Annotated in this window: 47 protein-coding genes and 1 pseudogene (1 of these 48 running past the window's edge); 25 read left to right on the top strand and 23 right to left on the bottom strand. The window is 55.2% G+C overall.

Going from position 1 to position 57,671, the window contains the following annotated elements; genetic code table 11:
• Positions 1 to 589: the 5' portion of a TIGR04168 family protein gene (locus KR51_RS05500; RefSeq protein WP_022605706.1), read on the bottom strand. The gene continues 344 nt to the left of window position 1, outside the view; the window shows 589 of its 933 coding nt (coding positions 1–589); the start codon lies at positions 587 to 589; its stop codon lies off the left edge, out of view.
• A gap of 124 nt (positions 590 to 713) precedes the next feature.
• Here KR51_RS05500 and hflX point away from each other — a divergent pair, with 124 nt between their 5' ends.
• The 5 genes from hflX (at position 714) to KR51_RS20105 (ending at position 6,074) form a co-directional block, all read left to right on the top strand.
• Positions 714 to 2,459 carry a GTPase HflX gene (gene hflX / locus KR51_RS05495; protein WP_040655262.1) on the top strand — a complete coding sequence of 582 codons (1,746 nt, stop codon included), beginning with the start codon at positions 714 to 716 and terminating at the stop codon, positions 2,457 to 2,459.
• A 186-nt stretch (positions 2,460 to 2,645) separates the two neighbouring features.
• The gene (locus KR51_RS05490; RefSeq protein ID WP_022605702.1) at positions 2,646 to 3,233 is read left to right on the top strand and encodes a ParA family protein; all 588 of its coding nucleotides are present in this window, start codon (positions 2,646 to 2,648) and stop codon (positions 3,231 to 3,233) included.
• 418 nt (positions 3,234 to 3,651) lie between these two features.
• Positions 3,652 to 5,019: a cytochrome P450 gene (locus KR51_RS05485; RefSeq protein WP_022605700.1), complete on the top strand. Its 1,368-nt coding sequence runs from the start codon at positions 3,652 to 3,654 to the stop codon at positions 5,017 to 5,019.
• A 416-nt stretch (positions 5,020 to 5,435) separates the two neighbouring features.
• Positions 5,436 to 5,636: a type 1 glutamine amidotransferase family protein gene (locus KR51_RS20110; protein ID WP_198016701.1), complete on the top strand. Its 201-nt coding sequence runs from the start codon at positions 5,436 to 5,438 to the stop codon at positions 5,634 to 5,636.
• Between the two features lie 27 nt (positions 5,637 to 5,663).
• Positions 5,664 to 6,074 carry a DJ-1/PfpI family protein gene (locus KR51_RS20105; protein ID WP_198016703.1) on the top strand — a complete coding sequence of 137 codons (411 nt, stop codon included), beginning with the start codon at positions 5,664 to 5,666 and terminating at the stop codon, positions 6,072 to 6,074.
• Between the two features lie 347 nt (positions 6,075 to 6,421).
• On the opposite strand, the gene KR51_RS05475 is transcribed toward KR51_RS20105, so the two are convergent.
• Positions 6,422 to 6,604: a 50S ribosomal protein L32 gene (locus KR51_RS05475; protein ID WP_022605698.1), complete on the bottom strand. Its 183-nt coding sequence runs from the start codon at positions 6,602 to 6,604 to the stop codon at positions 6,422 to 6,424.
• 275 nt (positions 6,605 to 6,879) lie between these two features.
• Positions 6,880 to 7,344 carry an NADAR family protein gene (locus KR51_RS05470; protein WP_022605696.1) on the bottom strand — a complete coding sequence of 155 codons (465 nt, stop codon included), beginning with the start codon at positions 7,342 to 7,344 and terminating at the stop codon, positions 6,880 to 6,882.
• Between the two features lie 1,672 nt (positions 7,345 to 9,016).
• On the opposite strand from KR51_RS05470, the gene KR51_RS05465 reads away from it, so the two are divergent.
• The 6 genes from KR51_RS05465 to KR51_RS05440 all read left to right on the top strand — a co-directional run bounded on the left by KR51_RS05465 (position 9,017) and on the right by KR51_RS05440 (position 20,612).
• Entirely contained in the window at positions 9,017 to 11,917 is a 2,901-nt protein-coding gene (locus KR51_RS05465) for a M48 family metalloprotease (RefSeq protein WP_022605692.1), read from the top strand.
• A 129-nt stretch (positions 11,918 to 12,046) separates the two neighbouring features.
• On the top strand, positions 12,047 to 13,870 hold the full coding sequence (locus KR51_RS05460; protein WP_022605690.1) for an aspartate kinase: 1,824 nt from the start codon (positions 12,047 to 12,049) through the stop codon (positions 13,868 to 13,870).
• Between the two features lie 160 nt (positions 13,871 to 14,030).
• Positions 14,031 to 16,361: a GumC family protein gene (locus tag KR51_RS05455; protein ID WP_022605688.1), complete on the top strand. Its 2,331-nt coding sequence runs from the start codon at positions 14,031 to 14,033 to the stop codon at positions 16,359 to 16,361.
• Positions 16,362 to 16,369: 8 nt separating this feature from the next.
• On the top strand, positions 16,370 to 17,731 hold the full coding sequence (locus KR51_RS05450; protein WP_022605686.1) for an oligosaccharide flippase family protein: 1,362 nt from the start codon (positions 16,370 to 16,372) through the stop codon (positions 17,729 to 17,731).
• A gap of 72 nt (positions 17,732 to 17,803) precedes the next feature.
• Complete coding sequence (locus KR51_RS05445; RefSeq protein WP_022605685.1) at positions 17,804 to 19,219, top strand: hypothetical protein; 1,416 nt, start codon at positions 17,804 to 17,806, stop codon at positions 19,217 to 19,219.
• A 406-nt stretch (positions 19,220 to 19,625) separates the two neighbouring features.
• The gene (locus KR51_RS05440) at positions 19,626 to 20,612 is read left to right on the top strand and encodes an RNA polymerase sigma factor, RpoD/SigA family (RefSeq protein ID WP_022605683.1); all 987 of its coding nucleotides are present in this window, start codon (positions 19,626 to 19,628) and stop codon (positions 20,610 to 20,612) included.
• Between the two features lie 459 nt (positions 20,613 to 21,071).
• On the opposite strand, the gene KR51_RS05435 is transcribed toward KR51_RS05440, so the two are convergent.
• Together KR51_RS05435 and rpaB are read right to left on the bottom strand one after the other, a co-directional pair.
• Positions 21,072 to 21,755 (bottom strand): cofactor assembly of complex C subunit B, encoded by a 684-nt coding sequence (locus tag KR51_RS05435; RefSeq protein WP_022605682.1) that lies wholly within the window; start codon positions 21,753 to 21,755, stop codon positions 21,072 to 21,074.
• A 121-nt stretch (positions 21,756 to 21,876) separates the two neighbouring features.
• Positions 21,877 to 22,611 (bottom strand): response regulator transcription factor RpaB, encoded by a 735-nt coding sequence (gene rpaB / locus KR51_RS05430; protein WP_040655280.1) that lies wholly within the window; start codon positions 22,609 to 22,611, stop codon positions 21,877 to 21,879.
• Positions 22,612 to 22,886: 275 nt separating this feature from the next.
• On the opposite strand from rpaB, the gene radA reads away from it, so the two are divergent.
• A complete protein-coding gene (radA, locus tag KR51_RS05425; protein WP_022605678.1) occupies positions 22,887 to 24,389 on the top strand; it encodes a DNA repair protein RadA in 1,503 nt (500 codons plus the stop codon).
• Positions 24,390 to 25,281: 892 nt separating this feature from the next.
• Here radA and rsmI read toward each other — a convergent pair.
• Complete coding sequence (gene rsmI, locus KR51_RS05420) at positions 25,282 to 26,184, bottom strand: 16S rRNA (cytidine(1402)-2'-O)-methyltransferase (protein ID WP_040655278.1); 903 nt, start codon at positions 26,182 to 26,184, stop codon at positions 25,282 to 25,284.
• Positions 26,185 to 26,365: 181 nt separating this feature from the next.
• Here rsmI and KR51_RS05415 point away from each other — a divergent pair, with 181 nt between their 5' ends.
• Complete coding sequence (locus KR51_RS05415; RefSeq protein WP_022605672.1) at positions 26,366 to 27,229, top strand: PfkB family carbohydrate kinase; 864 nt, start codon at positions 26,366 to 26,368, stop codon at positions 27,227 to 27,229.
• Between the two features lie 67 nt (positions 27,230 to 27,296).
• On the opposite strand, the gene KR51_RS05410 is transcribed toward KR51_RS05415, so the two are convergent.
• The 5 genes from KR51_RS05410 to argC all read right to left on the bottom strand — a co-directional run bounded on the left by KR51_RS05410 (position 27,297) and on the right by argC (position 33,682).
• Positions 27,297 to 28,265 carry a pyridoxal-phosphate dependent enzyme gene (locus KR51_RS05410; RefSeq protein WP_022605670.1) on the bottom strand — a complete coding sequence of 323 codons (969 nt, stop codon included), beginning with the start codon at positions 28,263 to 28,265 and terminating at the stop codon, positions 27,297 to 27,299.
• A gap of 258 nt (positions 28,266 to 28,523) precedes the next feature.
• The gene (locus KR51_RS19275) at positions 28,524 to 30,032 is read right to left on the bottom strand and encodes a hypothetical protein (RefSeq protein WP_022605668.1); all 1,509 of its coding nucleotides are present in this window, start codon (positions 30,030 to 30,032) and stop codon (positions 28,524 to 28,526) included.
• Between the two features lie 1,253 nt (positions 30,033 to 31,285).
• Positions 31,286 to 31,771 (bottom strand): signal peptidase II, encoded by a 486-nt coding sequence (gene lspA / locus KR51_RS05405; RefSeq protein ID WP_022605666.1) that lies wholly within the window; start codon positions 31,769 to 31,771, stop codon positions 31,286 to 31,288.
• 120 nt (positions 31,772 to 31,891) lie between these two features.
• Positions 31,892 to 32,479 (bottom strand): biotin transporter BioY, encoded by a 588-nt coding sequence (locus tag KR51_RS05400; protein ID WP_022605664.1) that lies wholly within the window; start codon positions 32,477 to 32,479, stop codon positions 31,892 to 31,894.
• Between the two features lie 144 nt (positions 32,480 to 32,623).
• Positions 32,624 to 33,682: an N-acetyl-gamma-glutamyl-phosphate reductase gene (gene argC / locus KR51_RS05395; protein ID WP_022605662.1), complete on the bottom strand. Its 1,059-nt coding sequence runs from the start codon at positions 33,680 to 33,682 to the stop codon at positions 32,624 to 32,626.
• Positions 33,683 to 34,025: 343 nt separating this feature from the next.
• On the opposite strand from argC, the gene ribBA reads away from it, so the two are divergent.
• Positions 34,026 to 35,708 carry a bifunctional 3,4-dihydroxy-2-butanone-4-phosphate synthase/GTP cyclohydrolase II gene (gene ribBA / locus KR51_RS05390; protein ID WP_022605660.1) on the top strand — a complete coding sequence of 561 codons (1,683 nt, stop codon included), beginning with the start codon at positions 34,026 to 34,028 and terminating at the stop codon, positions 35,706 to 35,708.
• A 214-nt stretch (positions 35,709 to 35,922) separates the two neighbouring features.
• Here the strand turns inward: ribBA and KR51_RS05385 are convergent, their stop codons facing one another.
• Together KR51_RS05385 and fabG are read right to left on the bottom strand one after the other, a co-directional pair.
• On the bottom strand, positions 35,923 to 37,722 hold the full coding sequence (locus tag KR51_RS05385; RefSeq protein ID WP_084202401.1) for a ShlB/FhaC/HecB family hemolysin secretion/activation protein: 1,800 nt from the start codon (positions 37,720 to 37,722) through the stop codon (positions 35,923 to 35,925).
• A 242-nt stretch (positions 37,723 to 37,964) separates the two neighbouring features.
• Positions 37,965 to 38,708 (bottom strand): 3-oxoacyl-[acyl-carrier-protein] reductase, encoded by a 744-nt coding sequence (gene fabG, locus KR51_RS05380; RefSeq protein ID WP_022605655.1) that lies wholly within the window; start codon positions 38,706 to 38,708, stop codon positions 37,965 to 37,967.
• A 100-nt stretch (positions 38,709 to 38,808) separates the two neighbouring features.
• On the opposite strand from fabG, the gene trxA reads away from it, so the two are divergent.
• Complete coding sequence (gene trxA, locus KR51_RS05375; protein WP_022605653.1) at positions 38,809 to 39,129, top strand: thioredoxin; 321 nt, start codon at positions 38,809 to 38,811, stop codon at positions 39,127 to 39,129.
• A gap of 379 nt (positions 39,130 to 39,508) precedes the next feature.
• On the opposite strand, the gene psb29 is transcribed toward trxA, so the two are convergent.
• The 3 genes from psb29 to KR51_RS05360 form a co-directional block, all read right to left on the bottom strand.
• Entirely contained in the window at positions 39,509 to 40,264 is a 756-nt protein-coding gene (psb29, locus tag KR51_RS05370; RefSeq protein ID WP_040655274.1) for a photosystem II biogenesis protein Psp29, read from the bottom strand.
• Between the two features lie 459 nt (positions 40,265 to 40,723).
• Positions 40,724 to 40,924, bottom strand: a complete 201-nt coding sequence (locus tag KR51_RS05365) for a hypothetical protein (protein WP_022605649.1) — start codon at positions 40,922 to 40,924, stop codon at positions 40,724 to 40,726.
• Positions 40,925 to 40,991: 67 nt separating this feature from the next.
• Positions 40,992 to 41,537 carry a response regulator gene (locus KR51_RS05360; RefSeq protein ID WP_022605647.1) on the bottom strand — a complete coding sequence of 182 codons (546 nt, stop codon included), beginning with the start codon at positions 41,535 to 41,537 and terminating at the stop codon, positions 40,992 to 40,994.
• Between the two features lie 426 nt (positions 41,538 to 41,963).
• Between KR51_RS05360 and lipA the strand changes: the two genes are divergently transcribed.
• The gene (gene lipA, locus KR51_RS05355; protein WP_022605645.1) at positions 41,964 to 42,872 is read left to right on the top strand and encodes a lipoyl synthase; all 909 of its coding nucleotides are present in this window, start codon (positions 41,964 to 41,966) and stop codon (positions 42,870 to 42,872) included.
• A gap of 651 nt (positions 42,873 to 43,523) precedes the next feature.
• Here lipA and KR51_RS05350 read toward each other — a convergent pair.
• The 3 genes and pseudogenes from KR51_RS05350 to gltX all read right to left on the bottom strand — a co-directional run bounded on the left by KR51_RS05350 (position 43,524) and on the right by gltX (position 46,741).
• Positions 43,524 to 44,222, bottom strand: a pseudogene (locus KR51_RS05350) (transposase).
• Positions 44,158 to 44,559 carry a transposase gene (locus KR51_RS20895; RefSeq protein ID WP_332254503.1) on the bottom strand — a complete coding sequence of 134 codons (402 nt, stop codon included), beginning with the start codon at positions 44,557 to 44,559 and terminating at the stop codon, positions 44,158 to 44,160. Before KR51_RS20895 ends, KR51_RS05350 begins: the two are co-directional and overlap by 65 nt.
• A 730-nt stretch (positions 44,560 to 45,289) precedes the next feature.
• Positions 45,290 to 46,741 (bottom strand): glutamate--tRNA ligase, encoded by a 1,452-nt coding sequence (gene gltX, locus KR51_RS05345; protein WP_022605642.1) that lies wholly within the window; start codon positions 46,739 to 46,741, stop codon positions 45,290 to 45,292.
• Between the two features lie 199 nt (positions 46,742 to 46,940).
• On the opposite strand from gltX, the gene KR51_RS05340 reads away from it, so the two are divergent.
• Positions 46,941 to 47,408 carry a DM13 domain-containing protein gene (locus tag KR51_RS05340; RefSeq protein ID WP_022605640.1) on the top strand — a complete coding sequence of 156 codons (468 nt, stop codon included), beginning with the start codon at positions 46,941 to 46,943 and terminating at the stop codon, positions 47,406 to 47,408.
• A 556-nt stretch (positions 47,409 to 47,964) separates the two neighbouring features.
• Here KR51_RS05340 and KR51_RS20095 read toward each other — a convergent pair.
• A complete protein-coding gene (locus KR51_RS20095; RefSeq protein ID WP_022605638.1) occupies positions 47,965 to 48,123 on the bottom strand; it encodes a hypothetical protein in 159 nt (52 codons plus the stop codon).
• Positions 48,124 to 48,389: 266 nt separating this feature from the next.
• Positions 48,390 to 48,515, bottom strand: coding sequence for a hypothetical protein (locus KR51_RS20890; protein WP_269634880.1), 126 nt, complete (start codon positions 48,513 to 48,515; stop codon positions 48,390 to 48,392).
• 110 nt (positions 48,516 to 48,625) lie between these two features.
• Here KR51_RS20890 and KR51_RS05335 point away from each other — a divergent pair, with 110 nt between their 5' ends.
• A complete protein-coding gene (locus KR51_RS05335; RefSeq protein ID WP_022605636.1) occupies positions 48,626 to 49,177 on the top strand; it encodes a domain found in dishevelled, Egl-10, and Pleckstrin (DEP) in 552 nt (183 codons plus the stop codon).
• A gap of 218 nt (positions 49,178 to 49,395) precedes the next feature.
• Positions 49,396 to 49,590, top strand: coding sequence for a hypothetical protein (locus KR51_RS05330; protein ID WP_022605634.1), 195 nt, complete (start codon positions 49,396 to 49,398; stop codon positions 49,588 to 49,590).
• 242 nt (positions 49,591 to 49,832) lie between these two features.
• Here KR51_RS05330 and KR51_RS05325 read toward each other — a convergent pair whose 3' ends face one another.
• On the bottom strand, positions 49,833 to 52,139 hold the full coding sequence (locus KR51_RS05325; RefSeq protein ID WP_022605632.1) for a ComEC/Rec2 family competence protein: 2,307 nt from the start codon (positions 52,137 to 52,139) through the stop codon (positions 49,833 to 49,835).
• A 90-nt stretch (positions 52,140 to 52,229) separates the two neighbouring features.
• On the bottom strand, positions 52,230 to 52,706 hold the full coding sequence (locus KR51_RS05320; protein ID WP_022605630.1) for a DUF4079 domain-containing protein: 477 nt from the start codon (positions 52,704 to 52,706) through the stop codon (positions 52,230 to 52,232).
• Between the two features lie 352 nt (positions 52,707 to 53,058).
• Here KR51_RS05320 and KR51_RS05315 point away from each other — a divergent pair, with 352 nt between their 5' ends.
• From KR51_RS05315 to KR51_RS21190, 6 genes are all read left to right on the top strand, one after another.
• Positions 53,059 to 53,685 carry a tetratricopeptide repeat protein gene (locus KR51_RS05315; RefSeq protein WP_022605628.1) on the top strand — a complete coding sequence of 209 codons (627 nt, stop codon included), beginning with the start codon at positions 53,059 to 53,061 and terminating at the stop codon, positions 53,683 to 53,685.
• Positions 53,686 to 53,930: 245 nt separating this feature from the next.
• Positions 53,931 to 54,191, top strand: coding sequence for a BolA family protein (locus tag KR51_RS05310; RefSeq protein WP_022605626.1), 261 nt, complete (start codon positions 53,931 to 53,933; stop codon positions 54,189 to 54,191).
• 157 nt (positions 54,192 to 54,348) lie between these two features.
• The gene (gene grxD / locus KR51_RS05305; RefSeq protein ID WP_022605624.1) at positions 54,349 to 54,672 is read left to right on the top strand and encodes a Grx4 family monothiol glutaredoxin; all 324 of its coding nucleotides are present in this window, start codon (positions 54,349 to 54,351) and stop codon (positions 54,670 to 54,672) included.
• Positions 54,673 to 55,142: 470 nt separating this feature from the next.
• Complete coding sequence (gene zds / locus KR51_RS05300) at positions 55,143 to 56,615, top strand: 9,9'-di-cis-zeta-carotene desaturase (RefSeq protein WP_040655267.1); 1,473 nt, start codon at positions 55,143 to 55,145, stop codon at positions 56,613 to 56,615.
• Between the two features lie 12 nt (positions 56,616 to 56,627).
• On the top strand, positions 56,628 to 57,092 hold the full coding sequence (locus tag KR51_RS05295) for an SRPBCC family protein (protein ID WP_022605620.1): 465 nt from the start codon (positions 56,628 to 56,630) through the stop codon (positions 57,090 to 57,092).
• Between the two features lie 227 nt (positions 57,093 to 57,319).
• Positions 57,320 to 57,671: endonuclease V (locus tag KR51_RS21190; RefSeq protein WP_198016697.1), on the top strand; the 352-nt coding region annotated here is incomplete at its 3' end.

The following is a 57,671-nucleotide window of genomic DNA, read 5'->3' as shown; positions in this document are numbered from 1 at the left end:
CGGCATCGCCATAATCCCCGCCACCGGGTTTCCAGTCGCGGCCGCAAATCGAGTGCGGGGAGGTACCGAGGCCGGTCGGGCCGTTATGGGCGAGGAAGATCGCGGTGTCGTAGGGAGAAGCTGCAGCAGACCCTACGATGCGGGCGCAGGAACTCGCAAAACCCGAAATACCGTAGCGATCGCGGTAGAATCTGGCATTCTTCCAATCGGGACCGCCCCAGCTAAACGGGCGGCTGCCGACCACGCTGATGTTATGGTCGGGCAAGTCGATGCGGCCGTACCCGACGTGAGCATCGCCGAGGAGGTCGAGCTGCTGGTCGACGCGGTCTTCGCGCGCGCGATCGTAAGGGCAACGCTGGCGTCCCCACACCGAGGCACTATACCAAGCATCGTGATTGCCGAGGACAACCGCTTTCGGCAGCGCGATCGTGGAGATTTCCCGCACGACCTCAACCGATTCGTTCCCAAAATCTCCGACGAAGAGCGCGAAATCGACACCAAGACCCAACAAAAGCTTCGAGTCTGTGGCATCCCACTGGTCGTGGATATCGCCAATGATGGCAAGGACGAGCGGGTAGCGCACGGTCATGGGCAGTCCTCGGCAATTCTGATCCCAGCATAGGCAACTCGGGTAACGCCAGCGGCCGGCGAACGACCGGGTCAGGTGACTAAAATAAATCAATTCACATCCACGTTCGGCGCGAAAGCTGGAGATACCTATCGAAACGCTGCACGGCAATCTCAAAGGTTTGAAGCCGAGCCAACTGCGGCAGTTGCGGCGACTGTACCACCAACGCCTGCCGCGAGATCGCGTGGTGACGGTAGAGTTCGCCCAGCGGCTGGGCGCGATCGCGACGGAAGTCGGTCAGGCAGTATGCGCGTACATCAATCGTCGGGGGCATCCGATTCGCATCGGGGTCGGAACGCCGCGCCAGACTCAAATCCCACTGCTTGAACTGCCGCGCTACGGGGCAGAGCGCCTATCTGGGATCCGGTGCATTACTGCAACACCCCACGCGCGACCGCCACAAGAAGCCAGTTTGACCGCATTGATCGTGCAACGCCTCGACGCGCTAGCAATACTGACCTTATCGGGGAAAGGATTTCAACGACGCGGCGGCGGTGCGACAGGCTACGTGGCTGGGGCGTATCTAGCGCACTTGCTGCCGGATTCGGCAATACTCGCGAGTGACGCCGAGGATGCAGAAAACGGACACACGCCTGCTAGCAGTCATTGGTCGGTATCGCCGCTGCAGAGCCTGGATGCGCTGACGAAACAAGATTTTCTGGCGTTGGTTGAAGGGCTTGAAGCGGAGTTCCGACGAGAATTCGTGGCGCGGCAGGTCGATGCCACACGCGATCGGGTGCTGGTGGTAGGACTACAAACCGATAATGTGGACCGTCAAACCTTTGAGGATGGGCTGACGGAAGTGACGCGCTTGGTCGATACGGCCGGTGGGGAGGTGTTGGCTACGCTCGAGCAGAAGCGCCCGCGCGCGCACCCACAAACCGCGATTGGGGCGGGCAAGGTGCAGGAATTAGCGGTGGCTGTACAAACGCTAGGTGCGAATCTGGTGGTTTGCGATCGCGACCTAACGCCAGCACAGGCAAGGAACCTGGAGACGCGTGTGGGCGTGCGGGCGATCGACCGTACGGAGTTGATTTTAGACATCTTCGCGCAGCGGGCGCAGTCGCGGGCGGGCAAGCTACAGGTTGAGCTAGCACAGTTGGAATACTTACTACCGCGCTTGACCGGGCGCGGACGGGCGATGTCGCGATTGGGCGGCGGCATCGGTACTCGGGGTCCGGGTGAAACAAAACTGGAAACCGAGCGCCGGGCGATTCAACGCCGGATGTCGCGGCTGCAAAACGAAGTCGATAAACTGCAAGCACACCGATCGCGGATGCGGCAACAGCGCCAGCGTCAGGACGTACCTGCAGTGGCCATTGTCGGCTACACGAATGCAGGAAAATCAACGCTGCTAAATACCCTAACCAATGCCAATATTTATGCGGCCGATCGATTATTTGCCACGCTAGATCCGACAACGCGCCGCTTAAGCGTTCCTGCACCGGAGACTGAGGACCCGGATGCGCTCTTGTTAACAGATACGGTGGGATTTATTCGCCAGTTACCGCCGGCGTTAATGGATGCATTTCGCGCCACGCTAGAGGAAGTAACCGAATCCGACGCAATACTACACCTGGTCGATTTATCTCATCCGGCGTGGGAGAGTCAGATTGCATCGGTTACCTCATTGCTAGCAGAGATGCCGATCTCACCGGGCCCGATGTTGGTCGCGTTTAATAAAATCGATCGCGCCGACAGCGCGGCACTTGCCCGCGCGCGGGAGCAGTTTCCCGAGGCGGCGTTTCTATCAGCACAAGAACGGCTGGGGCTGGAGTCCCTGCGCGTGAAATTAGGACAGCTGGTGCGGTACGCAGTCGCGGTTGCATAGAGCAAATCCCAACAAAATTTTCGAGGATTTACGCGACAATACGAGCAATGGAGTGAGGCGATCGCGGCCGAAGCTTGGGAACTTCAATAGGTACAAATAGTCTACTTTTTCGAGAAAGCGATCGCATTTTTCGATTCGATAAGTTTTCAAGCAAGAACGATCGGCGATGGCACGAGAGGAGGAAACATGATCGTCACGATTACGGCCTTAAAAGGCGGTGTTGGCAAGACTACCACCGCGATTCATTTAGCAGCTTTTTTTGAGGAAAAGGCACGCACGCTATTGATCGATGCAGATAAGAATCGGTCGGCACTCGTGTGGTCGCGGGAGGAGAAGTTACCGTTTCGCGTTGCATCAGAGGCTGGGTCGCACGCGCTGATTTCAAAGTTCAATCACATTGTGGTTGACACTAAGGCGCGTCCAGAGCCTGAGGACCTTCGCGATTTAGCTGAGGGCAGCGATGTGGTGATTTTGCCAACAACTCCAAACGCATTGGATATTGATTCAACCTTGAAGGCAGTAGAAATCCTTGCACCATTGCAGGTCAACATGAAAATTTTGTTGACAAAGGTAGATGCGCGAACAAAGAACGGGCGCGAAGCACGAGCGATGTTAGAGGGTTTAAACCTACCCCTCTTTGGGGAAGACATTCCACTACTAGTTGCGTTCGAACGCGCACCAAGTTTGGGCGTAACGGTCAAGGAATATCCGGGTCCGCGCGCGCGCTGGGGATGGAAGAAGTACGAGGCTGTTGCTCGTGAGATCGCGCCCTAGTCCTTTGAGAACTTGCTTGGGCTAATTGCTCCAACGGTAGTGTTATCGAAAAACACGTAATTCCCCTGGAGAGTATGCTAGTAAACTACTAATGCAACCTCAGATATCTGCAGAGGGGATAATCTGTCATTGCGGCTATAGGTCAAAGCAGTCTATGTGCATGGGATCGGCAAGAGTAAACTATTTTCTTTAGAAAAAGATTTCGTTCCCAGTGTAAGTTTATGGCAACGTATTTTCCCCTCTCGTTGTAACTGTCCAATATCTATAGTAAATACGGACGTCTATTGGATTATGCTTGTATTGCGATAGCCTTGTAGCAATTGTAGGAACCTAAGATATACGCTGCTGTGTCATGCAAGCTGTCCGGCAGTCGAAAAAAACTCAGCATCTCGAAATGATTTGGAGGGAAGTTTGTTTCATGGCAGAAGAGACTCGGTCGTTAAAGCAACTTCCAGCTCCTAAGGCTGGTTTTCTATTAGGTCATTCTACTCACTTTTCTAAAGATCCCTTAAAATTTCTGTGCGATTGCGAGCGAAGTTACAGCAGTATAGTTCCGTTGCGGCTAGGACTCTCCCAGACGTGTTTCCTTACCGACCCCAGCTTCATTGCCGAAGTACTCCGAGAACGCACCGTTTTTGTTAAGAACACCCCGGGTTGGCAGGCGATTCGAACGCTGGTCGGTGTTGGTTTGCTCGGTAGCGACGGTGACTTCTGGACTCGGCAGCGGAAGTTAACTCAACCGACTTTCCATCAACGACGGATTGTAGCCTTTGGCGAGCTCATGGTGAAGGCGACCGAAAAGATGCTGGTTGACTGGAAAGAAAATGCCGTCCGTGACATCCATCGAGACATGATGGATTTGACACTCGATATAGTGATGCAAGCGCTTTTAAATGTAAACATAGAAGGCAAAGAAGCCAAAGCTATTGCCCGTGCTCTTGACTTAAGCATGAAATGGTTCTCTCAACAGCAGAAACGCGGTTTCTTACTTCCAATCAACATTCCTTTACCGCTCACTCGACGTTACTTTGCATCAGTCCGAGAAATGGATGGGTTTATCTTTAAACTCATTCAACAGCGGCGTGTCAGCAGTGAAGACACTGGAGATTTGCTATCGATGCTCTTGCACGTTAAGGATGAAACTGATGGTAGCCAGATGAGCGATCGCCAGCTTCGAGATGAATTGGCAACATTGATGCTTGCAGGCCACGAAACTACTGCTAATGCTCTCACTTGGACTTGGATGCTGCTCGCACAGAACCCCCAAGTTGAAGCAAAGCTCCATCAAGAGTTGGATGTAGTCTTGCAGGGACGACTACCAAGCGCGGCAGACTTGCCTCACTTAACTTTCGCACAAAATATCTTGAAAGAGTCTATGCGTTTGTATCCTCCCATTGTTTTAATGGCTCGTTCTGCAATTCAAGACTACGTATTGATGGGGTGCCGCATTCCCAAAAAATGCATCGTTCTCATGAGCCCTTGGGTCATGCATCGCAGCGATCGATATTTCGAAGATCCCTTATCTTTCCAACCAGAACGTTGGGAAAATGACATGGAGAAACGCCTTCCCAAGTGCACTTATTTCCCTTTTGGTGAAGGACCTAGAATCTGCATTGGCAAGAGCTTTGCTCAAATGGAATCAATATTGATATTGGCAACTATTGCCCAACGTTACCGACTTCGCCTTGAAACGGAGCATGAAATCGTGCCTTTCCCGTCCATTACATTGCGACCTAGAGATGGTCTTCAAATGCATTTGCTGCGACGACAGACAGCATTTGCTTGAATATATGCAGATGTTCCCTGCAGTGCTCAAAATACTAGTCCTCAATATAATTATTTTTGAGGTTGTCTTCGCAGTTTGAGTGGGCTTTTCTTCTTATGTAAATGAGCCAAATAACTGCCCATAGCAATCCACAATATATACCAAGCGACTTAAGTCAGACCGCCAGCTTGCTCCAAGCTCAAGCTCAATATTCTCTTAAAATGGCTGGAGATCGGTGTAAAAAAATCACTTGTACCAACTTACTCATTAATTCTCTCAAAGATTTAGAAATAGCCCAAAGCAATTCATGCCCTAGAGAGATTTAGGCAAATTGGCGGTAAAAGCTCTGGGCTTTACACAGTCCGCACCACCGATACTATCGATAGTTCTACAACATCAGACCTGCTTAAACGCTAGTAGGTCTTGGAGTTTTCATTATGAGTCAATCCCCAACTCACGCGCGCAACGTTGCTATCCTAATATTCGACGATGTCGAGGTTCTTGACTTTTGCGGTCCCTATGAAGTCTTTGGCGTCACCGGCCGCGACGACAATCCCAAGCCTTTCCAACCTTTCACCGTTGCAGAACGCGCGGGCCCGATCGCGGCCCGCAACTGCCTTAGCGTCAACCCCACCTAAAACTTCAGCAATTGTCCACCTGCCGACATAGTTCTAATTCCCGGCGGCTATGGCACGCGACGTGCAATCCAAGATCTGGAGACCGTCGCATGGGTTGCCCAACAAGCAGGAACTTGCGAGCTGTTGCTCTCTGTTTGCACTGGCGCGCTGCTGCTGGCTAAAGCCGGACTACTCGACGGCAAACCTGCCACTACCCACCATGGCGCGCTCGACATGCTCGGTCGGCTTGACCCTACCGCTAACCTCCGCGATCGCCGCGTCATCGATAACGGCGATATCGTGCTCACTGCCAGTATCTCCGCTGGCATCGATATGTCATTACATGTCGTTGCCCGCCTGCTCGGCGAGGCTGCCGCCCGCGATACTGCCACATACATGGAATACGATTGGTACGGCAGTGATGTTGCCCTGGCTCGCTCAGCTCTTCAAGCAACTTAACCCGCAGCAGTCGCTCGAGCAATCGGAGCATAGGTTGGGAACTATTTATGTTATATCAAAATCCATAATTCCTAACCGTCCGGAATCTCTAGGTAAGGATACTGCAGGTATTGCTGCAATCCGCAGCGGATAGTGTTCGGGCGGATTTGGTATCATGCATGCGCCGAACCTAGACAGCCCGCCGACACGCTCCACCGATGCAATCGGAAACATTTCAAGCAAGCCAGTTCCAATTAGCCTCCCGGAAAACGCAAGCACCTTAAAAAAGGGAGATAGCCAGTGAAGCTATCTCCCTTTTATTCTTAGAGGCGATCTGCAAGCGAGGTCGTGCTGGTAAGGCAAACGCCCTACTCATCGTCGTCCTCATCGTCCTCGTCATCCGTAACGTACACAAAGCTGTTCGAGCGTCCCGTCAAAACGGATTTGCCTAGTGACAAAGCCTTCTGGGCTTCCAGAGCTGCCTTACGCTTCCAAAGAGCCTTGTGCGTGCGCGTACGCGCCTTTGATGTTTTCTTTTTGGGAACTGCCATTGCCTCTAAGGTGGTAATTTCAGATAGCCTTCTAATAATAACGCTTGCGCTGAAAGCAGATCGAGTTTTTTATCCCTACGTGCCCGCACCTCCCAGCCGAGGAACCAGCTCGGACCCAGCTAGTGCTCCTAGCTTCTAGAACCCCAGAATTACTGTCATAGCTTACATCCGGCATCAAGTTGCGCCAAGTTATAGTGACGTTCGGGGATAAAAAGCAAACAACAGGGATCGGCTGCCGAACCCAGGCGCTGCATGGGGCAGAGACCTGGCAAATGCTAAGACAGCATGGCTTCTGGATGATGGCGGATGTGTTGGCGCACTCGCATCAGCAACTCTCCGAGGGCGTTGTGTCCGGTCCCATCGCGCCCGCAGCCCCAATAGGAATCGCGAGGTGAATTCTCTACTAGCACGTCATCACCAGTTGCAAGAAGCATCGCCTGAATATTTGAGTGGGTAAGGAATTTAGTCAATACACCATCCCACATGACCTGCCGCTTAGCTATAGACCAATCAGCTCGGATCGTCCGCGCCCGATTGCGCCCAATTGCGGCAGCTTCTTCAGGTGTGACCGCTTTGCGAATAATAGACATCAGAGGCTCGTCTGGCGTACCGAGGAGCTTGTGCGCTTGATAGTAATGCTCGACTGTCGGCCACTCGCAGCCCTCTAAACAGATCGGGTGAGGAGAGAAATTTGAGAAGCAACCGTAGGGCGCGTCAGCTTTATAAAAGTAAATAACCATTGTTTGCGCGCGTTCGCAACTCTGCGACCGACCTCCGCATTCAAATTGTACTGGCTAAAGCCGAACGCTACGTTGAGACACGCTGGGTTGCCTGTCTCGCCCGTCGGTCTTGGCAGGAAAATTACGCAGGCAGCTAGATGGCTAATGCATACGGATTTCTTTGCCACGACTGAGTTCGGGCTGTAGCGATCTAGCGCGCCTAAAATCAGCTCTCTGTTCTCAAAAATCTCCGCTAAGCCTCGCTTACTGCGAAACTCGAGCGGAGATTCCGATTATGCGCCAGCAAAAAAATACAAAAATCCAGCAATACAACCTTACATTTCCAGGCATACAAATCGCATTTTGCCTCTTCGAGATCCTAATCTCGGGGATCTAAAGGGTTATACTGAAGCTACTGCAAAATCCCTCCTTCTCGTAAAGTTCTGCTTGGATTTAACGAGACTTCTCCAATGGATTTCTCAAAATCTTCTCGATATCTCCACTAGCTTAAATTAAAGATTAAATCAGATTGGAACTTTTTTGCTTCTCGTTCCAATCGCAATATTTATATTTAATTTGTCCAGCCAAAATGAAATTTTAGGGATTGCCTAAAAAACTCAATTTGCAAGCACTTTCGAGAAATCTCTCCGGCCTATTTGTTGCTATACTCTTCACTGAAACTATTGCTAAACGGCGATCTTGTCGCTTCTCTAAATAGCAAAATACAACAACTTAGCATTTCTCTTTCGTTTTGCCCATAGCGACTTTCAACTTCCCGTTCTCTCTTTTCTCAAGTGACCAGCTAATCTTCACTCTCAACAGAGAATCCTTGCCGAGCAGCTAGATATTTTGCAAACATTACAGTCCTGCATTTTCTCGTTTAATGACCCCCACAGCCTCCTCTGGAATTTAGACACCAGTGCCTCCATCTGTCGGCGATCGCGATCGTGCTAGACAACACTACACAATCTTTCGACAGCGCCTGCTTCAGGACAAACCCCAGCAAAATCTTCAAAATTTTTCAACCTTTTTCGTGGAAAAATTTGCTCTTTAGCATGATGCTTGTCGACCCAATTGGGAACAGCCATGTCTGATGCTTGCGAACTTGTGTGGTTCCAGCGGGAGTATCCTTTTAAACATACTTAACCGGTTCGGTACTGCGAAGGGTATTTGCTTTTGAGGATCCGGAGATGTGTCCGGGTGGCCGCGAACATTCCAGTCACCTGAAGAGGGTTTGCATACTCCGCAAGGCAGGGTCGAGTCTGAAGAACAGGGAAGTCGTGCCGAGGCAGCTCAGCGAGCAAGTACTTGACAAAGGCAGAGAACAAGCGTAATATCAAAAACAATAAATACTTGCTTTAAGTTCTAAACATATAGCAGACTCCAAGCCTCCCTTCTGTAAATATTTCTATCTTCAATGCTTGTGGCGTTTGAACTATGGGCAGCTGTTCAATACTTTGGCGACTTTGGCGGTTTTAGAAGGGGTTGTGTGACGATTAGAGCCACTGAGCCGGGTTGCAACAGCACTCAAGTAATGCTACTGCCAAGGTTGTGGTAAGGAGAGTTGGGCGGGTGGCGACAACAGAAGGCGATAAGTTGATGCTGCTTGTTGGGTAGTAATAATTGGGAGTGGGATTGCGGGTCGACGCATCGGCAATCCAGTAAACGGTAGGTTCTTAATCGGTAAGGGTCAATGTCATTCCAGGCTGGTTTGCAAGCACTCCAGGAGGGGCGATTTCAGGACGCCGTGCGAGCATTAGAGGCGGTTGGCACAAACGTGTCGGACCCCGATTTCCTGCAGGCACGGATGGAACTCGTTCGCGCTTATCACGGGAATGGTCAGCTCCAGAAGGCTGTCGTCCTCGGACGTGAGTTAGCTAACTATCCACACCCCAATGTCAGTAACTGGGCGAGGGCGGCGCTAGCTACCCTGGAAGCCGAGGCGCGTTACGCTGAGTCAGCTCAGCAACTGACCGAGGGGCAAGCCGCACTACAGCAAGGGCGTTTCGCCGATGCAATCAAAGCCCTGGAAGACTTCTATCGCTCGCCCGGTATCAATCTGCAATCCGACGATGCCGTACACGCCCGCATGGAGCTCGTTCGCGCTTACGACGGAGCAGGCGATCGCAAGAAGGCTCGTTCTATTGCCGAGCGCTTGGTCGAGAACCGCCGACCAGAAGTCCGTAATTGGGCGCGCGAAGTCCTCGACTGCTTCACTGCTGAGGAGCATAAACGCGAGCTAGAGCAATTGCTCAAGCGAGGATTGCAAGCATTCAAGCACAAAAACTTTAGCGAGGCGGTCTCGGCGCTCGAAGAATACTGCCAGCAAGGTAGCAGCAAGGACTACCAGTCAGAGACGTTTCAGAAAGCTCGCATGCAACTCGTGCAAGCCTACCGTGGCGAGCGCGAACACGAGAAAGCCCTGCATCTGTGCCAAAAACTCACCGAGCACCCTCGGCGCGAAGTACGCGACTGGGGAGAAACCATGCTGGCGAAGATCGAAGAAGATATACAAACCGAGCTTAAGAAGTATTTTCAAGTCGGGCTGCAAGCACTTCAGGAAAAACGTTACCACGATGCGATCGCGGCGCTAGAAGAATATTGCAGGCGTTGTGGCGATGACAACGGCTCTGAAACCTATCGCGAAGCGCGCATGGGTCTGATAAAGACCTATCGAAATACGCGCCAGTACGATCGGGCGATCGCTATTTGCGAAGACATCGCCAGAAGCGGCGACGAGATGAGAGCAACCTGGGCCAAACAGCAACTCGCTGCTCTCCACATTGCCAAAGCCCGACCCATTGTTGATGGCGAAGGCTCCTCGCCGAACCGCCGCCGCCCCAGCAAGCTACCCAGTCGCTTCCCGAAAGCCAACCGCGCCGCACAGCTAGGCGTCAAGTTGGCAATGCAAGGCGTTGCCAGCAGCCTCACCCTAGCCTCAACGGTAACGGTCGGTTTGGTGTTCGGTATGCTGTTGGTACTCGTGTTGGCAGCCGTGGGCGTGCAAGGCGAGAACCGCCTATTGGGATTGACTGTGGCGGCATCGATCGCAGTTGTTTTACAGCTGGTCATCTTTTTTATTTCGCCCACGCTCATGGACATCATCCAGAGCCTGTTATACGGCACAAAATGGGTGGGTCTGGGACACATCAGACGCAGCAGCCCCGAGGCAGCTGAAACGATCGAGCGCATCTGCCGCGACCGCAAACTACCGGTGCCGCGCATAGGTCTGATTGACGACCAGAACCCAACTGCATTCACCTATGGTTCGCTACCGAGCACCGCACGCGTAGTCGTTAGTCAGGGGTTGTTTACCTACCTCGACGACGATGAAACCGCTGCGGTTTATGCCCACGAGCTGGGGCACGTGGTGCACTGGGACTTTGCAGTCATGACGTTAGCATCTACGCTCGTTCAGCTCACGTATTTGATTTACACCTTCACGAGAGATATCAAGTTCGGCGGCAATCGCGGACGCGAACTCACGCACAATGTGGCATTGGCGGCTTACGTGTTTTACGTTATTGGCACGTACTTGCTGCTTTATCTGTCGCGCACCCGAGAGTACTACGCCGACCACTTTGCTGCTGAAGTGACTGGCAATCCCAATGCTTTGTCGCGCGCATTAGTAAAGATTGCCTACGGTTTAGTTGAAGAAGAGAAAGAACAGGTACGCCAGGGCGAAAAACGTAGCAAACTCGTTGAGGGAACGCGCGCCTTGGGAATTTATGACGCGCAGGCCGCATCGTCGTCTGGAACAGCGTATAGCATCACCAGCGAGCCTGAAAAAGTCGGGCGCGTTTTCCTCTGGGATCTCTTCAACCCCTGGGGCTGGTGGATGGAACTGCAATCCACGCACCCCCTTACGGGCAAACGCATCCGCGCGCTTAGCACCTATGCCGAGCAGCTGGGGCTAGACGTGGAGTTCAACTTCGCTGCAGTCGTTAAAGAAGGTCGGCAGCTTAGCAAGCGCAAGCTCTATAGCAACTTCCTGACAGACTTGATTCTCTTCCGCTTAGATGCGCTGATGTTTTTCCTCGGGCTCGTCGCTGGAACCAGCGCTCTATGGGTAGGAGCATCGCCCATTGTTTTCCCATCGCTGATCTTGGTTTTCTTCGGAAGTGGCGTACTGGTCAAAACCTTGTTTATGTACCCGGACTTTAAGCGCGCGCCGGCAACCGATATCATGACACTGATGTCAGACCCCTATGCTAGTCCGCTGCGCGGGAAACCCGTCAAGCTCGATGCCGAGTTGATCGGTCGCGGCGATGCGGGAAATCGCTTTGGATCGGATTTGAAGATGCAGGATAAGACGGGCACGATCCTCGCGCGGTACTCTTCGCGATTCGGACCGATCGGGAACTTCCTCTTCGGTCTTTCACAAGTTGAATTTCTCATCGGTCGGGATGTCCGCACGACCGGGTGGTTCCGACGCGGGATTATTCCCCAGATCGACTTGTTATTGCTGGAAGGCGAAGATGAGCCGGTGACGATGGTCCGCAGCTATCACCGCTTCTGGTCTCTCGTCGTCGGTGGGGTCTGTTTGATATTGGGCTTCATTTTGCCTCAGCTACTCCCCGTGCTGTTTGTCTAGGGATCGCCTGTTCCGTGAAGGACCGAATTCAAACCGTCATTGGTCGATTGCAGCAGTTCTCGCGAGGGGCAGCCGATCTGTTACCTTGGAGGGCGAACTCAAGCGAGGCAGGCAGGGGGAGCGACGGGTGTGGCGCTGATCGTCCAAAAATACGGGGGAACATCTGTCGGAACGGTCGAGCGAATTCGAGCGGTTGCCAAGCGCGTCGATCGAACGGTCAGCAACGGCAATGCGGTTGCGGTCGTAGTTTCGGCTATGGGCAAGACGACCGACGAGTTGAATGGTTTGGCGCGGCAAATCACCTCCGAGCCCAGTCGTCGCGAGTTAGACATGCTGTTAGCGACGGGCGAACAAGTTTCGATCGCGCTGCTGAGTATGGCACTGCACGAGCTGGGGCAGCCGGCAATCTCGCTGACAGGCGCGCAGGTTGGCATTGTCACCGAGGCCGAGTACGGCCGCGCGCGCATTCAGGAAATCCGGACTCAACGGTTGCAGCGCCATTTACGTGAGGGCAAAGTCGTCGTTATCGCAGGTTTTCAGGGCATTAGTCCGGGCGATGAGTTGGAAATTACGACCCTCGGTCGCGGCGGGTCTGACACATCAGCCGTAGCGCTGGCCGCTGCGCTGGGTGCCGATCGCTGCGAAATTTTTACCGACGTCCCGGGGATTCTCACCGCCGACCCGCGCTTGGTCCCAGGCGCACGTTTGTTGACCACTGTGGACTGCGACGAGATCTTGGAATTGGCGAGTGTGGGGGCTAAGGTTCTGCATCCACGCGCGGTGGAGATTGCCCGTAACTTCGGCGTCGAGCTTGCCGTCCGCTCGAGTTGGAGCGAGGAACCCGGCACGGTGGTGTTGGCACCGCCCGCGCGAGTGCGCTCGCTGACCGGTCTTGAACTGGGTAAGGTCGTGGATGCGATCGAGTACGATGTCTCGCAAGCCAAAGTCGCCATGCTGCAGGTGCCCGATTCACCGGGCATTGCTGCACGCCTGTTCGGCGAGATCGCCAGACAGGGCGTGGATGTAGATTTGATCGTCCAGTCGATCCACGAAGGTAACAGCAACGACTTGGCATTCACCGTTCGGAAAGATACTTGCCAGTCGGCAGCAGCGATTGCCGAAGCGATCGCGCCCGTCCTGCGCTCGCACCCAACAGCCGCAGAAGAGGCACGCGTGGTGGTCGAACCTGCGATCGCGATCGTATCCATTGTTGGGACCGGCACGGTGGGGCGGCCGGAAATCGCCGCTCGTATGTTTGCGGCGCTAGCCGCTGTAGGAATCAACCTACAAATCATTTCCACCTCAGAAATCAAAATTAGCTGCGTACTGGACGTGCCGGCAGTTGGCGACGAAACCCCAGCGCAGCGTGCCCGGCGTGCCTGCGACGCTCTCCAAGCAGAGTTCGGTATTGAGGCTCCGCCTACTGTGCCGAGTGCAGTCGCGGCAAGAAACCCTTCTGTCTGCGGTGTTGCCCTCGACCGAGACCGAGCCTGGCTAGCAGTGCGTCACGTTCCCGACCGTCCAGGTGCCGCCGCACGAATTTTCGAGCAGCTTGCCAGCGCGGGAATCGGAGTCGACACGATCATTCAGTCTCAGCGCTGTCGCATCATCAATGGTAGTCCCGCACGCGATATTGCGTTTACCGCAGCACGCGGCAATGCTACAAAGGCTACTAAAATCTTGCAATCTGTGAGCGCTGCTTGGCCGGGAAGTGAGGTGCTCCCGGCAACTGAGGTTGCCAAAGTCAGTATTGTGGGTGCGGGGATGCTCGGACAGCCGGGTGTTGCCGCACGTATGTTTAAAGCCCTTGCCACTCGCCAAATTAATATCCAGGCGATCGCCACCTCTGAAATCAAGCTTAGTTGTATTATTGGTGAAGCCGAAGCTTTAGAAGCTGTACGGGCAGTTCATGCCACGTTCGATCTGGTTGGCGATCGCAGAAACGCGGTATAAATTCTCACTCGCGATTCGCAATCCAAGCTAGACTGACCTCATTAAATATAAAATCGGATCTACGTGAATACCGTGCCCTCGAAAAACGGTATAAATTCTCACTCGCGTTTCGCGATCTAAGCTAGACTGGTTTCATCAAATCGGGTTTCTGTGTAATACCGTGTCCAGCGCGCCCATCTTTGAAGAGCAGGCTTTCGCAGAAGAGCAAGACATTTCCCCGCGACGCGGCCTGAGCCTGCGCTCCCTGCTTGCTACGGTCAAACGCCAGTGGATTGCTGTCGCTGGCGTAACTGGTGTTTTTGGGAGTATGGCTTATCTTTTGGCGGCTATGTTGCCGCCACTCTACAGGGGCAGTTTCCAGGTACTTGTCGAGCCTGTCACGAACGAGGCTCGCCTATCCGAACCAACTGCGCTTACGCGTAATGGCGGCCGCGTCCCAGGTCAAGAAGCCTTCCGCCTCGATTACCCGACACAAATAGTCTTGCTGCAAAGCCCGCGTATCCTGTCGAGTGTTGTAGATCGCGTACGCCAAGACAAGCCCGACTTTACTGGACGAGACCTGCAACTCGGTTTGACCGTCGACCGCCTGGGACGGGAGTTTCGCATCCTTGAAGTCGTTTTCGAAGGTCGGGATCCTATTGTTGTTAGCACGGTTCTGGACGTACTTGCCGATGAATATTTGCGCTATAGCCTTGAGGAGCGTAAGAGTCGTATTGGCGAGGGTGTAGGTTTTATTGAGGAGCAGTTACCCGAACTGCGCGAGCGTTCCAACATGCTTCAGAACGACCTGCAGCAATTACAGCAGAAGCACGCTTTCTTCGATCCGCTACAAGAAGGTCAAGCGCTGTCATTGCAATTGCGGGCCACATCCGAGCTGCGTTTGGAAGCCAGTCGCCAGCTATCCGAGCAACAGGAGCTGTACGTTCAGTTGCAAGAACAGCTCGGCTTTGGTCCCGATGTTGCCCTCGCCGCTTCAGCACTCAGTGGCGATCCCGTCTATCAAAAGCTCGTACTCGATTTACAGTCCGTTGAAGAACGAATTGCTGCCGAAACTGCCCGCTTTCGGGCCGGCTCCCCGATCGTTAACGAGCTAGTCGCTCAACGCGCCAACCTGCGTCCTCTACTCGAGCAGCGCGCCCGAGAGTCTCTGGGAGACGAGTTTGCAAGCGATCCCCGGGTCCGCATCTATCTGGATGCGGCACGGCGAGGATTAGTCAGCCAGTTAATGGATGTTTCTGGCGCGATTGTCCAGCTCGAATTGCGAGAACGCGGACTGAGCGAGCAAGAAGCTGCTCTCAAAGCTGAAATTCAAGCCTTCCCTGCAATCGTAAGGCGCTATACCGATATGCAGCGAGAGCTCGAGGTCGTCAACCGAACCCTCGATCAATTGCTGAGCGAGCGCGAGCGACTGAAGGTGGAAGCCGCTCAAACGCAAGTGCCCTGGGAACTCGTGACCGAGCCGCAATTGCCGCGCGATCGCGATGGCAAGCCAATTCCTCTTGCCGTCAGTAGCAAGAAGATGCTCGTATTGGGAGCCTTCTTCGGGTTGATCGCCGGTACCGGACTAGCCGTCCTCATCGACAAACGCGAAGACATCTTTTTCTCCAGCGATGACCTTAGTGACGCATCGCCCGTTCCCCTGCTAGAGATCGTGCCGTGCAGTCCCGTAGCGCCTGCTATTCGCGATCTCAAGCCGCTGTTTGGCGAAGCGCCGGACTCCCCCGCTGCAATTTTCCGCGAAGCGTTTAACTCCATTTATGCGAAGCTTCTGTTTTTCTACTCGGATGCACCGCTGCGGTCCATCGTAATTTCTTCCCCTCAACAGGGAGATGGCAAAACGACCGTTGCCTTGCACCTTGCTTACACGGCAGCAGCAGCTGGTCGACGCGTACTGCTCGTAGATGCCAATCTTCGCAACCCGCAGCTGCATACCTTGCTGAACTTAAACAATCTACAAGGGCTCAAGCAGTTGTTGTTGCAGTCGCGCGAACCTCAACGCCAGACTTTATTACAGCGCCTTTCGAGTTCAGACACCTTATTCGTTATGACCTCGGGCGGCGTGTTATCCGAGGCTGGGCAGCTACTCGCGTCGGGTGCAATGGAAAAAATCAGCAGCCGCCTAGCGAGTGCCTTCGATCTCGTGATATACGATACGCCACCACTCGATCGCTATGCGGATGCGAAGTTCTTAGCGGCTAATGCTGGCGGGCTGGTATCCGTCATCGGGATTGGCAAGACACAGCGCTCGGTGACATTGGATGTTCTCGATGAAATTTCTGCCTTTAATCTCCCCATCATCGGCGCAATCGCCAATGACGGTTCGCCCCGCAAGCGTCCCAAACCAGTCCCGCGCGCGGCGGCACGGGACCGCCGCAAGGTCGAGGAGTTGCCCTCCACCGATCGCCACTTAAACGAGGCTTCCAAGGTCTTGCCAGTGCCTGCACCACTGCATTCTGGTCAGCATCGGCACCGCGTCGCTGCTGAAGAGTAGAAAGGCCAATGCCATCCCTCAGGCAACTCGCGCTGCGTGGAAGCATCTGGACTTTATTAGGATTCAGTACAAATCAGTTCCTTCGCCTGTGCAGCAACCTCTTGCTGACACGATGGCTGCCGCGAGAGTTCTTCGGCTTGATGGGTCTGGCGAATACCCTCGTCACGGGTCTTGACCTATTTTCCGACATCGGCATTGCTCCAAGTATCGTGCGCAGCCCGCGCGGCGACGAGCCTGAATTCTACAATACTGCCTGGACAATTCAGATCCTGCGAGGAGTTGGAATATGGGTAGCCTGCTGCTTACTAGCGTGGCCGGCGGCGCAATATTTCACAACGGCACCGGAGTTAGTGTGGTTGTTACCCACCCTAGGCTTGTCGGGAGTGCTACTGAGCTTTAGTTCTACAGCATTACATACGCTCGCGCGGCGCATGGTAGTCGGCCGTATCGTACTGCTTAAGCTATGCGCTCAGATCGCGTCGCTCGCAATTATGCTTGTCTGGGCACGCTTCAATGGCACGATTTTGGCACTCGTGTTGGGTAGCTACGTACAGGCTCTCACGCTCGCTTTCTGGAGCCACCGCCTGCTACCGCATGCCGTCTACGAAAACCACCTTGCATGGGAGCCAGAGGCACTTAAAGAACTGCGCTCGTTCGGCCGGTGGATTTTTTTATCGACGGCGCTGACCTTCTTGGCATCGCAATCCGATCGGCTGATCCTGGGTAAGCTAATCCCGATCGGGCTGCTCGGGGTCTACAGTATTGCTTTTACCTTTGCCGATTTACCGCGTCAGGTTCTCCAGCGATTGAGTAGTGCTGTCATTTTCCCCTTGGTTTCGAAACGCGCAGCTGAACCGCGAGCACTTCTGCGCTTTGAGCTCCTTGCAAAACGCCGCTGGGTTGTACTCGGACTTGCAGGACTAATTGCTATCTTGAGCAGCAGCGGCGACTTCTTAATCCAATTGCTCTACGACGAGCGTTATGCGGATGGAGCATGGATGCTGCCAGTACTGGCCCTCGGACTTTGGCCGCACGTGTTGTCACTGACAATGAGCCCTGCCCTACTCGCAATCGGGGAACCGCGCTACATGGCTTTCGGCAACGCACTTAAATTCGCATATATGCTAGCTGCCTTGCCCCTTTGCTTCCGATGGTTTGGTATTACGGGTGCCATCGTTGCTGTCGCATTCAATGACTTACCGTATTACGGCACGGTCGGCTGGGGACTCGCACGCGAAGGTTTATCGAGTTGGTGGCAGGACGCATGGATCAGTTGCGTCTTAATCGGAACCATCGGCTTATTGTTCTACATCCGCGCGATCGCGGGCTGGGGATTGCCCCTCGACCGCCTAGTATCGAACAGCATCTGATACTCCACTATTAAGCTGCTTCCATCAAGACTTAGGTATGTAGTTCACATCATCAACCATCTTTTGCCACTTATGGGGTTCCTCGTTCCACTCGCCCTCTTCTGCTGGATACCAGTTGTTTTATATCTGTTCACCCGCCTGCCTCTTCAACGTGCTGTCGTTTTCAGCTTTGTTGCCGCATGGCTGTTCTTGCCCGTAGCAGGCTATCGTATCGCTGGACTGCCCGACCTCACCAAAACTGGTGTAACCGTTTGCGGTGTTTTTCTGGCAATGTTGCTGTTCGACACCCAGCGCCTCAGCAGGTTTAGCCCGAGCTGGCTAGACGCACCGATGTTGCTTTGGTGTATCTGCCCATTGCTTTCTTCGGTAAATAACGGACTGGGGTTGTATGACGGTATGACTTCAAGCCTGACACAAACAGTAACTTGGGGATTGCCTTATTTTCTCGGACGTCTCTACTTAGGCAACCTTTATGGGCTTTATCAACTAGCCTTAGGAATTTGCGTTGGCGGAATACTTTACGTCCCGCTCTGTTTGTATGAAGCACGAATGAGTCCGCAGCTCCACGGTATGCTCTACGGCTTCCACCAACACAGTTTTGCGCATACCATGCGTTATGGTGGCTGGCGTCCGGTTGTTTTTATGCAACACGGCTTGGAAGTCGGATTGTGGATGATGGCTGCAACATTTATCGGCTTCTGGCTGTGGCGCTCGGGTGTCCTGACAAAAATTTATAATATCGATATGAGCTGGTTGGTTGCCAGCCTCGTACTAACAACAATCTTGGTTAAGTCTACTGGTGCTTATGCACTGCTGGCACTCGGATTACTACTGATGTGGAGCGGCAAGCGCATGCAGACTTCTTTGCCGATTCTGTTGGTTAGTACTGGTATTTGCTTTTACCTAGTAACCAATACGGTCGTCGATGCCCCTGGATATCAAAACCAAATCGTAACCTCCCTCAACAGCATTGGCGTCAGCGAAGCACGCGTCGGCTCGATAGAATTTCGGTTCGACAACGAAAAACTTTTAGCTGACAAGGCACGCCAGCGCCTGCTCTTCGGGTGGGGAGGCTGGGGGCGATCGCGCGTCTACGACAAGTTCGGTCGCAATGTTTCAACTACCGACAGTTTGTGGATCATTGCTTTCGGCGAGAGCGGGCTCGTTGGGCTAGCGAGTTTGACCGCTACGATGCTTCTGCCTCCACTACTCTACTTCAGCTTGCGCTACCGCAAAAAGGCATGGGAACGGCCCGAATTTGCTCCGGCATCAGCAGTCGCGCTCATCTTGGTGTTATACACGATCGACTGCTTGCTTAATGCAATGGTGAATCCGATATTCATTCTTGCCAACGGCGCTCTGGCTGGCCTCGTCCTCCAAGGACCCCAGCTGCCGATCGCTCCCAGGTCACCAAAGGGTCAGCGCCAACTGCCTGCCACGAGTCGCATGACTCGAACGCCCGCTCGAGGTTCAGCATGCCATCGATAGTGTCACAAAAACTTATCGTCACGTTCGCTGGCACATCGACCTCGAAATCTCGCATCATAGTATTATAGCGATCTCTGCGCGCACAGCTGCGGCACTCGCCATTACCCCTAGCTATATGGGTCCGAGTACGGGAACCCGCCTGCTGGCGGCCCGGTCTAAGCGTACGGTTCGCTATAATTTAGATCGAACTCATAACGACTTCGGATTGTGAGGATGATTCACGGCAACCCGTAGCGTTTGTTTGCTTTTTTGCAAGGATCCAACGCGTTGCCAGTTCTCACTGCAGCTGTCCCCCTCCCGGTAAGAGTTCTCGTGCCGGGCAGCTGTGCTCTCGAGCTATTTCGAGGGCGTGGGGCAGGCAGTTAACGGACTAACGTCTATCCACCGAGTTACGGCGAGACCAGAGATGCCCACTGCCAACATCAAAACCACGAAAGAGCAACCGATGTTTTCTGCGGATATGGTGCGAACCTATCTGCACGAAATCGGTCGCGTCCCTCTGCTAACTCACGAACAAGAGATCGTGTACGGTAAGCAGGTTCAGAAAATGATGGCACTGCTTGAGCAGAAAGAGGGGCTAGCCCAGGAACTAGAGCGCGAGCCGACTGACCGAGAGTGGGCCGAACGGGCTGAAATCGAAGCGAACGAGCTGAAGTGCTTGCTGGAGCGCGGCGCGCGCGCGAAGCGCAAGATGATCGAGGCCAATCTTCGTTTAGTCGTTGCGATCGCTAAAAAGTATCAAAAGCGTAACATGGAGTTCCTTGACCTTATCCAGGAAGGAACTCTGGGTCTGGAGCGCGGGGTTGAGAAGTTCGACCCCACGCGTGGATACAAGTTTTCTACCTACGCGTATTGGTGGATCCGACAAGCAATTACCCGTGCGATCGCGCAACAGGCACGGGCAATTCGCCTGCCAATCCACATTACCGAAAAGCTCAACAAAATCAAAAAAGTACAGCGCGAGTTAGCCCAAAAGCTAGGTCGCAATGCATCACCGGCCGAGATCGGGGCTGAACTCGGACTGGAGACGGCACAGATTCGCGAATACTTGAGCATTGCGCGCCAGCCAATTTCTCTTGACGTGCGTGTAGGTGACAACCAGGACACGGAGTTGTCTGAACTGCTTGAAGACAACGACAACTCGCCTGAGACCTACATCACCCAGGAGTTGATGCGCCAAGACCTCGATTCGCTGCTGGCAGAATTAACGCCACAGCAGCGAGCAGTATTATCCTTGCGCTTTGGTCTCGAAGATGGCAAAGAGTTATCCTTAGCCAAGGTTGGCAAGCGTCTGAACCTTAGCCGAGAGCGCGTGAGACAGCTGGAACATCAGGCTCTCGCACAGTTACGCCGCCGCCGCGCTAGCGTTCAGGAGTACATCGCAGCTAGCTAGGGTTTGCTGAAAAATTCCACAAAACGAATTTAGGAGGCAGAGAGCTTATGGAATCTGGCTTTTACCATATAGCCCCAGCTTTTTGCCTCGGATTCTCGGCACAAGTGCAAGGGTTTTGAGGCTCTGGTGCCTATAAACTTGCACTTTTCTGGCATAGAAAACGCTGAGATCGTTTCATTGCAGAGATTCCAGCCTTTTTCAGCAAGCCCTAGCTAGGGCTGTGTCGGTACATTTACTCAAGTCCCTCTGATAACTCCAGTAAAGACGGTAGCAGCCGAACCGCTGCCGTCTTTGACTTTCATCAGAGTTTTGAAACCAACACAATGCCTTTTAATTGCGCTAGAAATCAAATCCACCAGAACACTTTCCGCGTCGGATTGCAGCAGTTCTGGCACTATCCTCATCTGAAGATTCAGGAACGGCAAGTAATTACGCGATTCTGATATAGCTGGTGAGCTCTTAGTCTGGCTTACCAGATGCGGCTATCGCAACATCAAGAATTGATGCCAGCTTGTCGGCAATTCCTGCAATCCAGGCTTCATCCTGACGCGTGTAACTACGAGGGGCATTCGCTGCCAGAACCATTACACCTTGGGAACCCAGCGGCTGACAGATAATACCTTGGGTATTGGGCGGTAGGTAGTCAAACTCAACACGACCCGGATACAGCTTCAAGTCAACCAGATATACTGCCTTACTTGTTGCCAGGACGCGCTGCACGATCGGACCGGGATTTACCTTTGCCTGCGGACCCAGCACTCCACGCCTCAGTATGACCTGGGCATCGTAAGTCACCACTAGCGATCGAGTTGCCGTATTGGTCAGGAGCAAATGCGATGCCCAGGCCAGCTCTGCTCGCGCGCTTTCTGGCAACCCGCCTTCGAGCTCGAAACCAGTCTCACCCTGTAACTGTACCGACTCCGGCGACCGTGCCTGCACCTGCTGCCACAATAGGCCTGCCAAAATCAGCAGCGCGCTCAACAACACTCCCACCGCATCCGATCGCGACTGGGATACGGTCAGCTCTAGCGTGCTGAGACGATTGATCATCAATAAGATCCCACCGAGCGTGCCAGCAATTAAAGGTAGCTGGCGCACCCAGCGGTTTGGATCGCGGAAGACACTTGACTTGTCATTAGTCATGTTCGGGCAAGTCTGGGGATTCCCTGCCAGCCGAGCGCCACACTAGCAATGCGACCGAAGGCAACAACGTCAAGACAATTGTGTGGAGGGTCGATCTCAGATCGCGTCCGCATCCAACTCATCAACCGTCAGTACCCGGTACGTCCAAAATGCGCTGAAACATATAGCCCGTACCGCGTGCGGTCAAAATCAGCTCCGGATTGCTCGGGTCATCCTCTAGCTTCGCGCGCAAGCGCGAGATGTGAACGTCGACCACTCGCGTATCCACATGACGCTCGGGGGTGTAACCCCAAACTTCTTGGAGAATTTCCGAGCGTGAAAACGGCTCCCCCGAGCGGCTGACTAGCAACTCTAACAAGCTAAATTCCATTCCCGTCAGGCGGATGCGCTCGTCACCTTTGTATACTTGGCGGCGGTTGGTATCGATTTTCAGCGAACTGACGTGAATGACACCAGAGCTGGGTATGCCCGGCGAACTGTCTTTCTCGACTCGGCGCAATACCGAGCGAATGCGCGCTTCCAATTCCTTGGGCGAAAACGGTTTGACGACGTAGTCGTCTGCGCCCAACTCTAGACCTGTTATGCGATCTGCGACATCACCGAGGGCCGTAAGCATGATGATGGGGATATCGGAGTCCTTCCGCAGTTCTTGGCATACGCCGTAGCCATCTAGCTTCGGCATCATCACGTCCAATACCACTAAATCGGGGTCGGTTTTGCCGAACGTTACCAGTGCCTCTTCCCCATCTGCTGCCGTCACCACGTCGTATCCGATCATTGAGAGACGCGTTTCAAGGATGCGGCGAATACTTGCTTCGTCGTCCACAACCAGAATTCGCTCTTTATGCGTTTCCAACTTCCCCAACGCTCCCTTGTACTTTCAACCCTTACACACACCGCCGCGATCGCGCTACATTTTGTTCCAAGTCGGTCCCCGCTTGCACGATCCCGCCATACGGGCATACCGTAGAGCATCGCTCTGACGGGCACAATTCGCAAGATTTCTAAGCTTTATTTTATGTTTGGCGGGCCAAAGCTTCTTTTAGCTTCACATCCGTTTATTGACTTTAGTTGACCGATGTGAACTTGCTGCCTTTCCAACGGCCCGCTCGTTTTTTTCCTCCATTTATCATGGCGAAACCCCGCACTGTCTTTGTCTGCAATGCCTGCGGAGCCGAACACCGGCAGTGGTTCGGGAAATGTCCGACGTGCAATACTTTCGGTACGCTGCAGGAAGAGGTGCAGGTTTCCACAACTAGCACTACCTCCCGACCCGGTCGGGAGCCAATTTCCGCGCGCGCTCCCGTTTCGAGCGGCGAACGCGAGCCATACTTACTAGCCGCTATTCAGCTTGCCGACGTCCGCAACTGCGCGCTGTCTCGGTTTCCGTCCGGATTCGGAGAATTCGACCGCGTCTTGGGTGGTGGCATCGTACCGGGCTCGCTAGTGTTGCTCGGCGGCGATCCGGGAATCGGCAAGTCAACGCTGCTATTGCAAGTTGCCGATCGCGTGGCGCGCGAGCACCGCACCCTTTACGTAGCTGCGGAGGAGTCTGCCCATCAGATCAAACTAAGAGCGACGCGCCTGGGCGTAACAACTACGCAACCGACTGCATCAACAGCAGTCACTGCGCGAACACCCGTCTCGGAGAACCTGTATATCTTGGCGGAAACGGACCTCGAGGCCATTCTCCGCGAGCTCGAAGCTCTGCGACCACGGGTTGCCGTCATCGATAGCATCCAAACACTTTATTACGCAGCGCTATCCTCTGCTCCAGGATCGGTATCGCAGGTGCGCGAATGTACCTCAGCGTTAATGCAAGTTGCCAAACGCGCGAACATAACCTTGATGATCGTCGGGCACGTCACCAAGGAAGGCTCGCTGGCCGGACCGCGCGTTCTGGAGCACTTGGTCGATACAGTGCTGTATTGTGAAGGCGATCGCTTTGCCTCTCATCGACTGCTGCGAGCAGTCAAAAACCGCTTTGGTGCTACCCATGAGGTCGGCGTCTTCGAGATGGTAGATAGCGGTTTGCGGGAGGTGGAAAACCCGTCGGCGTTGTTCCTGGGCAGCCGCGACGAAGCCGCACCCGGCACGGCAACGGTGGTGGCTTGCGAGGGGACGCGTCCGCTGGTCGTGGAGTTGCAAGCGTTGGTCAGTCCGACGAGCTATTCGTCGCCGCGCCGCGCGACGACTGGCGTCAGCTTCAATCGCTTGCAGCAGATCCTTGCCGTTCTCGAAAAGCGCGTCGGTATTCCGCTTTCCAAGCTCGATGCCTACGTGGCGACGGCTGGCGGACTGGGCGTCGAAGAACCGGCTGCAGATTTGGGCATTGCCGTTGCAGTGGTGGCGAGCTTTCGCGATCGCTTGGTCGATCCGCGCTCGGTCCTGATCGGCGAAGTAGGCTTGGGCGGCCAGGTACGCCGAGTACCGCAACTCGAATTGCGCCTGCGCGAGGCCGCCAAATTGGGCTTCGATCGCGCGATCGTCCCAATCGGTAACGAGTTGCCTGCCGACATTGGGATCGAAGTCGTTCCTGTGGGGCGAGCGATCGACGCGATCGTCGCGGCAATTCCAACCCATACCCACGCAAATCCATCAACCGAGGACGAAGTCCCCGATAAATCGCATTAGCATCACCAACATCTCAGCGTTTGCAGCTAAGCAACGGCGAGTGTGGTCGACCTATATTTGTGGGGATCGGGCAAGACTGATAATCTCTCAGTGTTGGAGTTTGCGGAGCAGTCATTCAGCACGGAAAATCGTTGCGCAATGACGCGTGTGGTTAGGCAGCTCTAGTTAAAGGCGTAGGAATAGTGCACGCGCGAGATCGATGATTTCTGGTCGTTTCTTGCCTTCTGGTTTTTACCCTGGAGTACGTTCAGATCTTCTTACAGCAGAGAAGACGTAGGATGAACGGTACTGACTTAAAGGCGGAGATAAAGGCTCACAGACCTGATGTGAGAGAATCTCAGCCTGAAGAGTCTTAAGTGCATCACCCTAAGGATGCCAAATCGAGTTGAGATTCTTAAGCGAAGGTGATGAAAACGAAGGGGTCTTACCCATCAGAGGAGGCAGTAACGAAACCGGTGTACGTAGCGCTAGCCTGGATTATTCAAGAACTCTTATGCGGAGACCCTAAACCTTTTGCCTTGCAAGGCTTGCAGACTTTTTCGCTCAATGACAGTACGTTTCTATACACGTAGATTAGAGCCTAGTCAGAGCAAGGGTTTGAGGCTTCGCAAATTTTCGTGAATATTCCTGGCTAGAAGGCTGCGCTGGCGCGCTTATCCATTGAGTAGCCCGACTGTTTCACAGACTGAAAGCGAAGCTTATACCAATTTTCACAATGCCTACGACAGATGAGGCAAACAATTCCTGGGAGTAAAGGATCCCAATCTGCCATCTGTCGCGGAACTTCCTAAAGTTGGTATTACATAAAATACTTGACACTCTCCCCGATGGGGAGCGATCGCCGGCAATGTCTGGTTTCCACTGTCCACACCGATTTAGGTGACGGTTCGCTTCAGCGGCTGGACCGATCGCCGTCCGCTTTTCCGGCGTCGGGTACGCTCCCGTCGAGGTCGAGGGCAAGTTGGTAGAGGTCGCGGCGCGGCAGTCCGGTTAGGTTTGCAAGCTCCCGGCAGGCTTGCGATCGCGTCAATCCCCGCTCGAGCGCATCTTGGAGTTCGGCACGCAGCGCGTCGGGCGTGAGGTCGATTTGGCGATCGCACGTCGCACCGGCTAACACCAACACGAATTCGCCTTTGGGCTGGCGCGTTTGGTAGCAGGCGATCGCCTCACCGAGCGTAAGGTGGGCGAACTCCTCGTGCAGTTTGGTCAGTTCGCGGGCGAGGACGACCGCGCGATCGCCGCCTAGGGCAGCCGCCAGATCCTGAAGTGTCGTTAGCAAGCGATGCGGTGCTTCGTAAAGGGCGATCGTGCGGGGTTCGGTTGCGAGTGATTGCAGACGCGCCTGACGGTCCTTGTGCTTGGTTGGCAGAAAGCCCTCAAACGCGAAGCGACCCGCCGGTAATCCCGAGGCGGCGATCGCGGCGATCGCGGCAGTGGCTCCGGGAACGGGTACGACGGGAATCCCGGCAGCGGCGCAAGCCGCAGCCAGCTCGCTTCCCGGATCGGAAATTCCCGGCATCCCGGCATCGGTGACGAGTGCGATGTTGGCACCTGCTAGCAGGCGATCTACCAACTCGGCAGCGCGTTGGCGGCGGTTGTGCTCGTGGTAGCTCGTTTGCGGCGTAGCGATCGCGAAGTGCTGCAGGAGCTTGCCGGTTCGGCGCGTATCCTCGGCTGCAATCAGATCTGCGGTTTGCAACACGCGTACTGCACGAAAGGTCATGTCATCCAAGTTCCCGATCGGCGTCGCGACCAGATACAACGTTCCCGGCAAGTGGGTCTCGGGCTCATTCATGTCGGGCAAGTTCATATCAACCCGCGCCGCGCGCGCTGTTTGGGGACGATCCCCTAAAGCTAAGCGGCGATCGAGGCTGGAACGTCGATAGCACTAATAAGACTTGTAACAAGGGCAATTGTCACTGGCAGAATAGGGAGTTGGCAACCAGTCGACCGACGAGCAGCAAGGCAAGCGCGCAATGGCAACCGGAATATTTGTCGGCTTGACGACCCTCGATCTAATCTACCTTTCCCAGCAGCTTCCGGCGCCCGACCAAAAACTTGTCGCGAGCGACTACACCATCGCGGCCGGCGGTCCCGCCACCAATGCGGCGGTAACTTTTGCGTATCTGGGCAATCGCGCCAAGCTCTTCAGCGCGATCGGCTGCCATCCTCTCGCACGCACGATCCGCACCGACCTCGATCGCCCAACCCTGCAGGTGTTCGACCTCGCACCCGATCGCGTCGCCCCCCCGCCGGTTTCTTCAATTGTCGTCACAGCTGGGACGGGCGAGCGGGCGGTTATCTCCATCAACGCGACGCGATCGCAACTCGACCCGGTTGCGTTGCCGGCCGACGCCCTCAATAGCGCAGACATTTTCGCGATCGACGGACACCAAATGTCCATAAGTCGCGAACTGGCGCGCCAAGCTCGCGATCGCGGGATTCCCGTGGCGATCGACGGCGGCAGTTGGAAACCAGGCTTCGAGACCGTGCTGCCCTTCGTAGATTACGCAGTCTGTTCGGCAAACTTCTTCCCGCCCGGCTGTTGCACTCATGCGGATGTTTTTGCATGTCTTGCCTACTACCAGATTCCCCACATTGCGATCACGCACGGCTCGCAGGCGATCGCCTACCGTAGCAATGGCAATACGGGTGAACGTTCCGTGCCCGCGATCGAGCCGGTCGATACGCTCGGTGCGGGCGATATTTTCCATGGTGCTTTCTATCACTACATCCTGCGCGAGCCGTTCCCAACTGCGTTGACCTCAGCCGCTCGCATCGCAGCGCGTGCGTGTCAGTCTTTTGGTCCCCGCCAGTGGATGTTGTCGAATTCGCCCTAATTGAATTCGCTCAAAAAATAATAACCTCACCAATTCTGCCTACCAGAGCATCGGACGAGCGTATCGGTTAATGCTGGTGGACGAAGTCACGTTTGGCAGAACTCAAGATGTGATTCAAGGTGTGCTCGTCAACGTTCCCGCCACTGACGATTACGCCCACCATGCCGTTTGCTTCGATCGCACCGTCGAGCAGTGCTGCCAATCCCAGCGCACCGGAAGGCTCGACCACTAGCTTCATTTCATGGAAAAAAAAGCTCACGGCTTCAACAATTGCCTGCTCCGATACCGTTCGCATGTCGTCGACGTAGTCCAGAATCAGAGGAAACGTTAGCGAACCTAAGGACTCGGCACGGGTACCGTCTGCGATGGTGGCAGGGCTCTTGACACGCTGAAGCGTACGGCTATGAAAAGAGCGCGTTGCGTCATCGGCAAGTACGGGTTCAATGCCAATGACCCGGCACTTTGGATTGAGGTGCTTGGCCGCGATCGCCGAGCCGCTAAGTAACCCACCGCCACCACACGGCACCAACAGGCTATCTAGTGGGGTCTGGCTGAGGAATTCTAGTGCTGCAGTTCCCTGTCCTGCAATAACTTGGGGATGATCGTACGGCGGAATCATAACGTAGCCAAATTGTTTTTGTAGATCGTTTGCAACTTGCTTGCAAGTGACTTGCTTGGGGTCGTGAAGAATCACCTCAGCTCCATATTTCTCGGTTGCTCGACGTTTTTTACTCGAGGCGTAAATTGGCATGACAATAACGGTTTGAGTGCCAAGCTCTTTCCCGACCCGTGCAACCGCTTGCGCGTGGTTGCCGGAGGAGTAAGTAACCATCCCCCTACTGAGTTTTTCACGTGAGAGTTGTGAGATGGCGTTGTACGCTCCTCTGTACTTAAATGCGCCAATTTTTTGATAGTTCTCGCACTTAAAGACTACGTCCGCGCCTAGTGCTTCATTCAACGCGATCGATCTTACTGTTGGCGTGATACGAGCTTTCTCTGATAAGCGTCTTGCTGCTGTGAGGATTTGGTCTATCATCAAACTGATTTCAACTCTTTAATATAGGCATGGGTTTGCCCAAGCAGTTTCAGTTTAACCCTTGGGCATCAGCCCTGCGACGGTATCAACCAAAATGAGAGCGACTCAAAAAAAGAGGGCAAGACTAGCGCTAACCCCCATGCACCGGTTGCATGCGCGAATTTGAATCCTAAGGTACTCAGAAACCGAACGCCCCGAGCCGATCGCTTTCTCAACCCGCAAAAAAATCAACCCTCATCTCATTGAATGAGAATAAATCTATTGATCTATGGGGTCCAAGATGGCCTGCCAACGAGGATGTAGGTCTTTGAAACTAACATTTGTCTGCATTTTTAGGGGCGTGTTTCGGACTTGATATTGTGCCTCAAAGGATTGAGATCGTAGTAGCTTCTCGAGTGATTTTGACTCCAAGCTCGGCTCGCAGTAAAGTACTGTTCCTACTCGATCTTGCTCTAGAACGTAAGACTCTAAACGTTCCCTTGGTTGAAAGTTTTTCGGGAAAAGAGTTGCCACACTTTCATCCACGTAGAGTGGTTTTAGATCAGATGAGGTATTGATTGCTCTCTCTAAGGCATTAAAAGCTCGTACATCTGCTTTATAGCTAATCGCACTAAGGTCAACTGTTCCTGCTGTGGGCGATATCCAACCTCCAAAAACTGAGAGAACTAGTCCAACTATAAAAACTCGAACGGCTAAATGTTTAGATTTAAGAGATGGCGGCTGGTGTTGTATCCACGGCCAGATAAGGGGCCAAGCCAAGCTTACTACGTAGGGAAATGCATAATATCCTTTTAATAGTCCCGGTTGCTCCGAGACAGCCAAGAGATGTAGGAGGAACCAGGGAACATATGCGATAAAGCCAATTGTTAATCCCATACGTGGCAAGGGATATAATGCCATGAAAAAGGTTGAGAGCGCTGGCAAATAAAGATATTGTTTTGTACTCAAGTAGAAGCTTAGGCGTTCCTTAAGGAGTGTTGCTGAAATGTGTGCAAATGGAGGATATCCTAAGTATTGTCTGCTGAGGGCATCGTCTCCATTTTGAAACAACAAATCTTGCAAAATCAATGCCCCGCAACTATACAGAAAGGCTATTATCGCAAATCTGCAAGTCCAACGCCCGAGAGCATCTTGCCAAAACTGGCGATTCAATAATTGAGAAAATAACACTAAGCCTAGAATTCCGAAAATATGAAAGCCCAAGTCTTCTCGTACCATCAGACACAACACAAAAGGGGCGATCGCCCAATAATAGCGTCGACTAGCCCAACAACATAAAAAAGCAATCAGGAGGACTGAACCTGCAATTTCAGTATGTGGGTATCCCATCATCGCTTGAGTGATACCGTTAAATGCGAATAAGACCCCAATCCCACTTGCACCAACGTATCCCCAATGCGTACGCCAAGTTGGTTGTTGCCAAAGTAGGAAATAGTAAATAACAATCGCTTGGATCGCATACGCAAGACCTAGAAACAATCCAAAATTCTGTACGGAATTAAGAGGTAAAACAGAGCTAATTGCTGAGGAAATCCAATAGATAAATGTGGTGTGGGTTTGAATAAAAGAGCTCGATCCGGAGACTTCTGGTGTGTAGAGTGCCCAAGTATTACGCCACATAATTCCTGAAATAAGCCCTGTGTCCAGAAAAGGGGCTTGGCATCGGTAAAAGTAATCTAAAATTAAGTCATAATTAACTAAAAAAGGGATGGCAAACGTCAAAATAGACGCGAACCTCTTGACAATAGAAAGTGAGATTTTAGTCACGATAATTATTTATAGTTCCTTGTCTGGTAAAGAATAGACTCTAGCTATGTTTAGGTTGCCACAGTATCTCAAGTCGAGATCGCCAAACGATACTTTGCCGCCGAAAAGCCATGCAGGATTGGACTGCCTCGAAGAATAGTATGGCGATACCGATACGTCAATGATTGCAAAATGCGGATATGGGCATTACATAAGCAAGGGATGGTTACCTCAAATCGGAATCTGGCGATGGCGCATATTGTGAACCAGAAGTCTCACCGATAGCCTCAGTTTCCCTCCGATTTTGAGTGGCACTGGCTCTTGCGTCTGAGCTTTACCGGGTAGTGCTTCAGCCTCGTGTTCTCTCCTTCCATTAGCTTCTCGTATATCGTGTTCACTATGTGGGTAGCTGCGTCGATGAAATTTTTGTTTGCTCCTTAGCCGTTAGTCACCCACCAGAAGCAATTTCCTCCTTTCACTCGCTCCCCTAGCGATTTAAAAAATCCTTTTGTTGAGGCCGCCAAGGGTCAACGCCACAATCCTCGTTGATTGGGGTTGACGACTGTTCGGTGCAAGCTTTTTTCTTGGAGATATAGACGTCTGTAGTTTATCGAGTTCTCCAATCTCGGGTTCAGGGGTATTGTTGGTTGGCAGCTTCGGCCCGTATTTTGCTCTTTGGCGAACCCAGCTTATGTCCGTGTTATGTCAGACCCCGCTACAGCGCTCGAGACAGCGGAAGCCACGGACTTCGAGTGAGCCTGAAGGCAGTCCTTAGTCCTTTCGGACCTAGGGAGGGTGGCACCGTGGGAAGAAGAACTCCACGAATTGGCGTTTGCAGTCTTTGCATTAGTTATTTTGCGTGCGGTGGCGGTGTCTGTACTAAAGCAAGCTATTCACGAAGATTTTGACGAAACCTCAAAACCTTGCTCTGACTAGGCTCCATTTACGTGTATGGAAACGCACTTTCATTGAGCGAAAAAGTCTGCAAGCCTTTTACGGCAAAAGGTTTAGGGTCTCCGCAGAAGAGTTCATGAATAATCCAGGCTAGGGAATATCTTCGGAATGGCAGTCTGGGCACTTCATATCTGGTGGGTTCAGCATGGTGGTTCGAGCGCTTAAACCCCTATTTTGCGACGCCCACTTTTTTTGACTTTGTATCATATAGGTACCATTTGGCATTTCATGAATGGTTAAAAAGTAGAGACAGCAAAGATTTGAGCCTCCATAACAACTTATAAACCACTTCTTCTAAACTCTATGCGATGCCAGGCCAGTTACTGGCGCGTCTGCTTTCGATTGTTCGTGCGCTCGGGTCTTGAGCGCTGAAAAGTATCCAGTAGAATCAACACAATGCCGATGTTGATTGCTACGTCGGCAATATTGAAAACAGGAAAGTCGATCAGCCGGAAGTCGAGGAAATCGACGACGTAACCGAATAAAAAGCGATCGACGCCATTGCCGGCAGCACCGGCAAGAATGCAGCCAAATCCCACCTGCTCCAGGGGGTGCAGACGCACTACGAGAGCGTAAATACCCAAGCCCACACTCACCGTTAGCGACAGCCAGCGTAGCCAGCCTCCTGACTCACTGAAAAAGCTGAACGCCGCGCCCGGATTCTGAACGTAAGTTAAATGAAACACCCCGGACCACAGGGGGAGCGTATCGCCAATCTGGTCAAAGCTCTGCACGGTCCAGAATTTTGTCAGCTGATCGAGAGCAAAGCCGACGATCGCAACAATCCAAAATCGAGCGTTTTTCACGGGCGCGATCGCACCTCACAATGAGCTGAAACCAAACGTCCGTAAGCAGAAAGCTTGAGACAGGACTAGGAACAGGGAACGGCAAGCGACAATCACCCCTGATAGAAATGCCTCTTGCTCTTAATTAAACTGCACCTGACGCAATCCAAAGGCAATAGTGGCTGCCGCACACAGCACGGCTAGCTGTCCGGGCAGGGGTTTCAAAGAATATGCCGACAGCGCTGCGAGCAGAGGCGGACCCGTTGCTCCAAACTTCGGTCCGATAAAAGCCAGTCCGGTGAGATACAGCAACCCACAAGCGTGGATGACAACCAAACCGGCCGCACTAGCCAGAACGAGCATCTCAATTTTCGGTCGATCGCGAAAAGCCAGCCAGCCGCAAAGCCACGCGCCGGGAACGAAACCGAGTATGTAACCGAAGGTCGGCTGCTGCAAATAACTCCAACCGCCGCCATGTGAGAAAACCGGCAGCCAGGCGAGCCCGAGCATAAGATAGGCCACCTGTGATAGGGCACCAGCTTTTTTGCCACCTACGCAACCTGTTAACAACACCGCACCGGTTTGAAAGGTCACGCCGAGGGTCTGGATTTTAAGACCGAGATCGCCCCACTGCCAAGGCGGGTTGGTGGCGAAGGCTTCGACGAACGTACCGCCAATGGTCAGCAATAAGCCGATTAACGTCCAGAGGAGTTCGTAAGAGAAAGACACGAGCGCCGAATCGAGGAGTCGACCTGCAGTTTAGCACAGTCTCCACTGCCAGAGATGCGATGTCTCAAGCTACTGGGATCGAGCCGCCATCGGGGTCTGCGCGGTCGGCAGCTGATTGCTTGCAAATGCTGGCTGCTGGTGTGCTTATGGATAGAATCCGAGCAACGGCAAGCCCAAGGTTTCCTCCCAGCCCATTGCTAGGTTCATGCATTGTATGGCCTGACCGGACTGCCCTTTAATCAGATTGTCGATCGCCGACATCACGATCGCGCGTCCAGTGCGCGGGTCGACCTCAACGCCGAGGTAGCACGAATTGGTAGTGGCTGCCCACTTCGTCTGCGGATAGATACCATTGGGCAGGACGCGGACGAACGGCGAACTGCGATAAAACACGCTGTAAATCGTCAGTAAATCCTCGCGGACTAAGCCCGGATCGCGCAGCTTGGCATAAACGGTTGCCAGCATCCCGCGTACCATCGGCATGAGATGAGGGGTAAACTGAACGCGCATCTCCTGACCGGCCAGCTCGCTGCACAATTGCTCGATTTCCGGCGTGTGACGGTGTCCGGCCACGCCGTAGGCCGTAACCGTGCTGTCCGCCTCGGCTAGGAGCATCCCGATCTTCGCCTTGCGCCCGCTGCCGGACGTCCCTGACTTTGCATCGATCACCACGGTTTCTAAGTCGATCAACCCTTGTTTTAGTAGCGGCGCAAGTGCCAGCAGACTGGCCGTTGGATAGCACCCCGGACAGCCGACCAAACGGGTCTCCTCGATTCGGCCGCGATATAACTCTGGCAGACCGTATACTGCGCTGGCAGCCACCTCGCGATCGCGGCGATCGATGCTGTAAGCCGCCGTGTAATCGTCCAAGTTTTGAAAGCGGTAATCTGCCGATAAATCGAATACGCGGCAGCCGCGCTCTAGCAAACCAGGTACCAGTTCGTATGCCAGCCCGTGGGGCAACCCCAGAAACACGATCTCGCATCGAGCGGCGATCGCGTCGAGGTCGATGGGCTCAACCGCCTGCGGAAAGCGATGTCCGAGATGGGGATACAGATCGGCATAAGGTCTGCCTGCACTGCTGTCGCCGCCAAGATAGGCGATTTCCACGCGCGGGTGGTCGAGCAATAGTCGGACGAGCTGCACGCCGCCATAGCCGGACGCGCCGATAATGCCAACTGGGATGCGGTCTGAGTCGCCCATAATATTCGTTCGCAATTCCGCTTGGGTGCTGTAGTGCTACCTTTGACTGCCTTAGGTTCGACCTTAGGTTCGCCCGTCTCCGCTGGATGGTTGCCTGCAGTGAAGCGGGTTTTCCCGGAAGTCCCTAGCGCTCGAGCGCATTGCAGCGCTTACCCTGCTGGCGATGGCTGCATTTTAGTATCAAACCGGACGAACAACAGCAGCAATCCCAGGCTGCTGCTGTTCCTGCGAACGCGCTACAATCGGTTACCGAGCCGTTATTTTAATAAAAATTTACAAGATTTCTCATCGGTAACTCTAACAGTTCCAACTGCTCCCCAGTCGAGACGGATCCCAACACCCCGTGCAAGCGCAGTACACGTCCCCAATCTTTGACGACATTGAAGCCGCAATTGCGGACATCCGCGCCGGTCGCATGGTCGTCGTCGTCGATGACGAGAATCGAGAGAATGAAGGCGATCTGATTTGCGCCGCCGAAGCGATTACTCCAGATGCCATTAATTTCATGGCCGTAGAAGCGCGCGGATTGATCTGCTTGGCAATGAAGGGCGATCGCCTGGACGCGCTGGACTTACCCCTGATGGTGACGCGCAACACCGATAGCAACCAAACGGCTTTTACCGTCAGCATCGATGCGGCAGGTCACTTGGGCGTTACTACGGGTATTTCTGCCGAGGATCGCGCCCGCACGATTCAAGCAGCCCTCGACCCGACAACCAAGCCGGACGATCTCGCCCGCCCGGGGCACGTGTTTCCGATTCGGGCACGTGAAGGTGGCGTTCTCAAGCGAGCCGGACACACGGAAGCGGCTGTGGACCTAGCGCGACTGGCAGGAATGAAGCCAGCGGGCGTCATCTGCGAGATCCAGAATCCGGACGGATCGATGGCGCGGCTGCCCCAATTAAGCGATTACGCGCGCAAGCACGGTCTCAAGCTGATCGGCATAGCCGATTTGATCGAGTATCGCTTGCAGCACGATCGCTTCGTCCGCCGCGAGACCATTTGCAAGTTTCCCAGTCAGTTCGGTGAGTTCGAGATCTATGCCTACCGCAACGAACTCGACGGCAGCGAGCACATAGCCGTTGTCAAGGGCAATCCGGCGGAGTTCGGACAGCATCCAGTGTTGGTCCGCATGCACTCGGAGTGTTTGACCGGAGACGCGCTGGGGTCGATGCGCTGTGACTGCCGGATGCAGTTGGAAGCGGCGTTGAAGATGCTCGAAAGTGCCGGTCAAGGCGTTGTTGTGTACCTGCGCCAGGAAGGGCGAGGCATCGGCTTACTCAACAAGCTCAAAGCCTACTCGTTGCAGGATATGGGCCTGGACACGGTGGAAGCAAATGAAAAGCTGGGCTTCCCGGCAGACCTGCGCGATTACGGCATGGGCGCGCAGATGCTCAATGACTTGGGCGTGCGCCAGATTCGCCTGATCACCAACAACCCGCGCAAGATTGCCGGACTGCGGGGCTACGGTTTGGAAGTCGTCGAGCGCGTCCCATTGCTAATTGAAGCCACTCAGTATAACTCGACGTACCTGGCTACTAAAGCCAGCAAGCTCGACCACATGTTGCTGCAGAGCTACCTGGTTGGCGTGGCGATTGCCTGGCGCGACTCGACGACGCCGACCGAGCGTTACGAGCGCTTGGAGTGCGTACGCGAACTGGCGCGGCGGCAGAGTTTGGTGGTGCAAGAAGAAGCGCGACCGGTGGCGATCGCCTTGTTTGGCAAGCCGGATCTGACCCTGCATTTGGGTTTCGACCAAGCTGACTTGACCACCTCAGAGTGGTTTCGCGATCCGGATCATCCCTACATCCGAGCGATTGCACCGATCCTCGACGAGTTGGGGGCGTGGGATAAAGTGCTCCGCCTGGAGTTTCTCGTCTCGCCGGGTGAAGACCCGATGGTCGGCCTGCAGATGCGACTGGATCGTCAGTCGTTCGTGCTGGGCGCAGACAGACCGTCAGTCGTCTGTCAGAAGTTGGCAACGCAGACGATTTACAGCTTCTGTGAGTCTGGCAAGTGCGACTAGAATAAAGCGCTGTTGTTGGGGTAGCAGTCTGGCGATCGCGATGGGACGAGGATATTGCAACTGGCAGTGTTGGTAGGGATTAGCTTTTTCTTGCTCGGCTACGCTCGGTTCGATTCGGATGCAATGTTGCAAAATCCCTCAAATTCGGGTCCGAACGTGGTTAGTTACCGTGCAAGTGCGAGTGTTTGCTTGAGGCGCGGCTGGCCGTAATGGGCTAAAACGGCGAGACGACAATCGAGAAATACACTCCATCTTCCTGAAGCGTGTCGCCATCCATCTCATCATCTACCAGCGGAATACCGTAGTCGACGCGCATGAACCAGCGATCTCCCTGCTGCCACAGCAAGCCAGCGCCGATGCCTACCAACGTGCCCGGATCGGGGTCGGGAATGCTGTTGTTGTTCCAGCCCGAACCGACATCGACAAACGGAACTATCTGCAAGACGCCGTTAATGTTTCGCGCCCGGAAAATCGGCAAGCGCACTTCTGACGTTATCAGCGCACCGTTATCGGTTAGCAAAAAATCCTGGCGATAGCCGCGTACGCTTTGCCACCCGCCAACGCTGAACTGCTCTAGGGACACCAGCGGGCGATCGCTCAGCTGTAGGTCGCCGCGGACGACGAACAACGCGTCCTCGTAAAGCGCGCGCACGAACTGACCCTGCAACCGCCACGCTACGAAGTTCGAGTCTGGGATGTCGCCGTCGTTGGTTGTCGCATTGAAGGCATCGATGCCAACGCTGAGCTGCGATCGCACCGCAAACACCTGTCGCTCTGCCCGCTGGGTGAACTCCTGCACGAGTCGTAGAGCATTGATGCGAGTTTCCCCCTCTGCGTTCGCCCCGAATGCCAGCGGAAACGGCACGTTCAAAAGCTCGGTGTCGCTGGCAAGGCGGGAGACCGTCAACCCCACCGCCAACTCGCGACGCGGCGTTTCGATCAGCGGCTGGCGGTAGGTCAGCTCGTAATAGCGCGAATCCGACTCGATATCGAGTGCGGCAAATGGATCCACGATGACGCTGTTGTTACTAAAGCCGAACGCAAATGACACCGACCCGTTGCGCGGGTTGACCGGTAGCCCGTACTCGAAGTCGATGGCGTTGCTGCCCGTAGTATTGGTGTAGCTTAAGAACAGCTCGTCGCCGATACCGGTTAGATTCTCGTCCAAGAGAGTGAGGCGACGGCGGAAACTTCCGACACTCGGCGATCGCCCGTTATCGAACTCTAGGTCGAGCCCGAAGGTTTTTGCCGTCGTTACCTCTACGGTCAAAAGGCTCAATCCCGGTTGCGGACTGGCAGATAGCTCTGCCTCCAAGCGCTCCACGCGCGGATCGATTTGCAGTAGCTGTAGTGCGTCGCGCAGGCGGTTGATGTTCAGCGGTGCATCCGCAGCTAGAGCGATGCGGTTGCGAACGTACGCCGGGCGCAAATTGCCCCCGCTGACGATCGCGTCGATGGTTTCGAGCCCGCCTTCCACGACTTCGATCGTCACGACGCCATTGACGAGTTCCTGCGGAGGAATGAGCGCTCCAGACGAGATATAGCCGTTATCGACGTACAAGTCGGTGACGGCCGAGCGCGCGGCGAGCAGCTCGGCAAAGGTCAGAGGGCGGTTTGTAAAGGGTGCAAGGAGGTTCGCCAGCTCTTCGGGTGTAAATACCGTGCTGCCAAGAACCTCGAAGCGCTCGACCACAACCGTTAAATCTCCGTTTGGAGTGGATGCGTCCGGCTCGGATTCTGAGTTGGGTGTCAAGAGCTCAACTGGCGGCGGCAGTGGCGTCGGTGTTGTGGGCTCGGGCGTGCGTTCGGGCAGCGGGTCGAAGCGGTTGGGCGGCTCCCCAGATAGATCGGGCGGTAGCGAGCTCGGCTGCTGGGTCAGACGAGGCGAGGGGGGCGACTGCGCCATCGCCACCGGCATACCTGTCAACCAACCAAACAGTAAAAAGCTTCCAGCCAGCAGGGTCATCCGTGCAGGAGCAACTCCAACTGGATGTCCGCGGGAAAAGTCAGGCATGAGGTCCAAGAAAGCTCTGAAAGTTAGCGCGATTCCGTCGAGCTTAAGAGAAAAGCAGTATTTTTTTGTTGTCCTGAAGTGGGATGCTCGGGCTGGGTTCGGAGTATCGCTGCCCGCGGGTTCTGCACCTGCGCCACCCTCACCTATAGGACTACATTTATTGTTTACAAAACTACTTTCCTCTTACACCCTCGGCAAAGGCTTGGCGGGCGATCGCGCACCATGCAATTGGGTTCAGACCATCATCCCATAATCATCCCACCATCGACATTAAAGGTCTGACCGGTAATATAAGCAGCAGCCGGATCGGTTGCCAGGAATCGCACCATGCCAGCAACCTCTGCCGGTTCTCCATAGCGACCGAGGGGTATCAACTTCAGGATTTCGTCGGCAGCAAGGTCGCGTGTCATGTCGGTGGCAATAAAACCGGGGGCTACAGCATTGGCAGTGACGCCGCGACTGGCTAGTTCTTTGGCGACCGTTTTGGTGAAGCCGATGACACCAGCTTTTGCGGCGCTGTAGTTAGCTTGCCCGGGATTGCCCATTTGCCCGGCAACCGAAGCGATGTTGATGATGCGACCGCTGCGCTGTTTGAGCATAAGCTTACTAACGGCTTGCGTGCATAAAAACACGCCTGTGAGATTGAGGTCGATCACCGCTTGCCAGTCGGCGTGCTTCATGCGCAGTAGCAGCGTGTCGCGCGTGATGCCGGCATTGTTTACCAGCACGTCCACCCGCCCGAATGTCTCTTTGGTCGTCTTAATTAATGCGTCTACTTGCTCGGCTTGACCGACATCAGCTCCAAAAGCAATTGCCTCGCCGCCACTTGCCGCGATCGCCGCGACGACTTCCTCAGCGGCTTCGGCCGAGCGCGCGTAGTTGACGATGACTTTCAATCCAGCTCGGGCAAGGGCGATCGCGATCGCGCGACCGATGCCTCGCGATGCACCCGTGACGATGGCAACTCCGGCTGTTGCTGCTTCCATAAAACTTAATGCTCCTTTTATGTGCGATCGCTTGTCCGACCGAATCCCTACTTTACAATTAAGCCTCCACAGTCAAGCCAGATTTAACGTACAGACAGCTATGGCGACCGTCAAACAGCAGTTTTCTAGTTTTCAGGATTTACTTGCTCGCGCGCAAACGCCCCTACTCGTGGACTTTTATGCCACTTGGTGCGGTCCGTGCCAGATGTTGGCTCCGATCCTAGAAGAGGTGAAGGTACGGTTGGGGACGCGCCTGCAAGTGATCAAGATCGACACCGAGAAGTACCCGCAACTCGCATCGGATTACGATATCGAAGCGCTGCCAACGCTGATATTGTTTCGCGACGGACAGCCCGTGGATCGCATTGAAGGATTGTTAAATGCAGATCGTCTGGTCGAGCGCCTGACGCCAGCCCTCTAGCATCTCCCCGGACGACCGGAAAACACGGTTGGGATGTCGCACATATCGGACGCTTTCTTGCTCGCTAGTCCCGTAACATAGGGTTTGCTGAAAAAGGCTGGATTATTTCAATGAAAGGATCTCAGCGTTTTCTATGCCAGAAAAGTGCACGGTTATAGGCACCAGAGACTCAATACCCTTACACTTGGGCCGAGAATCCGAGGCAAAAAGCTGGAGCTTGTTGGTAAAAGCCTGATTCCATAAGCTCTCTACCCCCTAGATTTGATTTGTGGACTTTATCAGCAAACCCTGACAAAGCTCCCGAGCGAGCGCGGAACTTCGGCAATGTAATCGACGAAGGTAATTCGGCAACCTTCCCGGAGTTTGTCGAGCTTGCGGGCTACGAGGTCGATGGTTCCGAGGACGAGTCGGTAGCCTCCTCGACAGGTGAAGCTTCAGTGTCGCCGCTGCTTTCTGCGGCAGCTCGTTCCTGCTGGCGTCGTTCGCGCTGTTTTCGACTGCTCAATAGTGCGTCCTCAATTGCGAGGCGAGCTTGCTCCATTTTCTCCAAATTGCTGCGGTAAAGGTCGAGGTCTTTTTCGAATTTCTCGCGGGGCAGGCTCAGTGCTTCGCAGGCTTGCTCAAGCGCTGCTCTGCGACGGTCTTCATCTTCAATCAGCGCGGTGTCGGCCGCAGTGAGAAATGCGTAAAGCCCGATTGCGAATAGGCGACTGTACTTGAAGCGGGGGTTGTTGGCGATTGCCCCCGGCAAGTCGTTCAGGATATCGTCACCGTCGAAGGTTCGCTCAGTACGCAGCCAGGCCGAGACGGCGTCCCCATCCGTCGACTCTGTAAGCGCGCGCGCGCGGTCGGCATCGCTGCGCACCTGCTGAGGATCGCATTCTACGGCGCGGCAGATCGCGCCGAAGATTGAGTCCTTGTCCTCCGCAGGTGTGTAGCCGAGCATGAAGCGATCGAACGCGGTCGTAATGCCGAGGGCGTAAAGCGGGTCATAACGAAAATCGGTGTTGACCGAAAGCAGGTGCATCTCGACCATCAGCTCTTCCACCACGCGCCGGTAGACCGAATTAATCGGGCGAGCGTGCAGCGTGTAAAAGCTGCGCTTAGTATCGGAAACGGTGCGGATGGTGTTCACGAAACAGTCGCCAATCCAAAACATGCTACCAGTCCATTCTGGCGCCAGGCTGCCCGTTTTGCCAAGATTTCCAGGCCGTAGACTAGGGCAAACACATCCTCGGAACCCCAGCTACATTTTTACAATTAGCTAGGCTGGAGCTGGACTGGTTGAGAACGGAGAGCTCGGTTCAAGCTCGACAGAGCGCTGAATCCCTAATTCAGTCGTGGCAGTGTACTCAATATGCGTTAGCCCTAGGTAGTAGACTTCTCGTCCGAGGCATTTGCCCGACCTACTCTGACGGGCGGCAATGCCATGGTGACTAGAGAAGTTTTTTAGGCAGCGAGTTGGAGACTGGGGAGCGAGTTAAGGTCTGGTAGGGCAGATGTCGATAGTTTGCCAAAGCCAAACTGCCGCTGTGGGTAGTGTGTCAGTCGGGCTTCCCGACAAACCCAATGGAGCAGCACTGGCGATGGAATTTCAGCGATTGGATTGCGGACTCTCCGTACGATCAATTGCCAGCCAGCGCGTTACCAGGACGGCTGCTATCAATAACGGAAGAGTCAAGACCCCCATCATTGCTGCTGTTGCATCTGGCTGCAGGGTGCGTTCCATACCGTAAAGCCGAATGAAAACGGCGATCGCCCCCGATAATCCGAGTACTTTGACAACAAACAACATTATGCTCTACCACGTGCGAACTGCTCGGGATCGAGATCGACCGAATCCATTTCTCAGAAACTGTCGGCTAACGCAGCTTGCGCTTAAGAAACGCAACTATTTGCACTAGCTGCTTCTTGAGAAGGACGGTTTCTTTCTCCAATGCCGCAACCTTTGTACGCAATTCCTGGACCTCCGCTGCGGCTGCATCAGATACGGGTGCAGCTGCGATCGGGGCATCGGCCGGCTTGGGCATCGGGGTAACCTTGGTGCGAGCATCTTTAATTGCCTCGATCAGCTGCTCTTTCTCAAACGGCTTCTCGATAAAGGCAAAGTGCTCAAAAGGCTCGGGCAGCTTCTCAGTGACTTCTTCCTTGCGGCCGGACATAACCACGAGCGGAATAGCCCGGAATTGCGGTTGCTTCTGGACTTCTCGATACACGTCCCAACCGCTCATCTTAGGTAGGAGGAAGTCGAGCAAAATCAAGTTGGGGTTCTGGGTGCGAATGAGCTCGAGTCCTTCACGCCCGTCCCGTGCTTCGATCACCTCGACATTGTTCGTAGGCAGCATGTCGATGATCCGCATGCGAATCATCCGACTGTCGTCGATGACTAGGATCCGTTGCACTGCCACGGCTAACTCCTCAAAAATTGGGATGCAGTAGGGATGCGAGCTTTGTAGATGCCAGTTAACGCGTCAAAAAAGTGCGTTTTCGAGCACTATACCGCAGTTTCCGCTATGCATTGGCGAAAAACAACGGCGCTCGGCAGCGGGCGGGCATATTCCCAAACCCCACTCAAAGAATCGAACACTCCTCTCACTTCGAATGGGGGGCGAAGGCAATTCTGCAGCACGCTTCCTCAGCGAAAGTTTACCCGCCAGTAACACTCGTTACAACAGTTGAGAGGCGCGGTCTTGGCTACCATGCTGGAGCGGGTTGCAACGACCGCCCAAAGCTGTCGCCACCATGCCAAACGAATTCGGAATATCTCGACCTCCAGAGGCGCATCTGCCCGAGCCTCGATCCTGCAATGCACCTCAATCGATCGCGCATACACTATGACGTCAATCCCACCATTACCTGGGTCGCTGCGATTACCTCATCCCGTCTTACCCCCCTGGCTCAGGCGCCCGTTCGGCAACGCCAGCGAAATCTCCAACGTGCAGCAGATTGTCAAGCAACGTCAGATCTATACGATTTGTGAAGAAGGACGTTGCCCTAATCGCGGTGAATGCTACTCGCGAGGTACGGCAACGTTTTTGCTGATGGGACCGACCTGCACGCGTGCCTGTGGATTCTGTCAGGTTGACAAAGGACGCGCACCGGAATCCCTCGACCCGGAGGAACCCCAGAAGGTGGCTGAATCCGTGGCAATACTGGGATTGCACTACGTAGTGCTAACAGCGGTGGCCCGCGACGATCTCGACGACGGAGGTGCGAGTTGGTTTGTAAAGACGATGCAGGCAATCCGCCAACACTGCCCGCAGACGCAAATTGAAGTGCTGACGCCTGACTTTTGGGGCGGCCGTGATGCCGTGCAGCAGCAACGCGATCGCGTCCGGACGTTAGTGAAAGCCCGACCTGCGTGCTATAACCACAACCTCGAAACCGTTCGGCGCTTGCAAGGTCCGGTACGTCGCGGGGCAAAATACGAACGCTCGCTTGAGGTGTTGAGGCTCGTGCGAGCTTGCGATCCTAGCGTACCGACGAAATCTGGGCTGATGCTGGGGCTGGGCGAAACCGAAGCCGAAGTCTTAGATGCTCTGCACGACCTGCGCTCGGTCGGTTGCGATCGCCTTACCCTGGGGCAGTATTTGCGCCCATCGCTGGCGCATTTACCGGTGCAGAAATACTGGACTCCAGAGGAATTCGACCGTCTGGGTAGTCTGGCACGGGAACAGGGATTTACCCACGTCCGTTCGGGTCCGTTGGTACGCAGCTCTTATCACGCAGGCGAAGTTGACTGACCCGATCGCATCGCACTCTCCCCAACGGTCTGCCTGGCGGGATCGCCCAGGCGGTTGCAATTCGGCAACGGTTATTGCCCGAGGAGCAACGATCTAAGATGAGTTCTAGATAAGCTGCTCCTCGCAATACCAAGTTTGGTAAAAGTTTAAGTCGATTGCTAGCGATAGAAGCTGGAACGACAGCGCCAACCGTTAAGCATAGGTTTTCGTTCACCTTCTGGGTAGACAGAGCCCGTTATTTCCGAAGATTGCCAACAGTTTTGTAAGGGGTTTAGGCTTTCTTAGCCAGAAAACGCGATCTAGACTGGATTATTCACGAAAATTTTGACGCAGCCTCAAACCCTTGCTCTGAATAGGCTCCAATCTGCGTGTATAGAAAGCACTGTCATTGAGAAAAAAAAGCCTGCAAGCCTTGCACGGCAAAAGGTTTAAGGTCTCGGCATAAGAGTTCGTGAATAATCCAGGCTAGGTAGGTCGAGTCAGCTCGCCCGGATGTTAGACCACAGGATAGGTTGACCCCGATGCGATCGATCCCTGCCCTGTGGGGGAACCGATTCGATCTGGACTTTGGACAAAAGCTGGTGTTTGCGAAGAAAGAACAAGGAGGGCTCGATGAGGGGGTGTCAAGTTTTTTGTGTAAGCAAGTAGACCTCAGTCGGTGAAGCACTCGGGATGCTCGATGGCAAATCGCGCTAGCACTACCTTCCAGTTCGCCAGTGGCATCGTCCATTTATCGTCAATCTTCTCCAGCGCTAGGTAGAGCAACTTGAAGACTGCTGCCTCTGACGGAAATGACCCCTTGGTCTTCAATACCTTCCGCAACGAGTCGTTCGGCGATTCAAACGCGTTGGTCGTGTCAATCACTCGCCGGATTTCTGGCGGGTAATCGAAGAACGAGATGACTTGCTCCCAGTGCCGCAATTACATCGCGCTGATGGTCGGGTCGGTGGGATCCCACTTCTCGGCGAACTCTGCTAGCGCATCCTCGGCGACAGCTACCGTCGCCGCGCGGTAAATCGCTTTCAGGTCCGCTGCTGGGGGTCTTGCGCTGCTTCCAGCCAACGTAATGCAGCGAGTTGCACACCTGGGCACCAGACACAGTTGCACCCCGGCCTCGAGCAATGTCGCGGCGATCGCCTCGGAAAACGCGCTCAGCTCATCGACGCAGGTGATGAAGATGCGCTCCCCTCCCCGGTTCTTCAGGTCCCTCAACACCGACAACCAGAACTTGGCGCACCCGTTCGGCGACAGCCACACCCTAGCACTTCCATCTGCCCATCCAGGGTCACCCCCAGCCCCAGATAAATCGACACCGACTGCACCCGCTCGTCCTGGTTGGCGGACTTTCACCCGCAGGGCATCGAGCCAGACAATTGGGTAGATTGCCGCTAGCGGGCGAGAGTGTCACTGGCGCAGCTCGGCCAGCACGGTATAGGTGACCTGACTGACCAGCTCGGGGAGATGTCCACACCATAGAGGTCGCGCAGTTGTGCCTGAAGGTCTGGGTGCTGCTCCCACGGGCGGAGAGTGCCAGAATCTTCTCGTCTATGCCCGCTAGGCAACGTTGACCTTTAGGCACGAGGACGGGCGTGAATTCGCTGCGACGGTCGCGCGGAATCTGCAGCTCGAGGCTGCCTTGGTTGCTGTGGACGGTTTGGCGCGAGTCGCCGTTGCGACTGTTGGGCAGGGCATTGGGATCGGCAGCCTGCTGCTAGAGGTGGTGGGTCAATTCGCCTTGGAGGGCGGGTTCGACCAAACGGGTGGTGAGCTGTTTGAGCAGCCCATGCTCGCCGAGGATTTGCTAGGGACCGGAGTAATGCTGCAGGAGTTGGTTGAGAAGCTGGTCGGCTTCGGAGGGTTCTGACTCGCGTCTGGGCATGGGTTGCGGTCTCCTATTGGGTTATCTCTCTGACCGCTTACACAAAAAACATTTACAGGCTCACTACTCGCATCACATTGTCCCGGATTTAGTATTACCGGCTTAAGCTAGGCTAGCTAAAGCTTTTCCCGAACAGTGAACCTACTAGCATTGCGGCGTGATGCTAGATTCAACGGCAAGAGAATCTGGATGCCCCCATTCGAAGCTATATCGAATCTTTGGCAATCTTCCTGGTTTCATCACGCGGAAAACGTTGCTTTAGCACCCTAACCAGATAGAGAACGGGGAGGCGATCGCCGACAATGCAGCACAGCTTGGAGAGCACTAGCATCCCGCGCTGCGCCCCCACTGCAAGTGTAGTTGTTTACCCAAGTTCGATTTGCAACAAACCCTGCTGCCGTTTCGGCATCGGCTTTTGTAGGATCTCTTCAGCGACAAACTCACTTTGCCGGCTCGGTTTCTCGTAGCTGCAAGAATTCCATAAGGGCTTGCGCTCGCGCACGTATCGTTGCTATGTGTCCTCCGTAAGTAAGGGCGCTTACTTTTTGGCGATCGCGAGCGCATCCTGCAAACGCGACGCATCAAGACCGCGGCGGTTGAACAGCAACCACGACTGCATCAGATCGTGACCGCGTAGGTCGCCTGTAAGGGCAGCCCGCAAGGATTTCATTACGACGCCCTTCTTCACGCCGCAGGCCTTCGTCACATGTTTGACCAAATCTTGCGCGGATTCCAGATCGAACGGCGAGCGGTCGGCCAGCCTGTCCGCCGTTGCTTGAAGGATAGCGCCAACGCCGTCTTGCTGGAGCTGTGTGGTCGCAGCGTCGCTGAAACTTAGTGTCTTGGCGAAAAACACCTGACTTTGCTCGGTTGCGTCACTCAGGCGCGTCAGGCTCGTGGCGATCAGCGCAGCCATATCTTCCAGCCAGGGACGATCGCGCTCTAGGTCGAAGGCAAACCCAGCGGCTTGCCAGCGCGGCACCAGCAGCTCGACCAAATCGGTAGGGGGTAGGTGGTGTAAATACTGACTGTTGATCCAATCCAGCTTCGCCCAGTCGAACTTAGCCCCGGCTTTACTGACGCGATCGAGGCTAAACAGCTTGGCGGCTTCGGAGAGCGTGAAGAGCTCCTGGGTCGAATCCGGAGGCGTCCAGCCTAACAGTGCCATATAGTTTGCCATTGCCTTGGGTAATAAACCCAGGTCGCGAAAGTCGAAAATCGACGTAACGTTATCGCGCTTGGATAGCTTTTGACCTTGCTCGTTGAGGATCAGCGGCGTATGCGCGAAAGCTGGCTCCTTCGCGCCAAATGCCTCGTAGAGCAAAATTTGCTTGGCGGTGTTGGCAATGTGGTCTTCGCCGCGAATGACATGGGAGATCTGCATCTCTAAGTCGTCCACTACCACCGCCAGGTTGTACAGAGGTTGTCCGAAATCCTCGGTCTCGGAACGCCGTGCGATGACCATGTCACCGCCCAGATCCCCTGCCTGCCAAGCCACACGACCGCGGACGCAGTCGTCCCAGACGACCTCGCGATCGTCATCGATGCGGAAGCGAATCACCGGCCGCCGGCCTTCGGCTTCGAAAGCGGCGCATTGCTCTGGTGTGAGGTCCCGGTGGCGGTTGTCGTAGCGCGGCGCTTGGTTGACCGCCCGTTGGCGATCGCGTAAGGCTTTCAACTCTTCTTCCGAGGTGAAGCAGCGGTAAGCCAGACCTTTATCGAGCAGCGTTTGGACGGCCTCGCGATATAGGTGCAAGCGCTCGGATTGAAAATACGGTCCTTCGTCCCAAGTCATACCGAGCCAGGTCAGTCCCGCCTTGATGTTCTCAGTGAATTCCGGACGCGATCGCGCCGTATCGGTGTCTTCCACGCGCAGGATAAACGTGCCCCCGTGATGGCGGGCGAACAGCCAGTTGAACACGGCCGTACGTGCGGTACCGATGTGGAGTTTGCCGGTGGGGCTGGGAGCAATGCGGACTCTGACGGACATGACGGGCGCAGCCGAAAAGGACCCGACCATTGTAGCGATCGCCCACTTGGGATCGGAAGACGGCGCGATCGCGCGCTCAGCCGGCCCTCAGCAAAGGATTAGCCTCAGCTTAGTTCCCAGTCAGTCTGCACTCAGACGCCGATCGCATTTTAGGAACTGTCAGCGATCGATCCCGCACAACCCCTCAGAGGAACACGCGATGAAACGCTTAGTCTTTGGAACCCTTTCGCTACTAATGCTTGCCTCGGCCTACGCTCCTGCCATTTCGGCCGGCGAACTCTCCTCAGTCCGTCATAGCGAAACTCGCGTTCAGCTTGCTCAAAACACCAATCTCATTGCCAGCGGAACTTTTGTCACCACAGAGCAAGACCATCCCACCAAAGGAACAGCGCGCATTGTCTTGGAAAACAACCGCCGGGTCCTGGTCTTCGACTCCGGCTTTACAACTGCTGAGGGACCGGACGTACAAGTCGTGCTCTATCGCGGCACCTCGGTGCCGGTGAATCTTGAAGCAAGTCGCTATGTAACGCTTGCCGCGCTGCAAAGCTTTGAGGGCACTCAGCGCTACGTCCTCCCCAACGACCTCGACCTCGACGACTTCAGCGCTGTTGCAATCTGGTGCCGAGCGTTCAACGTCACCTTCGGATATGCCACTTTAATAGAGTAAGAAATGCTGTCGCTCCCGTCGCTCTAGTCCTTTAGCTCGGCTGGGCAAACCCACTGAGTTAATCTGTTTGGGATTCAGCACGATCGCCTACCTGCCACTACGGATTTCGCCGACTCTACCGGAGACTATCGCATCGGCCGCGTTAGAGCCGCAGAACTCCGCCGTAGCACGAGTGCCTGAGGCTGTTCGATCGCAGAAACTTTGTCAGACGATATCTTCCTGCAACTGGTTGAGATCCAATTCGGTATCCTATAGAGCAACCTTAGCTAGACAATTAGCTAGATCGGCGATTGCCAATAGCACCCCGAACAGCGGGGTTGCAAAAGGTGCCGAGGTCGATTGCCTCCGGCACTATCAGTTGCACCTCCAACTCGAAATTTTGATAAATAGCTTAAATGCCGCACAGCCGGATTTACGTAAAGAAGTTCCGGCTGTGCTTGCTAAATCGATAAGGCTGGCAATAGTTGCGCACTACTGGTGCTCGTATCGGGCAATAGCTCAACCGCTCGTTGCCATGTCAACTAGTCAACAGTTTAGGGTTGTGGGCGTCTAAGCTCTACTCGGCCGGAGCCGTAGGAACATCATCAGCGTCTGGGAGTGCCGATCCTGCCCACTGCCCGAGCAATCTTGCCCAGTCGATCGTAATGACTCGAGGCAAGAGAATGCAGGCAGCCGCATTGAACAGCGTCATCAACAGAAATTCCGGCCAAGACATAGGCACTCCATCAGGACTATTGTCGTTGCTCGTCGCTATCCCAGTATCCCGGAAGTTCCCGCTCGATTGCGACCCATAACCAATGGGATTCGTTGTTGCACGAATAACTTTTACTGAAGATAAGTTTTGTATCGGAATGGCAGCCAGGTTCGAATCTTCAAAACCGATAGGTGCTGAGATCTCAGCTATAGTGTGTTTTCGATCGCGTCATCTGCTGCATCATGTGCAATTCTAAATACTTGCATATACAGCAAACTCAAAACTGTTTATGCGATGTGCAACAGGTCGTGTAGGGAATTGAAATGTACGTTTGACGCGCCCGGTCGCGATTTCAGTTCGTATTTACCCGGCTGCAGTTGCGTTGATAGCGGACCGATCGGCAGGATCCTCACGGGCTCCAAATTGCGGGCTGCGTGAAGCCTGCAGATGCAGCTGGTCCTCTGCAAGTAGTCTTGGTTATAGTCGCCGAGCTCAGGTGCGGAGCGGCAATGCGGAAATAGCGATGCTGATTCTGGAAGCCAGCCAGCTCGAATATTGCCCGCTCGTACAGCAGGTCGGTGGAACAATACAAGTCGTGCCGGGAGCTGAGTACCGAGGGCGTTTGTTTATTAAGGGTGAAACGATCGCACTCCACCGTCGCGATGCTGCCGTGCAGTTAAGCCGCCAGCACTTCGAAGCATTCGACGGAAAAGTGTACGTGCTGCTTGTGGACGATCGCAATGCCTGGACCCTTTGGTACCAGGATCGCACTGCCCGCCGCGGCGATTCGAACGAGAATCTTGTGGCAGCGATCGATCTCAAGATACTCGTCGCGCAAATGCGATCGCCAACCGGCGTAAGTATTAAGAGCAGGCGCTATCGCTGTCGCGTGTACCCACGCTGTTTTCGAGGTAGCGAGGCAACTGCCTGGCTAAAATCGCATCTTCATCTTTCGCGAGCGGATGCTCTGAGCCTCGGGCATAGGCTAATTGCTGAGGGTTGGATGCTCAACGTCACGGGCGTTCGCGCCTGCGAAGACGACCGATTACTCTATCGTTTCTATCATGATGAGTGATGATTTGCGGACACCCAAGCCATATCAGACGGCGAGATCTCTCCTTCACGCGGTTGACAGGTGCTTGGCAACGTTATATTTGTTAATGAAGTTATCAATACGAACTCTACTTTGCCTTAAGCAGATACCCACACTAAATTGACATGCGGCGGTATCCGCACCTGAAGCTTCTGAGGTCGGTAGTTCTCTTGAGTGGATTGAATTATTGGTATTAGATTATGCCGTTGCTGATTTCGCTGGTACTTGCCGTAGCTGCAACCCTTCTGAGCCTGAGCGTTCAGGAGGAGATTGTCAGAGTTGCGGCAGTAGCTGTGGCAGCAATCTGCGGTGTTCTGAGCTTACTTCTGGCTCCCTTGGCGCTCAAGGTGGTGCTAGTGCTTGCCCCCTTCATCGGTCCTAAGCTGTTTCAGTGATTGCGGGAACAGGGATCGCGAGCGAACTTGGTTTTTTCACTGACGCACCTCAAAGTAGTGTTGCATGGTGACACTTACTCTCAAGATTCTGCACATCTCAACGTTTTGCTTAGACGTGTGGCTGTAGAAGGTGCCCACCTGGTAGCGGGGTTGATGGATCGATACCAGCGGTAACGAGCGTCGCGTGCTGGCGAGAGTGTGGCATCGGGCCGCAGCCAGACCCAACTAGGAGCGTCGAACCGCTAATCGCCAATTGCCTCGCGACTGCGGAACGTTTCCCATCCCCCCTGCGGTGTCCAGAGCAGCGCGCCATCGCGACCGGTCCACAGCACATCCGTTGCTTGGCGGTAGAGTTGGCGGCGAGCGCAGCGAGCCACCGATCGCGCCGAGGCGATCGCCACCTCCGGATCGAGCGCGCGCAGCCAGTCGTAATCTATCGGGCTGCCCGTCCACAACAACACGTCTGCATCCAGCACTTCAGCCGCCTGCAGCGATCGCGACCGGCACTGGGAATCTCCAAGGCGATCGCCCGAAATCACCCACGACGCTGTGCCCAACTGCATCGACAGCAGCAGCGGCTCCACTTGGCGCACTGCAATCGCGCTGTCGCCCAGAGCGAACCGCTCTCCAACTGCCAGCGGTTCGGTCCACAACTCCCCAACCGCAACTTCCTCGGCGATCTCCGACCAGCATGCTGCTGCCTCCGGTGACAGCGCCACGCCCAAGTCAATGCGATCGATCCCTTGCTGGCGCAGGAACGGCAGCACCGTGTAGGTTGCCACATTGGTTGCGCGCACGCGCATCCGCTCCACCGCCTCATCATCGTTGCCCCGCTCCGGTGCCACATCCACCAGCACCGCCACCGTCCCGCGTTCGCGCACGACGGTAACTTGTTCGCGCCCGGCTTCTAGGACTGCTACTTGCTGCAACGTCGCGCGCGCCACCACCACTGGCACCAATACCGACACGATCGCCAAAAACAATACCAACGGCCAGACCCGCCGCACGCGTGCGAACTGCCAAATGACTACGATCGCGAGGTATAACAATCCCATGTGCCACGAGGCGATCGTGCCCAGCGCCTGAGTACTTCCTGGCAGACTCGCGAGCCAACTCACCACTCCCAGCAACATCAGCGTCGGGAACTGAACTATCCAAGCGATCGCGCTGCCGGCAACCGGCCAGATGGCTGCCGCTGCAGCGCCCAACATCCCGCCATAGCTCACGAGGATAACTAGTGGAGTTGTGATGATGCTGGCAACGATGCTGTAGGGAGCGACGACCCCGAATGCATGCAACTGCAGCGGCAGCACCCACGGCAATACCGCCACCGGGACAGCAACGATCCCCGCAATCCGCACCGGCAACCAGTTCAGCCACCACGCGATTGGCTCGACTGTCACCAGCAGTCCCAGCGCGGACAAAAAGCTCAGCTGAAACCCTAAATCTGCGATCCATAGCGGATTCACCAGAAGCAACAGCACGGCTGCCAACAATAGCGAACCAACGGCATTCACTTTGCGATCGCCGGCCATCGCCACCAGCACTACCGCACCCATAAACGCCGCTCTCAGCACTGACGGCGACGCGCCCGTCAGCCCTGCATAAAGCATCAGCACACCCAGCCCGATCCCGACGCGCCAGCTCCGCACGAACCGCTGCGTCGCTGCTAACACTGCAGCCAGCAGCAACGCTACATGAAACCCCGACGCGGCCAGCACGTGCGCCAACCCAACCCGAATGAAGCGATCGCTTACCTCCGGCGGTAGATCGGTCGCGCGCCGCCCGAGCGTCACCGAGGCGATCGTCTCACCGCGCGGGGACTCTACCCCCCGGACAAATGCCGACGAGATGCGACGTCTAAGCTGCCACCAACCCGGCGCGATCGCCCGATCTAGCACCGCGATCGCCTCAGCGTCGTCTGCCGACAATCCAGCAAAAATGCCGCGCCGCGCCAGGTACGCGCTGAAGTCAAACGCCCCCGGATTGGCCGGCCGACGCGGTCGGTACAGGCCGCCTGTTACCGCGATTGTCCGTCCCGGTAGCACGTCGGCCGCCGCGACTCGCGGCACCTTCACGTACAACCTGCCGCCCACCGTTTGCAAAGGCCCATCCCGCCGCTCGAACTCTTCGACCGCCAGCTCGAAACGCGCGGTGTCCGCTCGCGACTGGCGCGGAATCGTCAGTACCCTACCTTGGACTGTCCCAACCAGATAATTTACCGGCGCGGTAACCCCGTTGGAGGACTCGGACAACGGCTGGAACAAGCGACTGATATCGGTCGGACCCGGCTGCGGCACGCGAGCATGCAAGTAAATCACCGCCAAGGCCGCAATCGCGCCGGCCGTCACCCACGCGGTCGGTTGCGGTCCCCGCCGCCAGCGCCGCGGGATCGTTGCCGCCGCCACTCCACCCGCGATCGCCAGCACCGCAGCTACCGCGATCGCCGACGGCCAGTGCAGCACGGCCGCCGCCAGCCCGAACTCGTCAGCCGCCAGCAGCCCACCGATGTATGCCCATCCCCACAAAACCGACCGCGATCGCTCCATGCTGTTGCTCCAGCGCGTCTGGTCCGGCCCCACTCTAGCCGCGATGCCATCAGCGATCGCCGCCGGTCGCTTTCAGATGCAATTGCCCGACTAAATCGACAAGCCCAGCTTCAGCCCTAGCAGTGCGTGCACAAACATCAAGCACAACACAGCGCTGCCCAGATAAGCGTGAGCGGTTCGCAACTGCGAACGATTGCCACCAAACCCACTCAGCGAGAGCGCGCCATTCACTGCCAGTAGCACAAGTACCACCGACCCCGTCCAAAAATGCGGGCTGCTCAAAATCGGTTCGTCGCGCATCACTAAGGCCAACAAACCGCCCGTATAGCCTGCCGCCATGAATGCAAACATCCAAGGCGCGAGCTTGCGGTGATCGGCGCGGCTTTGCACTGCCGTGCTGCCATCCGTTACCACGCGACCGCGCCAGCCCGTCAACCCGACAAAGCTGCCCATCGCAAACACTACGATCGCCATCATTATCGGATGTCCCCAATGCACAATTGGCTCTGGCACGCCCAACCCGTTAAAGAAATTCGCGATCGGCTCTAAAAACGCACGCAAATCCATGGTTCCGCTCTCACTATCATTCGGTCACCTTAATCGATCCACCAGCAATCTATCGACGGCCACACCTGCTCGGAACCAACTGCCAGCCAGTTAAATTTAATCGAAGGTATGGATGAGGTGCGCGATCGCGCGATCGCCTCAATCGAGCAGTAAGGCGCGAGTTCGCGGGACCGAAATCGGGACGGCCGCGACCCCGGAGCTATGCAGCAATGGCTTCAACCAGGCACCAGCGATACGCCAACCCGGTGGTATGGGTCACTCCACTAAGGCGCTCGTGCTCGGGCTCGGACGGGGGGTTGCGTTGAGATGATATGATCGCCAAGTCAAGTTTTAACCCCTCCCGCACCGTGCAATGTTGATGCGACCGCTCTCTCACTTCGCGCTAAGCTGCCTGACCGTTGGCGTACTCTGTTGCGCCACCAGCACCGTCCGCGCCCAAACGCCCGCCGTCGAAGTAAATGACGCCGCCGCAGAAACTGAGGGAGATGGTACGGACGTATCTGAAGAGGTGGCGCGCCCGCTTGCACAACCCGATAGCCTACTCAGCCTGCAAGGTGGCGAGCGCCTTTTAGCCGAGGCCGGGGAAGCGATCGATGCTGAAAATTACGACCTCGCTGAGGAACGGCTCCTCGATGCCCGGCGCGTATTCAACCAGCTTTCCAATTTCTATCAACAACTTGCCAGTAGCTTCCAGGGCATCGACTTCCGCGTTGCCGAGAGCCAGCGCCAGCAGGCAGTCCAAACTGCACAATTGCGCGACGAAGCTACTTATCGCCTCGCACTCGTTCACCGCGCTAAGGGGGAACCCGAACTCGCCGTTCCGCTGCTCGTCCAAGTAGTGCGATCGCAGAACCCCACGTCCGAACTCGGTCAGAAAGCTTATCGCCAGCTATTTGAGCTGGGCTTTGTAGACACCCAGTTCCCACCGGGCAGTAGCCGGCCCCAGAGCGCACCGACCACAACGACCGGTGAACGCTAGAAAATGCGCCATCCAGGCTTTTAACAGCCCGTTGCCGTCCCTAGACCAAGACAGATCCTTACAATGAAGTCGTTCGCTTGTTTGGTATGGCTGCATTTGTAAGTGGTTGTCTGAAAAGAGTCCAGCCGGGTATCGAGTACCCCGAGCAACCTATAGAAAGTTCCCCAAAGTCCTATTCCCTTGCTGCGATGCATGCGACCGCTTTCGCGCGAGTGGATTTTTCAAACAGCCTTTAAGGAACAAGTATGGTCGATCTCAACCACGTTAAATCCACTATCGAATCCCAACTGCCCGATGCTCTCGTTCGCGTTCAGGACCTTACGGGTGGGGGCGACCACCTTGAGGCGATCGTGATTTCGCCAGCGTTTGCTGGGAAGTCGCGCGTGCAGCAGCACCAACTTGTATACCGCGCTTTGCGCTCCGAACTGGCGTCTGAAGCAATTCACGCTTTGGCTCTCAAAACCTTCACGCCCGAATCCTGGTCGGACTCCGGACTGACTCTCTAGAGGTTAGAGAGTCGATATCGCAACCTGCCGGGCAAGCTGGCGACCCATTGACCTGGTGTAGTCGGTCAAGCTGAGGTCATCGGGTTTTCGCGTCGCCCGCCGAACTCGTTAGAATCGCAGAAAATCGAGTACGCAAGCTGCTACCCCCCGAATCATTATGACCCCGGAAACCAAAGCACGCATCGAAACGCTGATCCAGCAAAACAAAGTCATGGTCTTCATGAAAGGCACGAAGTTGATGCCTTTGTGCGGGTTCTCTAACAACGTCGTGCAGATTCTCAACATGCTTGGCGTTCCTTACGAAACCCTTGACGTGCTGGAAGATCCCGAAATCCGCCAGGGTATCAAGGAGTACTCCGAATGGCCGACGATCCCGCAGCTTTACGTTAACGGCGAACTCGTTGGCGGCTCGGACATCGCGATCGAGCTTTATCAAAGCGGCGAACTCCAGCAAATGCTGGAAGTGGCGCTGGCATCTTAGGCTGGGCGAATTTGCCCGCGCGCTGCCGCCGACCCATCTTAACCAGCCGCATTCTGGGGTTTGGGCGCTCGCGACAGTGCTTGTTGTCGGGCGCTCTTGTCCGAGCCTTTCATAGTGCGGTTGAGTGAGGAATTCGACCGCATTGCAACTTTTGAGGCTCATACCAATCACGCGGGTTCCCGTTCCAGGTCGCACAACCGGAATACCCCGTGCCAACTCTCACCAAGCTATCCGCACGCAACTTTTGTGGATATAGCAGTTGGGGAGCTGGTTCGAACACTTCAAGCCTGAAACGACCGTGCATGGGGACTTCCATTCTGGAAATCGTCCAGACGCTCCCTTCCTTAGCTATCGGTATCACCCACTCGGTCGGGATCGGAGCACCGGGCACGAGCCGATCGCCCGATTCCGCCGCGAGTCGCCCTCCGTTACAATGCGCTAAGAATCTGAACGAAGGACGAAACGGCGGGATGCGCGTAGCGATAGTCGGTGGGGGTTTGGCGGGTTTGGCAACAGCAGTAGAGCTTGTCGATGCCGGGTGTGCGGTCGAAATCTTCGAAGCTCGACCGTTTGCGGGTGGCAAGGTGGGCAGCTGGGTCGATGCCGACGGCAACCACGTCGAGATGGGCTTGCACGTTTTCTTCGGTTGCTACTACCGGCTGTTCGGGCTGATGGAAAAAGTCGGCGCGATCGCCAATCTGCGCTTGAAGGAGCACGTTCACACCTTCATCAACCGCGGCGGTCGCACCGGCGAGTTGGACTTTCGCTTCCTGACGGGCGCGCCGTTTAACGGGTTGAAGGCATTCTTTACGACGTCTCAGTTGTCGGCGATCGACAAACTTGCCAACTCGCTTGCCCTGGGTACGAGCCCGATCGTTCGTGGGTTGGTCGATTTGGATGGCGCGATGCGGACGATTCGCGACCTCGATCGCGTCAGTTTTGCCGACTGGTTCCGCAGCCACGGGGGGAATATCGGCAGCCTCAAGCGCCTGTGGAACCCGATCGCCTATGCTCTGGGCTTCATCGATACCGAGCATATTTCCGCCCGCTGCATGCTGACGATCTTTCAATTCTTTGCAGCACGCTCCGAGGCCTCGGTATTGCGGATGCTTGAAGGCTCGCCGGATACCTATCTGACCCAACCAATTTTGCGTTACCTCGAAGAACGGGGGGCGAAACTCCACATTCGCCGCCGCGTCCGGGAGGTGCAATACGAGGAAATCGACGGTATCCCACGCGTCACCAAGCTGATCGTCGCCCAAGGCGATATCGAAGAAGCGATCGCGGCAGATGTTTATGTGGCGGCGTGTGATGTACCGGGTATCCAGCGCCTGCTGCCAACAGCCTGGCGGCGTTGGTCCGAATTCGACAATATCTACAAACTCGATGCCGTTCCCGTGGCAACGGTGCAGCTGCGCTTCGACGGGTGGGTCACGGAGCTACACGATGCCAAGCGGCGCCAGCAGCTCGTGACCGCTGCCGGCATCGATAATTTGCTTTACACGCCCGATGCCGACTTCTCCTGTTTCGCAGACCTCGCCCTAACCAGTCCCGGCGACTATTACCGCGAGGGTGAAGGGTCGCTGCTGCAGCTAGTCCTGACGCCCGGCGATCCGTTCATAAAGGCAAAGAACGAGGCGATCGCTCAGCACGTCCTGGAGCAAGTAAGGGAGCTGTTCCCGTCGGCACGGGAGCTGAACATGACCTGGTACAGCGTCGTGAAGTTGGCACAGTCTCTGTATCGCGAGGCACCAGGTATGGATCCGTATCGCCCGTCGCAGCAAACGCCCGTTCCCAATTTCTTCCTGGCCGGTAGTTATACTCAGCAAGATTATATCGACAGTATGGAAGGCGCGACGCTGTCCGGACAACAGGCAGCGCGAGCTATCCTGGCACGGTTTCAACCATTTTCACGCGATCGCCAACCCGCTACCGCACGCTGAGGTTTTGCACTCATGACTGACTGGCTCGAACATAGCGTGCAAGTGGAAGTGGACGTCCCCATCGAGTTGGCTTGGGGGCTCTGGTCGGATCTCGAGCAGATGCCGCGCTGGATGCAGTGGATCGAATCGGTGGAAGTGCTAGCGGACAATCCCGACCTATCGCGCTGGAAACTGACTTCGGGCGGGCTGGAGTTTAGCTGGCTCTCGCGGATCCTACAGACCGTGCCGCATCAGATCATTCAGTGGGAGTCGGTGGACGGACTGCCGAATCGCGGCGCGGTGCGGTTTTACGATCGCAAGGGCAGCAGCATCGTTAAGTTGACGATTGCCTATGCCATCCCCGGCATCCTCGGCCAGTTGATGGATAACCTGTTCCTAGGTCGCGCCGTGGAAGGCACCCTCCGCAACGACCTCGAGCGCTTCCGAACCTATGCGATCGCTGCCCGCGCCGGTCCGCCGCCCACCGACGTCAGTTAAGCAGTCCCCGTGCAGATTCATCGTCCCGAATCTTGGCCGGTAACCGCAGCTGAAGCAATTGCGCTGCAGCAAACGCTCGCACCTGAGGTATTGACCGCCGATTGCCTCCCCGACCCGATTCGTAGGGTAGCGGGGGTGGATGCTGGCTTTGAAGCGAACGGACAGATCGCGCGGGCTGCTGTCGTGGTGCTGTCGTTTCCAGAACTAACGCCCGTGGACGGGCACTCGTGCGGCGCCCGACGGCGTTTCCCTACGTACCGGGTTTGCTGTCATTTCGGGAAGTGCCGGCGGCGTTGGATGCCCTCGCCCGACTTCAAACCGTGCCGGATGTCATCCTTTGCGACGGACAAGGACTCGCCCATCCCAGGCGATTTGGCATTGCCTGCCACCTGGGAACCATTTGCGATTGCGCCACAATTGGCGTTGCCAAATCCAGACTAATCGGCACCCACACTGAGGTTCCAGCGAAGAAAGGAGCCTGGGTACCGCTAATGGACAACGGCGATCGCGTCGGTGCCGTTCTCCGCAGCCGCACCAATACCAAGCCGCTGTTCGTTTCCGTCGGTCACAAGATCGCCC

Origin of the sequence: Rubidibacter lacunae KORDI 51-2 (assembly GCF_000473895.1) — a bacterium.
In the GTDB taxonomy this organism is placed as follows: domain Bacteria; phylum Cyanobacteriota; class Cyanobacteriia; order Cyanobacteriales; family Rubidibacteraceae; genus Rubidibacter; species Rubidibacter lacunae.
The sequence above is the reverse complement of the archived record's forward strand: the minus strand, read 5'-3'. Positions and strand labels throughout refer to the sequence as shown.

What these genes read in the sequence shown, in the direction of transcription:
- KR51_RS05490 (WP_022605702.1), top strand. Translation starts at nt 2,646, where the DNA reads ATGATCGTCACGATTACGGCCTTAAAAGGCGGTGTTGGCAAGACTACC.
- KR51_RS05485 (WP_022605700.1), top strand. Translation starts at nt 3,652, where the DNA reads ATGGCAGAAGAGACTCGGTCGTTAAAGCAACTTCCAGCTCCTAAGGCT.
- KR51_RS20110 (WP_198016701.1), top strand. Translation starts at nt 5,436, where the DNA reads ATGAGTCAATCCCCAACTCACGCGCGCAACGTTGCTATCCTAATATTC.
- KR51_RS05475 (WP_022605698.1), bottom strand. Translation starts at nt 6,604, where the DNA reads ATGGCAGTTCCCAAAAAGAAAACATCAAAGGCGCGTACGCGCACGCAC.
- KR51_RS05470 (WP_022605696.1), bottom strand. Translation starts at nt 7,344, where the DNA reads ATGGTTATTTACTTTTATAAAGCTGACGCGCCCTACGGTTGCTTCTCA.
- KR51_RS05465 (WP_022605692.1), top strand. Translation starts at nt 9,017, where the DNA reads ATGTCATTCCAGGCTGGTTTGCAAGCACTCCAGGAGGGGCGATTTCAG.
- KR51_RS05450 (WP_022605686.1), top strand. Translation starts at nt 16,370, where the DNA reads ATGCCATCCCTCAGGCAACTCGCGCTGCGTGGAAGCATCTGGACTTTA.
- KR51_RS05445 (WP_022605685.1), top strand. Translation starts at nt 17,804, where the DNA reads ATGGGGTTCCTCGTTCCACTCGCCCTCTTCTGCTGGATACCAGTTGTT.
- KR51_RS05440 (WP_022605683.1), top strand. Translation starts at nt 19,626, where the DNA reads ATGCCCACTGCCAACATCAAAACCACGAAAGAGCAACCGATGTTTTCT.
- KR51_RS05435 (WP_022605682.1), bottom strand. Translation starts at nt 21,755, where the DNA reads ATGACTAATGACAAGTCAAGTGTCTTCCGCGATCCAAACCGCTGGGTG.
- radA (WP_022605678.1), top strand. Translation starts at nt 22,887, where the DNA reads ATGGCGAAACCCCGCACTGTCTTTGTCTGCAATGCCTGCGGAGCCGAA.
- rsmI (WP_040655278.1), bottom strand. Translation starts at nt 26,184, where the DNA reads ATGAATGAGCCCGAGACCCACTTGCCGGGAACGTTGTATCTGGTCGCG.
- KR51_RS05415 (WP_022605672.1), top strand. Translation starts at nt 26,366, where the DNA reads ATGGCAACCGGAATATTTGTCGGCTTGACGACCCTCGATCTAATCTAC.
- KR51_RS05410 (WP_022605670.1), bottom strand. Translation starts at nt 28,265, where the DNA reads ATGATAGACCAAATCCTCACAGCAGCAAGACGCTTATCAGAGAAAGCT.
- argC (WP_022605662.1), bottom strand. Translation starts at nt 33,682, where the DNA reads ATGGGCGACTCAGACCGCATCCCAGTTGGCATTATCGGCGCGTCCGGC.
- KR51_RS05385 (WP_084202401.1), bottom strand. Translation starts at nt 37,722, where the DNA reads ATGCCTGACTTTTCCCGCGGACATCCAGTTGGAGTTGCTCCTGCACGG.
- fabG (WP_022605655.1), bottom strand. Translation starts at nt 38,708, where the DNA reads ATGGAAGCAGCAACAGCCGGAGTTGCCATCGTCACGGGTGCATCGCGA.
- trxA (WP_022605653.1), top strand. Translation starts at nt 38,809, where the DNA reads ATGGCGACCGTCAAACAGCAGTTTTCTAGTTTTCAGGATTTACTTGCT.
- KR51_RS05365 (WP_022605649.1), bottom strand. Translation starts at nt 40,924, where the DNA reads ATGTTGTTTGTTGTCAAAGTACTCGGATTATCGGGGGCGATCGCCGTT.
- lipA (WP_022605645.1), top strand. Translation starts at nt 41,964, where the DNA reads ATGACGTCAATCCCACCATTACCTGGGTCGCTGCGATTACCTCATCCC.
- gltX (WP_022605642.1), bottom strand. Translation starts at nt 46,741, where the DNA reads ATGTCCGTCAGAGTCCGCATTGCTCCCAGCCCCACCGGCAAACTCCAC.
- KR51_RS05340 (WP_022605640.1), top strand. Translation starts at nt 46,941, where the DNA reads ATGAAACGCTTAGTCTTTGGAACCCTTTCGCTACTAATGCTTGCCTCG.
- KR51_RS20095 (WP_022605638.1), bottom strand. Translation starts at nt 48,123, where the DNA reads ATGTCTTGGCCGGAATTTCTGTTGATGACGCTGTTCAATGCGGCTGCC.
- KR51_RS05335 (WP_022605636.1), top strand. Translation starts at nt 48,626, where the DNA reads ATGCTGATTCTGGAAGCCAGCCAGCTCGAATATTGCCCGCTCGTACAG.
- KR51_RS05330 (WP_022605634.1), top strand. Translation starts at nt 49,396, where the DNA reads ATGCCGTTGCTGATTTCGCTGGTACTTGCCGTAGCTGCAACCCTTCTG.
- KR51_RS05325 (WP_022605632.1), bottom strand. Translation starts at nt 52,139, where the DNA reads ATGGAGCGATCGCGGTCGGTTTTGTGGGGATGGGCATACATCGGTGGG.
- KR51_RS05320 (WP_022605630.1), bottom strand. Translation starts at nt 52,706, where the DNA reads ATGGATTTGCGTGCGTTTTTAGAGCCGATCGCGAATTTCTTTAACGGG.
- KR51_RS05315 (WP_022605628.1), top strand. Translation starts at nt 53,059, where the DNA reads ATGTTGATGCGACCGCTCTCTCACTTCGCGCTAAGCTGCCTGACCGTT.
- KR51_RS05310 (WP_022605626.1), top strand. Translation starts at nt 53,931, where the DNA reads ATGGTCGATCTCAACCACGTTAAATCCACTATCGAATCCCAACTGCCC.
- grxD (WP_022605624.1), top strand. Translation starts at nt 54,349, where the DNA reads ATGACCCCGGAAACCAAAGCACGCATCGAAACGCTGATCCAGCAAAAC.
- zds (WP_040655267.1), top strand. Translation starts at nt 55,143, where the DNA reads ATGCGCGTAGCGATAGTCGGTGGGGGTTTGGCGGGTTTGGCAACAGCA.
- KR51_RS05295 (WP_022605620.1), top strand. Translation starts at nt 56,628, where the DNA reads ATGACTGACTGGCTCGAACATAGCGTGCAAGTGGAAGTGGACGTCCCC.